Origin of the sequence: Exiguobacterium sp. s168, from assembly GCF_018619035.1 — a bacterium.
GTDB lineage: Bacteria > Bacillota > Bacilli > Exiguobacteriales > Exiguobacteriaceae > Exiguobacterium_A > Exiguobacterium_A acetylicum.
Genome location: NZ_JACSNE010000014.1, coordinates 1 through 57,671 on the forward strand (window position 1 = coordinate 1; position 57,671 = coordinate 57,671).

At 47.5% G+C, this 57,671-nt stretch carries 56 protein-coding genes and 1 other annotated feature; of the genes, 32 read left to right on the top strand and 24 right to left on the bottom strand.

Going from position 1 to position 57,671, the window contains the following annotated elements; genetic code table 11:
• Window positions 1-162: 162 nt before the first annotated feature.
• A complete protein-coding gene (locus KNQ15_RS09475; RefSeq protein WP_214729026.1) occupies window positions 163-780 on the bottom strand; it encodes a YitT family protein in 618 nt (205 codons plus the stop codon).
• Window positions 781-1,190: 410 nt separating this feature from the next.
• Here KNQ15_RS09475 and KNQ15_RS09480 point away from each other — a divergent pair, with 410 nt between their 5' ends.
• Window positions 1,191-2,540 carry an FAD-dependent oxidoreductase gene (locus KNQ15_RS09480; protein ID WP_214729028.1) on the top strand — a complete coding sequence of 450 codons (1,350 nt, stop codon included), beginning with the start codon at window positions 1,191-1,193 and terminating at the stop codon, window positions 2,538-2,540.
• Between the two features lie 63 nt (window positions 2,541-2,603).
• Here KNQ15_RS09480 and KNQ15_RS09485 read toward each other — a convergent pair whose 3' ends face one another.
• On the bottom strand, window positions 2,604-3,065 hold the full coding sequence (locus KNQ15_RS09485; RefSeq protein WP_214729030.1) for a VOC family protein: 462 nt from the start codon (window positions 3,063-3,065) through the stop codon (window positions 2,604-2,606).
• Window positions 3,066-3,196: 131 nt separating this feature from the next.
• Between KNQ15_RS09485 and KNQ15_RS09490 the strand changes: the two genes are divergently transcribed.
• The 9 genes from KNQ15_RS09490 to KNQ15_RS09530 all read left to right on the top strand — a co-directional run bounded on the left by KNQ15_RS09490 (window position 3,197) and on the right by KNQ15_RS09530 (window position 12,412).
• On the top strand, window positions 3,197-4,081 hold the full coding sequence (locus tag KNQ15_RS09490; protein WP_058704422.1) for an SDR family oxidoreductase: 885 nt from the start codon (window positions 3,197-3,199) through the stop codon (window positions 4,079-4,081).
• A gap of 122 nt (window positions 4,082-4,203) precedes the next feature.
• Window positions 4,204-4,755, top strand: coding sequence for a maltose acetyltransferase domain-containing protein (locus KNQ15_RS09495; protein ID WP_058704421.1), 552 nt, complete (start codon window positions 4,204-4,206; stop codon window positions 4,753-4,755).
• 159 nt (window positions 4,756-4,914) lie between these two features.
• Window positions 4,915-6,087: an IS200/IS605 family element RNA-guided endonuclease TnpB gene (tnpB, locus tag KNQ15_RS09500; protein WP_214729032.1), complete on the top strand. Its 1,173-nt coding sequence runs from the start codon at window positions 4,915-4,917 to the stop codon at window positions 6,085-6,087.
• 114 nt (window positions 6,088-6,201) lie between these two features.
• Complete coding sequence (locus KNQ15_RS09505) at window positions 6,202-7,086, top strand: hypothetical protein (protein ID WP_251137654.1); 885 nt, start codon at window positions 6,202-6,204, stop codon at window positions 7,084-7,086.
• 19 nt (window positions 7,087-7,105) lie between these two features.
• Window positions 7,106-7,789 (top strand): response regulator transcription factor, encoded by a 684-nt coding sequence (locus tag KNQ15_RS09510; RefSeq protein ID WP_029342874.1) that lies wholly within the window; start codon window positions 7,106-7,108, stop codon window positions 7,787-7,789.
• Window positions 7,786-9,057 (top strand): HAMP domain-containing sensor histidine kinase, encoded by a 1,272-nt coding sequence (locus KNQ15_RS09515; protein ID WP_214729034.1) that lies wholly within the window; start codon window positions 7,786-7,788, stop codon window positions 9,055-9,057. Before KNQ15_RS09510 ends, KNQ15_RS09515 begins: the two co-directional genes overlap by 4 nt.
• Before the next feature lie 67 nt (window positions 9,058-9,124).
• Window positions 9,125-10,198, top strand: a complete 1,074-nt coding sequence (locus tag KNQ15_RS09520) for a site-2 protease family protein (RefSeq protein WP_214729036.1) — start codon at window positions 9,125-9,127, stop codon at window positions 10,196-10,198.
• A gap of 150 nt (window positions 10,199-10,348) precedes the next feature.
• Window positions 10,349-11,737, top strand: a complete 1,389-nt coding sequence (locus KNQ15_RS09525) for an MATE family efflux transporter (protein WP_214729038.1) — start codon at window positions 10,349-10,351, stop codon at window positions 11,735-11,737.
• Between the two features lie 108 nt (window positions 11,738-11,845).
• Window positions 11,846-12,412, top strand: a complete 567-nt coding sequence (locus KNQ15_RS09530; protein ID WP_214729040.1) for a 3'-5' exonuclease — start codon at window positions 11,846-11,848, stop codon at window positions 12,410-12,412.
• Between the two features lie 52 nt (window positions 12,413-12,464).
• Here KNQ15_RS09530 and KNQ15_RS09535 read toward each other — a convergent pair whose 3' ends face one another.
• From KNQ15_RS09535 to KNQ15_RS09545, 3 genes are all read right to left on the bottom strand, one after another.
• Entirely contained in the window at window positions 12,465-13,580 is a 1,116-nt protein-coding gene (locus tag KNQ15_RS09535; protein ID WP_214729042.1) for an NADH-dependent flavin oxidoreductase, read from the bottom strand.
• A gap of 92 nt (window positions 13,581-13,672) precedes the next feature.
• Window positions 13,673-15,763, bottom strand: a complete 2,091-nt coding sequence (locus KNQ15_RS09540; RefSeq protein ID WP_214729044.1) for an MMPL family transporter — start codon at window positions 15,761-15,763, stop codon at window positions 13,673-13,675.
• 70 nt (window positions 15,764-15,833) lie between these two features.
• Window positions 15,834-16,628, bottom strand: coding sequence for a hypothetical protein (locus tag KNQ15_RS09545; protein WP_214729046.1), 795 nt, complete (start codon window positions 16,626-16,628; stop codon window positions 15,834-15,836).
• 115 nt (window positions 16,629-16,743) lie between these two features.
• On the opposite strand from KNQ15_RS09545, the gene KNQ15_RS09550 reads away from it, so the two are divergent.
• Complete coding sequence (locus tag KNQ15_RS09550; RefSeq protein WP_214729048.1) at window positions 16,744-16,917, top strand: YycC family protein; 174 nt, start codon at window positions 16,744-16,746, stop codon at window positions 16,915-16,917.
• A 47-nt stretch (window positions 16,918-16,964) separates the two neighbouring features.
• On the opposite strand, the gene KNQ15_RS09555 is transcribed toward KNQ15_RS09550, so the two are convergent.
• Together KNQ15_RS09555 and pulA are read right to left on the bottom strand one after the other, a co-directional pair.
• On the bottom strand, window positions 16,965-17,447 hold the full coding sequence (locus tag KNQ15_RS09555; RefSeq protein WP_214729050.1) for a site-2 protease family protein: 483 nt from the start codon (window positions 17,445-17,447) through the stop codon (window positions 16,965-16,967).
• A 185-nt stretch (window positions 17,448-17,632) separates the two neighbouring features.
• On the bottom strand, window positions 17,633-19,639 hold the full coding sequence (pulA, locus tag KNQ15_RS09560) for a type I pullulanase (RefSeq protein WP_251137655.1): 2,007 nt from the start codon (window positions 19,637-19,639) through the stop codon (window positions 17,633-17,635).
• A gap of 111 nt (window positions 19,640-19,750) precedes the next feature.
• Between pulA and KNQ15_RS09565 the strand changes: the two genes are divergently transcribed.
• The gene (locus tag KNQ15_RS09565; RefSeq protein WP_023469671.1) at window positions 19,751-20,245 is read left to right on the top strand and encodes a YajQ family cyclic di-GMP-binding protein; all 495 of its coding nucleotides are present in this window, start codon (window positions 19,751-19,753) and stop codon (window positions 20,243-20,245) included.
• A gap of 113 nt (window positions 20,246-20,358) precedes the next feature.
• Here KNQ15_RS09565 and KNQ15_RS09570 read toward each other — a convergent pair whose 3' ends face one another.
• A complete protein-coding gene (locus tag KNQ15_RS09570) occupies window positions 20,359-21,144 on the bottom strand; it encodes a 3-hydroxybutyrate dehydrogenase (RefSeq protein WP_058704411.1) in 786 nt (261 codons plus the stop codon).
• A 121-nt stretch (window positions 21,145-21,265) separates the two neighbouring features.
• Between KNQ15_RS09570 and KNQ15_RS09575 the strand changes: the two genes are divergently transcribed.
• The 3 genes from KNQ15_RS09575 to KNQ15_RS09585 all read left to right on the top strand — a co-directional run bounded on the left by KNQ15_RS09575 (window position 21,266) and on the right by KNQ15_RS09585 (window position 23,319).
• Window positions 21,266-22,144: a LysR family transcriptional regulator gene (locus KNQ15_RS09575; protein WP_214729051.1), complete on the top strand. Its 879-nt coding sequence runs from the start codon at window positions 21,266-21,268 to the stop codon at window positions 22,142-22,144.
• Between the two features lie 91 nt (window positions 22,145-22,235).
• Window positions 22,236-22,649, top strand: coding sequence for a carboxymuconolactone decarboxylase family protein (locus KNQ15_RS09580; protein ID WP_023469674.1), 414 nt, complete (start codon window positions 22,236-22,238; stop codon window positions 22,647-22,649).
• Window positions 22,650-22,725: 76 nt separating this feature from the next.
• Window positions 22,726-23,319, top strand: coding sequence for a metallophosphoesterase family protein (locus KNQ15_RS09585; protein ID WP_214729053.1), 594 nt, complete (start codon window positions 22,726-22,728; stop codon window positions 23,317-23,319).
• Window positions 23,320-23,380: 61 nt separating this feature from the next.
• Here the strand turns inward: KNQ15_RS09585 and KNQ15_RS09590 are convergent, their stop codons facing one another.
• A complete protein-coding gene (locus KNQ15_RS09590; protein WP_214729055.1) occupies window positions 23,381-23,986 on the bottom strand; it encodes a hypothetical protein in 606 nt (201 codons plus the stop codon).
• Window positions 23,987-24,016: 30 nt separating this feature from the next.
• The gene (gene argS, locus KNQ15_RS09595; RefSeq protein ID WP_214729057.1) at window positions 24,017-25,699 is read right to left on the bottom strand and encodes an arginine--tRNA ligase; all 1,683 of its coding nucleotides are present in this window, start codon (window positions 25,697-25,699) and stop codon (window positions 24,017-24,019) included.
• 60 nt (window positions 25,700-25,759) lie between these two features.
• Window positions 25,760-25,978 (bottom strand) — a binding site (T-box leader).
• A 129-nt stretch (window positions 25,979-26,107) separates the two neighbouring features.
• Here argS and KNQ15_RS09600 point away from each other — a divergent pair.
• Both KNQ15_RS09600 and KNQ15_RS09605 read left to right on the top strand, forming a co-directional pair.
• On the top strand, window positions 26,108-27,784 hold the full coding sequence (locus KNQ15_RS09600; protein WP_214729059.1) for a GGDEF domain-containing protein: 1,677 nt from the start codon (window positions 26,108-26,110) through the stop codon (window positions 27,782-27,784).
• 15 nt (window positions 27,785-27,799) lie between these two features.
• Window positions 27,800-28,582, top strand: a complete 783-nt coding sequence (locus KNQ15_RS09605) for an alpha/beta hydrolase (protein WP_214729061.1) — start codon at window positions 27,800-27,802, stop codon at window positions 28,580-28,582.
• A 60-nt stretch (window positions 28,583-28,642) separates the two neighbouring features.
• Here the strand turns inward: KNQ15_RS09605 and trhO are convergent, their stop codons facing one another.
• On the bottom strand, window positions 28,643-29,566 hold the full coding sequence (gene trhO, locus KNQ15_RS09610; RefSeq protein WP_214729064.1) for an oxygen-dependent tRNA uridine(34) hydroxylase TrhO: 924 nt from the start codon (window positions 29,564-29,566) through the stop codon (window positions 28,643-28,645).
• A 229-nt stretch (window positions 29,567-29,795) separates the two neighbouring features.
• Here trhO and KNQ15_RS09615 point away from each other — a divergent pair, with 229 nt between their 5' ends.
• The 4 genes from KNQ15_RS09615 (at window position 29,796) to KNQ15_RS09630 (ending at window position 33,561) form a co-directional block, all read left to right on the top strand.
• On the top strand, window positions 29,796-30,443 hold the full coding sequence (locus KNQ15_RS09615; RefSeq protein WP_029342892.1) for a TVP38/TMEM64 family protein: 648 nt from the start codon (window positions 29,796-29,798) through the stop codon (window positions 30,441-30,443).
• A 266-nt stretch (window positions 30,444-30,709) separates the two neighbouring features.
• Window positions 30,710-31,036 carry a DUF485 domain-containing protein gene (locus KNQ15_RS09620; protein WP_214729066.1) on the top strand — a complete coding sequence of 109 codons (327 nt, stop codon included), beginning with the start codon at window positions 30,710-30,712 and terminating at the stop codon, window positions 31,034-31,036.
• On the top strand, window positions 31,033-32,589 hold the full coding sequence (locus KNQ15_RS09625; RefSeq protein ID WP_214729068.1) for a solute symporter family protein: 1,557 nt from the start codon (window positions 31,033-31,035) through the stop codon (window positions 32,587-32,589). The genes KNQ15_RS09620 and KNQ15_RS09625 overlap by 4 nt, the downstream gene beginning before the upstream one ends.
• 114 nt (window positions 32,590-32,703) lie before the next feature.
• A complete protein-coding gene (locus tag KNQ15_RS09630) occupies window positions 32,704-33,561 on the top strand; it encodes a sulfite exporter TauE/SafE family protein (protein WP_214729071.1) in 858 nt (285 codons plus the stop codon).
• Between the two features lie 55 nt (window positions 33,562-33,616).
• Here KNQ15_RS09630 and KNQ15_RS09635 read toward each other — a convergent pair whose 3' ends face one another.
• Window positions 33,617-34,993: an alanine/glycine:cation symporter family protein gene (locus tag KNQ15_RS09635; protein WP_214729074.1), complete on the bottom strand. Its 1,377-nt coding sequence runs from the start codon at window positions 34,991-34,993 to the stop codon at window positions 33,617-33,619.
• A 144-nt stretch (window positions 34,994-35,137) separates the two neighbouring features.
• On the opposite strand from KNQ15_RS09635, the gene KNQ15_RS09640 reads away from it, so the two are divergent.
• From KNQ15_RS09640 to KNQ15_RS09650, 3 genes are all read left to right on the top strand, one after another.
• Window positions 35,138-36,355 (top strand): PucR family transcriptional regulator, encoded by a 1,218-nt coding sequence (locus tag KNQ15_RS09640; RefSeq protein WP_035395605.1) that lies wholly within the window; start codon window positions 35,138-35,140, stop codon window positions 36,353-36,355.
• Between the two features lie 121 nt (window positions 36,356-36,476).
• Window positions 36,477-37,601, top strand: a complete 1,125-nt coding sequence (ald, locus tag KNQ15_RS09645) for an alanine dehydrogenase (protein WP_029342897.1) — start codon at window positions 36,477-36,479, stop codon at window positions 37,599-37,601.
• Window positions 37,602-37,742: 141 nt separating this feature from the next.
• On the top strand, window positions 37,743-38,603 hold the full coding sequence (locus tag KNQ15_RS09650; protein WP_047390708.1) for a tetratricopeptide repeat protein: 861 nt from the start codon (window positions 37,743-37,745) through the stop codon (window positions 38,601-38,603).
• Between the two features lie 3 nt (window positions 38,604-38,606).
• On the opposite strand, the gene KNQ15_RS09655 is transcribed toward KNQ15_RS09650, so the two are convergent.
• Window positions 38,607-39,254: a diacylglycerol/polyprenol kinase family protein gene (locus KNQ15_RS09655; RefSeq protein ID WP_214729076.1), complete on the bottom strand. Its 648-nt coding sequence runs from the start codon at window positions 39,252-39,254 to the stop codon at window positions 38,607-38,609.
• Between the two features lie 115 nt (window positions 39,255-39,369).
• Between KNQ15_RS09655 and KNQ15_RS09660 the strand changes: the two genes are divergently transcribed.
• Window positions 39,370-39,993 carry a DUF1836 domain-containing protein gene (locus tag KNQ15_RS09660; protein WP_149428005.1) on the top strand — a complete coding sequence of 208 codons (624 nt, stop codon included), beginning with the start codon at window positions 39,370-39,372 and terminating at the stop codon, window positions 39,991-39,993.
• Between the two features lie 45 nt (window positions 39,994-40,038).
• Here the strand turns inward: KNQ15_RS09660 and KNQ15_RS09665 are convergent, their stop codons facing one another.
• Window positions 40,039-40,515 carry an LURP-one-related family protein gene (locus tag KNQ15_RS09665; protein WP_023469691.1) on the bottom strand — a complete coding sequence of 159 codons (477 nt, stop codon included), beginning with the start codon at window positions 40,513-40,515 and terminating at the stop codon, window positions 40,039-40,041.
• 171 nt (window positions 40,516-40,686) lie between these two features.
• Entirely contained in the window at window positions 40,687-41,214 is a 528-nt protein-coding gene (locus tag KNQ15_RS09670) for a restriction endonuclease (protein ID WP_214729078.1), read from the bottom strand.
• 162 nt (window positions 41,215-41,376) lie between these two features.
• Between KNQ15_RS09670 and KNQ15_RS09675 the strand changes: the two genes are divergently transcribed.
• On the top strand, window positions 41,377-43,512 hold the full coding sequence (locus tag KNQ15_RS09675) for an ATP-binding protein (protein ID WP_214729080.1): 2,136 nt from the start codon (window positions 41,377-41,379) through the stop codon (window positions 43,510-43,512).
• Window positions 43,512-44,576, top strand: a complete 1,065-nt coding sequence (locus KNQ15_RS09680) for an SDR family oxidoreductase (RefSeq protein WP_251137656.1) — start codon at window positions 43,512-43,514, stop codon at window positions 44,574-44,576. Before KNQ15_RS09675 ends, KNQ15_RS09680 begins: the two co-directional genes overlap by 1 nt.
• A 52-nt stretch (window positions 44,577-44,628) precedes the next feature.
• Here KNQ15_RS09680 and KNQ15_RS09685 read toward each other — a convergent pair whose 3' ends face one another.
• Complete coding sequence (locus KNQ15_RS09685; protein WP_214729084.1) at window positions 44,629-46,020, bottom strand: TrkH family potassium uptake protein; 1,392 nt, start codon at window positions 46,018-46,020, stop codon at window positions 44,629-44,631.
• A 160-nt stretch (window positions 46,021-46,180) separates the two neighbouring features.
• Here KNQ15_RS09685 and KNQ15_RS09690 point away from each other — a divergent pair, with 160 nt between their 5' ends.
• From KNQ15_RS09690 to motB, 3 genes are all read left to right on the top strand, one after another.
• Complete coding sequence (locus tag KNQ15_RS09690; protein ID WP_023469697.1) at window positions 46,181-46,420, top strand: hypothetical protein; 240 nt, start codon at window positions 46,181-46,183, stop codon at window positions 46,418-46,420.
• A gap of 98 nt (window positions 46,421-46,518) precedes the next feature.
• The gene (motA, locus tag KNQ15_RS09695) at window positions 46,519-47,304 is read left to right on the top strand and encodes a flagellar motor stator protein MotA (RefSeq protein ID WP_023469698.1); all 786 of its coding nucleotides are present in this window, start codon (window positions 46,519-46,521) and stop codon (window positions 47,302-47,304) included.
• Complete coding sequence (gene motB, locus KNQ15_RS09700) at window positions 47,279-48,046, top strand: flagellar motor protein MotB (RefSeq protein WP_214729086.1); 768 nt, start codon at window positions 47,279-47,281, stop codon at window positions 48,044-48,046. Before motA ends, motB begins: the two co-directional genes overlap by 26 nt.
• A gap of 42 nt (window positions 48,047-48,088) precedes the next feature.
• Here the strand turns inward: motB and KNQ15_RS09705 are convergent, their stop codons facing one another.
• The 6 genes from KNQ15_RS09705 to KNQ15_RS09730 all read right to left on the bottom strand — a co-directional run bounded on the left by KNQ15_RS09705 (window position 48,089) and on the right by KNQ15_RS09730 (window position 53,821).
• Window positions 48,089-48,622, bottom strand: coding sequence for a DUF420 domain-containing protein (locus KNQ15_RS09705; protein WP_133208412.1), 534 nt, complete (start codon window positions 48,620-48,622; stop codon window positions 48,089-48,091).
• A gap of 3 nt (window positions 48,623-48,625) precedes the next feature.
• On the bottom strand, window positions 48,626-50,053 hold the full coding sequence (locus KNQ15_RS09710) for a dihydrolipoyl dehydrogenase family protein (protein ID WP_050678429.1): 1,428 nt from the start codon (window positions 50,051-50,053) through the stop codon (window positions 48,626-48,628).
• The gene (locus KNQ15_RS09715; RefSeq protein WP_214729088.1) at window positions 50,050-50,427 is read right to left on the bottom strand and encodes a DUF1499 domain-containing protein; all 378 of its coding nucleotides are present in this window, start codon (window positions 50,425-50,427) and stop codon (window positions 50,050-50,052) included. Before KNQ15_RS09715 ends, KNQ15_RS09710 begins: the two co-directional genes overlap by 4 nt.
• A 93-nt stretch (window positions 50,428-50,520) precedes the next feature.
• On the bottom strand, window positions 50,521-51,906 hold the full coding sequence (locus KNQ15_RS09720; RefSeq protein WP_214729090.1) for a sensor histidine kinase: 1,386 nt from the start codon (window positions 51,904-51,906) through the stop codon (window positions 50,521-50,523).
• Complete coding sequence (locus KNQ15_RS09725) at window positions 51,903-52,595, bottom strand: response regulator transcription factor (protein WP_214729092.1); 693 nt, start codon at window positions 52,593-52,595, stop codon at window positions 51,903-51,905. Before KNQ15_RS09725 ends, KNQ15_RS09720 begins: the two co-directional genes overlap by 4 nt.
• 20 nt (window positions 52,596-52,615) lie before the next feature.
• Window positions 52,616-53,821: a hypothetical protein gene (locus KNQ15_RS09730; protein ID WP_251137657.1), complete on the bottom strand. Its 1,206-nt coding sequence runs from the start codon at window positions 53,819-53,821 to the stop codon at window positions 52,616-52,618.
• 178 nt (window positions 53,822-53,999) lie between these two features.
• On the opposite strand from KNQ15_RS09730, the gene KNQ15_RS09735 reads away from it, so the two are divergent.
• Complete coding sequence (locus KNQ15_RS09735; RefSeq protein WP_214729096.1) at window positions 54,000-54,830, top strand: Cof-type HAD-IIB family hydrolase; 831 nt, start codon at window positions 54,000-54,002, stop codon at window positions 54,828-54,830.
• A 379-nt stretch (window positions 54,831-55,209) separates the two neighbouring features.
• Here the strand turns inward: KNQ15_RS09735 and ung are convergent, their stop codons facing one another.
• Window positions 55,210-55,869: a uracil-DNA glycosylase gene (gene ung / locus KNQ15_RS09740; RefSeq protein WP_214729098.1), complete on the bottom strand. Its 660-nt coding sequence runs from the start codon at window positions 55,867-55,869 to the stop codon at window positions 55,210-55,212.
• An 80-nt stretch (window positions 55,870-55,949) separates the two neighbouring features.
• Between ung and KNQ15_RS09745 the strand changes: the two genes are divergently transcribed.
• Window positions 55,950-56,675, top strand: coding sequence for a WecB/TagA/CpsF family glycosyltransferase (locus KNQ15_RS09745; protein ID WP_149428012.1), 726 nt, complete (start codon window positions 55,950-55,952; stop codon window positions 56,673-56,675).
• A gap of 230 nt (window positions 56,676-56,905) precedes the next feature.
• On the opposite strand, the gene KNQ15_RS09750 is transcribed toward KNQ15_RS09745, so the two are convergent.
• Window positions 56,906-57,538, bottom strand: a complete 633-nt coding sequence (locus tag KNQ15_RS09750) for an NAD(P)H-dependent oxidoreductase (RefSeq protein WP_023469709.1) — start codon at window positions 57,536-57,538, stop codon at window positions 56,906-56,908.
• Window positions 57,539-57,671 lie beyond the last annotated feature (133 nt).

Below are 57,671 nucleotides of genomic sequence, written 5' to 3' on the forward strand. Positions count from 1 at the left end.
TTTTGTGTGGTAACTCTATTCTACACGAGGTCGTTATGGGTTTTTTTGTGTTTTCAGCTAGGTGTTGCACTTAATATTACAATTCGTCTAATCAATAAACCTGAAAAATCGGACTCGACGATGTCGAATCCGATACATGATTTTTTTAGACATTCATTCGTTTCACTGCGTGACTTTTTGTACGACTGGTGCCGGTACGATGACAGGCTCCCGTGTCATGACAGCAACGACACGTCCAGCGATCGCTACAGCTAGTAACGTATATAACGTTAAGCTGAGCGGCAGATAGACGAGTGAGATGACTAACACGATGGCGTCGAGTCCGAACAAGATTGTTCCGATCGATAGACCTGTCAGTTTGCTGAGTCCCATCGATAGCAGGTCGTCCCCACCTGTTGCCGCTCCACTTTTCAAAACAAGTCCGAGACCATATCCGGTCACGATTCCGCTAGCAATCGCTGCGCTGAGCGTCGCTGGCCAAGCCTGTTCTGGAAAGTGGAACAAATCAAGTCGGTGCCACATTTCATAAAAGACTGATAACGCACCTGCTGAAAGTAACGCTTCACTGACAAAGCGTTTTCCTTTGAAATACAAAGCACCAATGAAAAATGGAATATCGAGCACGATCATCGAAATTGAAGGATTGATATCAAAAAAGTATCGACCTAGCAACGATAATCCGATGAAGCCGCCTTCTGCTAATCCGAACTGTTCATTCAATGTGTAGTAACCAAACGCCATGATGAGCGTTCCGGTTAAGATGGTTGCGATTCGTTTCATGTTTTATTGTCCTCTCCCGTTTACATCGTGGGAGAGGTTTTATACGTCCCGTTTGGGTATTCATCTATTTTCGCTCTCCCTGATTTTTATAAGCCATTACCGTCTGTTCGTTATGACCGGTACTGCTAAAAATCAGGTAAGCTGAATAGATGATTGGTCCTCTCGGTATCCATCGGTTTCCACCCTTTCATTAAAAATCTACTTTCATTATAACCCGAATTTCAGTAACTAAAACAGTATTACGCATTCTTCACATAATCCAAACAGTTTTGCTCACTCATTCACAATTTAGACAAGATTATGCTCAACATTGAACAAACTACTTGAAAACGATCTTGTGAAGGATTACACTAAGTATATCAAATGAATGTGATATTTATCACAAACAAAACACAAAGGAGACTTTACCCATGAAAGTAGCAGTCATCGGATGTACACACGCAGGAACAGCAGCAGTCAAAGAACTCGCTTCACAACAAGACGTCGAGATCACCGTTTATGAGCGGAATGACAATGTATCGTTTCTCTCTTGTGGAATCGCGCTTCACGTCGGTGGTGTCGTCAAACATGCGGAATCACTTTTCTACTCATCACCAAGTGAACTCGCTGAACTCGGCGCTGAGATGCGTCTGAAACATGATGTGCTTGAAATCGATAGTGAACGCCAAACGATCGTTGCGAAAAACCTCATGACTGGTGAAGTCGTTCACGATACGTACGATAAACTCATCATGACGACAGGATCATGGCCAATCATTCCGATGCTTCCTGGCATCGAGTTGAATCAAATCGAGCTTTGTAAAAACTATCACCACGCTCAAACAATCATTGAAAAAGCGACAGATGCACAACGGATCACCGTCGTTGGTGCAGGATATATTGGTGCTGAACTCGTTGAAGCGTTTGAAGCATACGGAAAAGACGTCACGTTCATCGACAGTGCGGATCGCATTCTCAACAAATACCTCGACCGCTCATTCACTGACGTCATCGAACGTGAATTGACAGACCGCGGTATTCGCCTCGAACTCGGACAAACCGTCCAAAGCTTCAAAGGAGAAAACGGTGCTGTGACACACGTCGTGACAGACAAAGGAACGTTCGAAACGGATCTCGTCATTCTCTGTGTCGGTTTCCGCCCAAGTACGGAACTCTTAAAAGGTCAAGTCGACATGCTACCGAACGGTGCCATCATCGTTGACGATTACATGCGGACGAGCAACCCGAACATCTTTGCTGCTGGTGACAGCTGTGCTGTCTATTACAATCCAGCTCGGACACATGCCTATATCCCGCTTGCAACAAATGCTGTCCGGATGGGAACATTGATCGGTAAAAACTTACGCGCACCAAAGATTCGTTACCAAGGAACACAAGGCACATCAGGTCTTCGCCTATATGATCTGAACATTGCGTCGACTGGTTTGACAGAAGAAGCGGCACCCTTGTTCGGACTTGAAGTGAGCAGCACGACGGTCACAGATGCGTATCGCCCAGAGTTCATGCCAACAGCAGAAGACGTCCAATTGAAACTCGTCTTCGAGACGGAAACTCATCGTGTCGTCGGTGCACAAATTATCTCGAAAGTGGATTTGACACAAGCGATGAACACACTTTCTGTCGCGATTCAAAATGATATGACACTTGAAGAGCTCGCTTTCGTCGACTTCTTCTTCCAACCGCACTACAACAAACCTTGGAACTTGCTGAACCAAGCAGCTCTACAAGCGATGAACGAGCGCCAATCTGCTCGTGTTTAAACGAATCACAGATAAATAAAACAAGCAACGGATCATCCGCTGCTTGTTTTCGTTTATTCTCATTCATTTTTCGTATACTTCTTGCCAGTCATGATACGGCATCGTGCCATTCACTGTTTCCATGTCAAAGCGTAACGGTGCGATCAACTCGAGCGAATTACCATCTGGATCCTCAAAATAGATCGCTGCATGCGCATGCGGATGATTATCGAGAACGAGCGGTTGATCAACTGCCGCTACACCAAACGCAGATCGAACGGCAATGCCCCTCTCCTTTAACCAGTCCTGTGCTTTATCGATATTTTCTTGCTCCATTCGAAACGCTACATGTCGAATCGATGGATGATACGGTAACTCGACTTGACCGGCTTTCCATAGTCCTAACCAACTCTTACCGTGGTCGATCCAAAAGAAAGCGACGTGTTCATTTCGGAACGCACATGCAAGACCCAATTTTTCGTAAAAGACAATCGATCGTTCGAGTTCTTTGACCGGTAAATGAGCTTCATACAGTCCAGCAATCATCTTCTTCACACTCCTCTTTTTCTAGTGTAAACCATCAATTTCCAAATTTACTACCATCAGAAACGTTTAATCCGACCTGTTGAGGGAACATACAACCTATACCAAAACCAACTTTTAGGAGGAATGTTTACATGGCTGCATCGAAAAATCCGTTAACACAATACTTCAATGACGATTTTCCAAAACAATATCAGGACGCACCAGCGGTTCAAGCAAAAATGGAACCTGTTCCCGATTGTGGCGAAGAGAGTTACAAAGGCTCCGGCAAATTGATCGGTAAAAAAGCACTGATTACGGGTGGCGACTCCGGCATCGGCCGAGCAGCAGCCATCGCCTATGCTCGTGAAGGGGCTGATATCGTCCTCAACTACTTACCGGAAGAACAACAGGATGCGGAAGAGGTCAAAGCACTCGTTGAAGCAGCGGGACAAAAAGCATATCTCTTACCTGGTGATTTAAGTGATGAAGCGTTCTGTGAACAACTCGTCAAAGAAGCACACGAATCGCTCGGTGGACTCGATATTTTGGCACTTGTCGCAGGTAAACAACAAGCTGTCGAAGACATTCTCGACCTGTCGACGGAGCAATTACGAAAAACATACGAAATCAATGTCTTCTCCCTCTTCTGGGTTGTCAAAGCAGCCTTGCCACTCTTGAAGGAAGGGGCTTCGATCATCACGACGACATCCGTTCAAGGATACAACCCAAGCGCGAACCTCTTGGATTATGCATCGACGAAGTTTGCCATCAACGGGTTCACGCGTGGACTCGCTAAACAAGTCGCGCCAAAAGGAATCCGTGTCAACTCCGTCGCACCTGGTCCGATTTGGACACCGCTTCAAATCTCGGGTGGTCAGCCAAGCGAGAACATTCCAGAGTTCGGACAGGAAACACCACTGAAACGAAGTGGTCAACCGGTCGAACTGTCGGATGTGTATGTCTTCCTCGCTTCAGACGCTGCGAGTTATGTCACGGCGCAAATCTATGGTGTCACAGGCGGAATCGAATTGGCATAAGGATTGAATCTCGACAGGGTAGCTTCGGCTATCCTGTTTTTGCGTGTCTTAACGGGATATCAGTTGCATCACGAGGTACCATTTAGTCTAATGAGAGTAATAACGATGAAGGAGTGATTCAGATGACTGAAAAAGAAAAAATGATTCAAGGGGAACTCTACTTAGCACAAGATCCGGAACTCGTGGCTGACCGCATCCGGGCACAATCACTCTGCTATGAGTTCAATCAATTGAGTGTCCATGATAGGGCTAAACGGAAGGCACTTCTCCAGCAATTATTCCGGACAGAGCAAGCCGACTTTTACATTGAACCGACGTTTAAATGTGATTATGGCTACAACATTACGTTAGGGGCTCGCTTTTATGCCAATTATGACTGTGTCTTGCTCGATATTTGCCCGATTACGATTGGTGACAACTGCATGTTTGCTCCAGGAGTACATATCTATACTGCGACCCATCCACTCGATCCTGTCGAGCGCAACAGCGGTTATGAATTCGGAAAACCGGTCGTCATCGGGAATAACGTCTGGATCGGTGGACGCGCGGTCATCAATCCCGGTGTGACGATCGGAGATAATGCTGTCATCGCCTCAGGAAGTGTCGTCGTCAAGGATGTACCGGCAAACAGCGTCGTCGGTGGAAATCCGGCCCGAGTCATCAAGACGATCTAATTCTCATCAAATTCTAATCTGTTCCTCAGCTTCCTTTCACGTGGTCTGGTTATTCTATCTAATATTAGGCGAGAGTACTTCCACTTCTAAACGAAGTGAACGTGGGAGGTGAATCGCCCCTTCCCTTTCGGGTATAAACCTTTCTAGGAGGTGAAAATCATGCGGAAGCATAAGGCCTACAAATTCAGGATCTACCCGACAAAAGAGCAGGAAATCCTGATTACGAAGACCATTGGTTGTTCGCGCTTCGTCTTTAATCATTTCTTAGCGAAGTGGGATGAGACGTATAAAGCGACAGGCAAAGGACTGTCTTATGGTTCTTGTTCAAAAGAAATCCCGATGCTGAAACAAGAGTTTGACTGGCTGAAAGAAGTCGATAGCCATTCGCTTCAATCGAGTGTAAAACACCTGATCGATGCGTATGACCGCTTCTTCAAGAAGCAGAACGAACGGCCTCGATTCAAATCAAAGCGTAATCCCGTCCAATCCTACAAAACCAATATCGAGAAGAAGAACCAACTTCCCGAAGTCTCAATCGTCGGTAGCAAGCTCAAACTGCCTAGGCTGAAGTGGGTGCGTTTTGCCAACTCCAGGCAGATAGTAGGACGAATCTTGAACGCCACAATTCGACGTAACGCTTCGGGGAAATACTTTGTCTCCCTGCTCGTCGAGCAGGAGATTAACGAACTGCCAAAGACGGGTGTGTCCGTCGGTGTCGACGTCGGGTTGAAGAACTTTGCCATCCTTTCGGACGGCACGGTGTATAAAAACGACCGTTACTTCCGAACACTTGAGAAAAAGCTGGCACGCGAACAACGCAAGCTCTCTCGACGTCAGCGCATGGTCGTGGATAAGAAAGTCAAGCTGTTCGAGGCGAGGAACTATCAGAAGCAGAAGCGGAAGGTCGCCCGCATCCACGAAAAGATTGCCAACAAACGCACCGACTTCCTGCATAAGGTATCGACCGAGATCGTCAAAAACCACGACGTCATCGGAATCGAGACCTTGCAGGTGAAAAACATGCAGAAGAACCGCAGGTTGAGTAAATCCATCTCCGAGGTCAGTTGGTCAGCGTTCTTCCGCATGCTGGAGTACAAGGCAGGATGGTACGGGAAGACCGTCGTAAAGGTCGGCAAGACCTTCGCGTCGAGCCAACTGTGCTCGAGTTGCGGTCATCAACACCAAGATGTGAAACATCTTGGATTGCGCGAATGGATATGCCCGAGTTGCAGTATCCACCACGACCGTGATGTGAACGCGGGACTGAATCTCAAACAAGAAGCAGAACGCCTATTAGCTTCATCAACCGTTGGGACGACGGGGTTAGCCTGATCACGTTTCGACCGATTGGTCGGATCACTCAGGAATCCACCACCTCTAAGCAAAGCGTAGGTGGTGGTAGTTCAAGTATAAGAACAACAGCCACTACTAAAGGAGGATATGATCATGACTGAAAAACGAACAGATAAAGGGAATAAACGCTTCAAAAAAGGAATCGCTACACTTGCCGTAACGGGTACAGTATTAACAGGAGCCGGTGCGTTCCTACTCTTCACAGGTCCGGGACACTCTCTCGTCAATTCGACGGTCACCACTTCACAGCAGGCAGAGCAAAAAGTCGAAGCTGCTTCGCGCCAAGTCGAACAAAAGCTTCCTGCTTCCATGCGTGACGATCAGGAAATCGAAGGCACATTGCAGAAACTATCGGATCGTTCGATGACGATCGACGTCAACGGTGAATCTCGGACGTTTGACTTTGCATCGTCAGTCGAACGCGAAGCCGTGCAAGAAGGCGATTGGGTTAAAATCGATTTGAATGCGAATCAGCAAATCACGGAACTCGAGCGAGAAGATCAAGATGATCGGAATGACCGAGAGGACGATGGCAATCGCTCAGATGATTCATCGGATGATGCGAATGAACGGTACGGCATCCTTCGTGCCCTATCACAAAGTGAATTGACACTCGAACAAGATGGACAAGAGACAGTCTACGCGATTGCGGATCGTGCGGAACGCGACGCTGCGAAATCTGGGGATATCGTGAAAATCGAATTGAATGCAGACGGTCAAGTTCGTGAGCTTGATCGGGAAGATGACAACGAAGATCGTAATGCTACACGCGACGAAGACCGTGACGATGCACGGGAACAAGAAGTCCGCGGCACGCTCGCTAAAATAACGAATCAAGAGATCGTCATCGAACAGAATGGTGCGCAAAAATCGTACTCTCGTGCATCGAACATGGAGCAAGATGATGACGTCCGAGTCGGTGGTTCCGTTAAACTTGAGTTAAACGCGTCAGACGAAGTGACAGAAATCGATGAATGATCATTAAAGGAGGATGTTTATGCCAACCACCATCTTAATCGTTGAGGACGATGCGAAAATTGCACGCCTCCTTGAACTCGAACTCCAATATGCCGGGTACGCGACACGTGTCGCCCCCAACGGAAAAGATGGTCTCGCTGCCGCTGAGCATTCGGTTGATCTCGTCTTACTCGACGTGATGATGCCGGAGCTGAGCGGCTTCGAGGTGTTGCGCAGGCTCCGTGGGAAAGGCATTCACGTCCCCGTCATTATGCTCACAGCACGTGGGGAAGTCTACGATAAGGTCGCAGGACTCGATCTTGGTGCGAATGATTATGTGACGAAACCGTTTGAGATGGAGGAACTCCTTGCCCGGATCCGGGCGTTACTACGTACTCCGACTTCAACTAATAACGCATCGCGCACGTTACAGTTCGCCGATCTTATACTCGACCTTGATCGACACGAAGCATTTCGCGATGAATTACGACTCGATTTGACACCACGTGAGTTCGAACTTTTGACGTATTTACTGGAAAACAAGGAACATGTCCTGACACGCGAACAAATCCTAAATCGCGTCTGGGGGTACGATTACTTCGGTGAGACGAATATCGTCGACGTCTACATCCGTTATCTTCGGAAAAAAGTCGATGCCCACCCTCCTGCTTTGATCCAGACCGTTCGTGGAGTGGGGTATGTGCTACGGGAGGCGACGCCATGAAGCTTCGAACGAAACTTGCTTTATCCGTCACTGCCTTTACGACACTCTTATTGTTACTTTCGTTCATCGTCGTGACCTTCGTCGTCCGCAATCATTTGATTGAATCGCGTTATACCCAACTGGAACAGGCAGAGGAATTGATGGAGGATGATTCATCGGTCCGAGCATTGCTGACGCTTCATGAAGATTCCGTCGTCTTATCGAACGAAGATGGACGATGGGTCATTTCAAACGACGAAGATGACGACGACTCGTCTATCGTTAACGGAGACGTACGAGCAAGTGACCTACCCGGTATTCCGCGTTCGAATGATCCATTCAAGTCTGGCGATTGGTTCGGTATCGTCCATCAGGATCAAGCTTATTTGTTCGAAGATGAGAGCGTCGATGATACGGTCTCGACACTCGTCTTGACCTTCACCATCGTGTTGGTCGTTGGCATCGTCATCGCGTTCATCAGTAGCTTCTGGATTGCGTATCAGACGCTCCGCCCGCTCAGGCAACTGAATGATACGATGCAACGGATTTCGTCTTCCGGTACGCTTGAGACCGTGCAGACCGAACGCGATGATGAGATCGGTCGCCTCGGTCGCGTCTTCAACCAGATGATTGGTCGTGTCGATCAGACGATGGAACAACAACGGCAGTTCGTCGCCGATGTCTCGCATGAGATGAAGACACCATTGACGGTCATCGAGGGCTATACCCAATTGTTGAAACGATGGGGCAAAACGAAGCCGGACGTCCTCGATGAATCGATTGAACACATCTTGCAGGAGACGCACGCGATGCGGACGACATTGATTGAACCTATGCTTGAATTGTCGCGTCTCGGTTATGAGGAAACATCTGTCGAAGCGATCGACTTAGCGGAACTTGGGAGCGAACTCGCCGATCGGATGTATCATGCGACAGGGACGATCATCCCTGTTGATGCCTCTGGGACGATCCGGGCGAATCGCGAAGCGGTGCTACGGATCTTGACGATTTATATCGATAACGCCCTGAAATATGCTACTTCTCCCGAATTGCATCTGCGCAAGGAGCGACTAGCTGTTCTTGACCGTGGGACATCTCTAACGGACGAAGAACGTGCCCGGTTATTCGATCGGTTTTACCGACTTGATGCAGCACGCGACCGTTCAGGAAGTGGACTCGGATTGTCGATTGCTGCTGCGCTTGCAACGACACATTATTTTCAGGTCGGTAGTGAAGCGCGTCAGCCAGATGGTAGTTGTTTCTATCTAATTCCCGAGCAGTCTAAATGAAACTTTTTCTACATTTGTGTCGTACACTTAAGGAAGAACGTCACATGATGAAAGAAGGAATTTCACGATGGCTAAAAAACGTTGGGGTGGGCTTGCTGTTGCCGGCGCCTTTCTCTTAACAAAAGGAAAGGTCATCCTTGCCTTATTGAAATTTTCGAAGTTTGGAGGCACTCTGATTTCGTTTGGAGTTTCGCTTCTCTTTTACGCTCAAGTATTTGGCGTCTGGTTCGGGGTCGGATTGCTTTATCTCCTATTCATTCATGAGATGGGACATCTACTCGCCGCTAAACGACTCGGTTTTAAAACGGGTCCTGCGATTTTTGTACCCTTCATGGGAGCTGTCATCGGGATCAAAGATACGTTCCGGACACCAAAACAAGAAGCGATTCTTGCGTACGGTGGACCACTCGCGGGTCTCTTGTCCCTGATTCCGCTTGCGATTGGATATGCCGTGACCGGAAATGACTTCTGGCTCGTCATCTTCCACCTCGGGGCTCTGTTGAATCTCTTCAACCTACTTCCTGTCAGTCCGCTTGACGGTGGACGGATTCTTGCGGGACTTCCGATCATCGTTTGGGTTGCGGGACTTGCTTCCTTAATTGCTTACGGTATCACGAACTTCAGCTTGATTCTGCTCTTGATCGCTTTCTTCGGCGGCAGTGCTGTCTGGAAACGGTATAAGTTCGCAAAACAATACGAAGAGAACCGGTCGACCTTGATGCTTTACCGTGCTGCACGCGAACGCGTCTTGCGCGCAAAAGCGGAGCAAGAACGTGCAAACGCTGAAGTCGCTCTTGCACCGGAAGTGGAGGAAGAACAAACGGTCGAAAGTACTTACGATCCGATTGCTTGGTCGCTTCGTCTCGATTTACAGGATTTGCGACAAGCGAGTCCGGAAGAGGCACGTCAGGAAGCCGACGATTTGTTACGGTATCAATATGATGCTGCGAACGACTACGATGCGTTGTTGCGTCGAATCGATCAGCGGATCGAACCGCTCCGACTCGCTGAAGAGTCAGTCCAGTATCACCAGATGCCGAAAAAACAACAAACGATCACGCTTCTCGCTTACTTGGCGCTCGGTGCCATTTTATTCATTGCTTTTGAGTACTCGAAAGGGTACTTGCCTACACCATCTTAAATTTAGTTCTATCGGATGCGCTTCATGGCGCATCCTTTTTTCATGGAACAAACACATTGACTAGAGTGATTTCTTGCATCTCGTCAAAGAAGCGACTACTCTGAGTAAAACCCTACTTACCACTTGTCTAAAAAAGGAGGCTCTCCTTCCATGAATAAAAACACTGCCCGCCTGGGTGAAGCACCTGTCAATCAGCTCTTACTTAGTCTCTCCTTACCGGCAATGGTCGGGATGCTCGTCACGGCACTCTACAATATCGTCGATACGATTTTTGTCGCCCAAGGCATCGGTACGGCTGCCGTCGCCGCCGTCGGAATCGCTTTCCCCGTCCAGCTCGTATTGATGGCAATCGCCAACTCGATCGGGATCGGGGGTGCTGCAATTGCATCACAACGGCTCGGTCAAAAACAAACGGATGGTGCTAGTCGTGCTTATGCAAACGTCTTGATCGCGGTTTTCTTCATCAGTATGCTCGCTATCATCAGTGCTTTCATCTTCGTCGAACCGTTACTTCGTCTCTTTGGAGCGACAGATGAGATCATGCCGTATAGTATCGATTTCTTACGCGTCCTCTTGATCGGATCACCTTTCTTCATGTTGACGATGGCGTCAAGTGCGATGCTCCGCGCAGAAGGACGTGCGAACTATCAGATGCGCGTCATGCTGACGACGGTTGCGATCAACATCGTCTTGACCCCCATGTTCATCTTTGGTCTTGATTGGGGCATTCAAGGTGCTGCACTCGGAACAGTTGTTGCGCAAATCGTCGGTGCTGCACTTGTTTTCCGATTCTTCTTTACCAAACGTCGGCAAACGGGGTTAACACTCGATCGAAATGCTTTCAAACCCGATTTCCGTTTAACGTTTCGGATGATGCAAATCGGATCATCGTCGTTCATCATGCAGGTCTCCCAATCGATTCTGTTCATCACCGTCAACCATATGCTCGTCCGGTACGGGGGTACGACAGAACTAGCGACGTTTGCGGTCATCAATAAGTTCATGGCGCTCGTCGGTATGCCGATCATGGGGATCGTGCAAGGGATGCAACCAATCGTCGGGTATAATTTCGGTTCTCGGCAATTTAGCCGGATGTCTCTTGCCATCAAGTTGGCAATCCGTTATGGCTTATCGTTATCGATTAGCTTGTGGTTACTGATTCAATTGTTCCCTCGTTTTTGGGTCGGCTTGTTCACGGAAGAAGCGACACTTCTACAGGAAGGCTCGAGTGCGATGCGTATCTTATTCGCTCTATCGTTCGTCTACGGAATTCAAATGATTATCAACGGGATGTATCAATCGCTCGCTAAAGCAAAAGTCGCTTTATTCTTGTCCTTGTCACGCCAAACGTTATATACGATTCCACTCGTTCTGATCTTGCCCCTGTTCTTCGGTGTCAAGGGTGTCTGGTTCGCTTTCCCGATCGCTGATGCGATGGCTGTCTTGACAGCCCTTGTCTTCGCTTATAAAGATCGCGTTCTGTTATTTAAACCGGAGGAATACGTCGCAGAGGAACAAAAAGTCGCCACCGCGAAGTGACTGGAATGGATTTAAGATCGTCTGCCTTGCAGATGGTCTTTTTTGATGGACTTCTATAATACGAACATGTATTCTGTTACTAGTGAATGACAGAAAGGAGCCTGTTGCATGTATACATTAGCGATTGACTTTGAAACGGCAAATCGGAATAGCGGAAGCATTTGTGCGTTTGGTTGGTCCGTTCTCTCCAACGGTCGCGTCACGGAGAGTAAACAGGTCTTAATCAATCCAGAAGAGAACTTCGATGCCGGAAACATCCGGGTTCATGGAATTCGTCCGAGTGATGTCTTCGATGCACCGACGTTACCTGAAGCGATGGAAGCACATGGCTTATACGATTTAATCGCAGGTGCTCAACTGGTCGTTGCCCATAATGCATCATTTGATATGGGGGCGCTTCAGAAAGCGATTCAAAAATACGATATGTACCAGATGCCAGCTTTCACGTACGGCTGCACGGTCAAATTATCCCGCAAACTGTATCCATGGTTGCCGAACCATCGATTGAATACGATGGCAGAATTCCTCAACGTCTCTTTTCAACATCATGACGCGAAAGAAGATGCCTACGTCTGCGCCCTACTCTTAAACGATATGTTGGAACGAACGAATCTACAGGATCCGGTCACCTTGCATACATTCTGTGGCGTTCGGATGGGACAGGTTGCCTATTAAACAAAAAAGCACTCTAGACATGAGATCTAGAGTGCTTTTTGATGGTGTTCAATTATTTGCTTGTTTGTTTGATTGGGAACCAGCCTGGACGACTTGTGATGCCTGCCCATAATGCATCTGGAACGACGAGTTCTGCTTGTGCCTCTGGATCAAGTTCTGTTCGGATTGACGCAAGGTCACCTGCTTCAACTTTCTCAACCCATTTCGGTTCCATGATCAGTTCACGACCGAGGGCGATCATTGGAACGACAGCCAAACCTTGTTCGACTTCGTCCGCTGTGTGAAGCGATCCGACACCGATGACAGGTACTTGTTCGCCAACCCGTTCTTGAACGAGTGTGATTGGTGATGTCATTTCATTTTCGTCACGAATCGAACCTGCGAAGAAGTCCATCACGGAAACGTGCAAGTAATCGAGATCTTTTTTCGCCAGCTCATCGACGAGACGCATCGTGTCATCGAGTGTGATTCCTGGATTTTCGATCTCTTCTGGAGAGAAACGATATCCGACGATGAAGGAAGGATCCTGTTTCGCGACGGCTTCGACTGCATCTACGACTGCTAATGGGAAGGCGAGACGTTTTTCTAAGCTACCGCCCCATTTATCATCGCGGCGGTTTGAGTGTGGTGAGAAGAATTGTTGGATCAAGTACGTGTTCGCACCGTGAATCTCAACACCATCAAATCCAGCTTCCATCGCACGACGTGTCGCTTGACCGAATGCTTCAATGATTGCTTCAACTTCTTCCGCCTCTAGCGCACGAGGTGTCATTGCCCCTTCACGTACAGGTGCGACAGCACTTGCACTAACTGTTTGTCCACCGACGAGTTCTGGTGGTGCCATACGACCAGCGTGGAAGATTTGTAAGATCGCTTTTGCGCCTTTATCTTGAATCGTTTTTGCGAGTCGCTTCAGACTTGGAACGAGATCGTCACGATGCGCACCGAATTCATTCGGGAATCCTTGACCGTCTGCTGTGACATTCGCACACGCTGTAATGACCGCACTGACGCCACCTGAACGTTCTGCGTAGTACGCGAGTTCCGCATCCGATACTTCGCCGTTCTCTTGTGCTGCATAGTTTGTCATTGGTGCCATCAAGACGCGGTTTTTCAGCGTCACACCGTTTGGTAATGTAAATGGTTCAAACATTGCTTGAGTTGCCATGAGTGAAGTGCCTCCTCTAATTTCTTGAACTGAATATCGACAGTATACGCTCGTCTTCCTTCGAATAGCTACTGATGTGCTTACGCGATGTGTCACTTGCGAATTGCTTTACGACGTCCACCCGGCCACCACCAGTTCCAGTGACCAAATAGCTTCATCAATGCGGGAACGAGCAGCATCCGGACAATCGTGGCATCAATAAAAATCGCAAGTGCGATACCGACGCCCAGTTGTTTGATTGGACTGACGCCCGTGAAGGCAAACGCCCCAGTGACGACGATCATGATCAAGGCTGCAGACGTAATGATCTTACTCGTTTTCGCAAGACCCATCTCGGTCGCGTAATCGTTATCGCCTGTCTCGTCATAATATTCTTCCATTCGCGAGACGAGGAATACTTCATAATCCATCGATAAACCAAAGACGAGTGAGAAGATGAAGACCGGTGTCAGAATACCAATCGTCTCCTGTGGAAGAACTGCGCCCGACTCGAACAAGATGACGAGTAATCCGAATGTCGCCCCCAGACTAAGCAAATTCATCAAAATCGCCTTGATTGGGATTAAGATGGATCGGAACGCAATCAGCAGGATGATGAACGTTGCCAAAACGACGACACCGACTGCTAGTGGGAGTTTCGATTCAATGGCATCATAAATTTCCTGATTGAAGGCTGCCGGTCCCCCGACAAGATAACCGTCCGCTTGCATGTTTCGCACCCAGTCTTGCGAAGCAGCATCGCCGGGATCTCCTTTTAAGTTGACATCAATTCGTGCTTGGTCATTCTCTGACAGAAATGACGTCAAGGCTTCGCGTCCGGCCGGAACAGCGACTAACTGTTCGAGCGGCACTTGTTGCTGTTCGGCAATCGTTGCGGCGGATACGACGGAACGTACATCGGGATCTGATTCGAGTCGAATCGTCACATCTTCGATTTTTTCTCGTCCCACCTCTGAGGAAGCATCGGCAGACAAGATGAGGACAGCATCTGTTCCATCATTCCCGAATGTTTTTTCCCACGACTCAAAAGCGAGACGAGACGGATAGGATTCCGGTAAAGCGGTCGCTTGCGGAATGTTCAACGTCAAGTCACGTAACGGCAATAAACAAGGTAACAACAGCAATAAGGACAAAACAGTGACTGCGATAGGGCGCTTCATGACGAAACGAGCGAGGCGACGCCAACGATCTTCACTACGCCCTGCTCGTTGCCGGAAGAGTCGCCCTTTCTCTAGCACCTTCCCGAAAACAATCAATAGTGCCGGCAGTAATGTCAATGCACTAACGACTGCTCCAAGAACTGAAACGAGCGTTCCGATCGCGACAGCGCGGAAAACATCCACATCAATCAATAATAATCCGGCAAGTCCGACGAATACACAGATTCCGGAAAATAAAATCGAACGTCCTGCCGTCTCGACCGAACGGATTGCCGCCTTCCGAATATCTTGTCCGTCCTGCCGTTCTTCGCGAAATCGATTGACGTATAACAGCGAAAAATCAATTCCGAGCGCAAGCGAAATCATCGCGACCGCATTCAAGACGAAGATCGATAACTCTTGTTGTCCGGCGACGAAATACAGAACACCGGCACCAAAGACAAAAGTAACGAGTCCCATGATCAACGGTAGGATGGCGGCAACCGGGGTACCGAAAACGAGTAGCAAGACGATCAACGCTGCTGGAATTCCGATCAATTCAGCCCGGATGAGGTCATTTTTTGACGCTGTATTCAAATCATCGACGACGACCGGTTCACCCGTTAGCCGAATCGTTCCGGTGTCATCCAGTTGACGTGTGACCGCAGCTGCCCATTTCGCATCAAGTGTCGGTACACCGACTGTCACGTATCCCTTATCGTCACGAATCGCTCGCGGATTTTCAACAGGACCAGTGACGTTCCCGACGCCATTAATATCACGGAAGCGCTCGACATGTTGCACCATCGTTTGTTGTAGATTCTCTTGATTTTCAAATAGGACGATGATCGTATGCGGATCCTGACCGAAGTCTTGATCGAGTACTCTCTCGACACGTTGAAAATCACCGTCACGTGTAAATCCGTTTCCTTCTAGACGATCGGGTAATTGATAGGCGAAATAACCAAGCACGACGAGCAGTATCGCCCAAACGATTAACACTCCTCGAAAATACGTACTCATCAGATGACCAAGCCGTTCCATGATGTGTCCCCTTTCTGTATAAAACGTACAAAAAACATCCTTCTTGCTGAAAAGCGAAAAGGATGTTTTATTACGTCTTTTGGAAAATTTGAACCCATGTGTTGCCGAATGTCGCCGATGTCGATATGATCACAAGACGTCGCGCCTCTTCATCGAGTAACACACTTTTGAGTAAAACGGAGGAGTGACATCCCTCGAACTTATATTTCAGCTGACTCTTCTCATACAAGTAAAAACGAGATGAATCGGTGATCGAAAACAATTGGTGCCGGTGGTCAACGAGCGAGTACTCTGCGTAATCCGAAAAAGGAATAATCGATTCCTGATTCGTCGCAGCGTCCCAAATCACATACCGTTCTTGTAGATCATCATAGGAGATGATCGTCGTAGGTGCGATGAATCGTTCGAACGTCAAACTTGTATCATATCCTCGCTCAACTAAGCGTCCGAACAGCGGCGCCTCTTCATAATTTGAGTATCGCCAGTCTCCTGTTTGAACGTTCACACAGACAACGTCCGTTTCTGCCGTGTACAGGAAGATCTCATCGTCTTGCCACAAGAATAAATTACTGAACCATGCTTCGGAAAAAGCAGCGGGTCGCTTGATATAATCTAAATGCCCTTGCTCTAAATCCAATAAACCAAAATAAGCTGACTCTTCAAATACGATGAACAATCGCCCACCGCCTGGCTCGATGTACCAGGAGAATGGAACATACGCACATGCTGTTTCCCATAGTGGTCTTAAATCCGCATCACATTTCATAAATCCGTGTCGATCTCGAAAAAGAAGCAAATCCTCCCCGATTCGATCAAACAGTGAGACGGATTCATGGAGTAACAGCTCTGCAGCAGGTTTATACATATGCATCACTTCCTACTTCATACGGTATCAACCTTCTCAGTTTCTCGCTACTATTGATGCGCTCGACTTGCACCTCCTGTTATACTAACTTCATGGAAAAAGGAGGACGAACACGATGAAACCTTTACAATTATCAGCAGAGACGGCTGTCGAACTCTCGAAACGTCTAAACGTGCCACTTGAACAACTGATGCATATGCCGCGCCATATCTTGATTCAAAAGCTCGTCGAACTCGAGCAGGAACAAGCGAAAACGGAATCTGATTCGTCTAGCGAATCAGATTCTTAAGTAAAAAGCCTCTCTTCTATATGATGGAAGGAGGCTTTAATCTTCGTTTAGGATTGTGGATGATAATCTGATTTCCCGTAGCGGAAGACATTGATGATCGCTTTCCCATCACTCGGGTAACCGTTCGGATGATCGATTGGAAAAAGCGAGAAAAAGACGAAATAAAACGAGAAATACGCAAACTGGTAAGTGAAGATTGATGCCTCAAACACACCGGCATAAATGAGACCATTGACAATAAGGATACTAGCCAAATTTGCAAGCGAACCTCCTGCATACACCAGGATATTGGTAAGCTTTGTCTCATGACCTAGTGCCTCATACTGACACCAGCCATCCCAAAAATAGATACGATTCAAGCGGATTGGACCGACACGGAGTAACGATTTTCCTGAACCAATGTTGATCTCCATATTTCCACCGAATAATCGGGCAAAAAAGTAATGCCCCATCTCATGAATCAAAGTTACGATAGGCAACAGTAAAAAGAACGACAAAAAGAATTTCCATAAATCCCCGAAACCAAACATACCACGTACATCCTTTCATAAAAACAACATCCCATATACTACTTAAGAGGTTTTTTCCCGAAAGATGCGTCTTCAAACAAGCTTTCAAAGATTTTACGCAAGTCAATTGCATGACAGGTTGAAATCGAATTGTCATTCGCGCAAAAAAGAAGGACGAAGCCTTCTTTCGCTTCGTCCTTCTCGATTTAATCCGTTTTCTTACGACGTTTGTTCGCTGCGTACAACAATCCGATGATTGTCAGTGCTGCACCACCTGCTATTGCGTATTTCTTGTAGTCTGCTTTTCGTTCGGCGATGACCGTCGTCGTCAATGCCTGGATGACCAACTGTTTCCCTTCATGCAACCGTGGTGCGTGCAACTTGACGGCACCCGACTCAACTAACACCTCGAATTCACCGTTTGGCAATTCAATCGTGATATCCTCTTCCGTCGCATTATGGTAGACACGCTGTCGTTCGACGTATCCTTCATAGGTGCGTTTCAGTTCAAAGGCAATCACGCCCTCCCCTTCTTCAAGGAAACGAAGGTGTTTTTTAATCATTGCTGCGTTTGCGAGACGGAACATCGGATACTGACGACGAAGAGCAATCAATCCTTTGACGTATTCGACTGCTGGACGCTCTGTTTCCGCCCGTTCATAGTCAAGACGATTGACAACCTCTCCTGCATTGAAGCTGTCACGAATCCCGTCCTTCGTCCGGAAGAACTCTTGTCCGGCCTGAAGGAAAGGAATGCCTTGTCCCGTCAAGATGATCGCATTCGCGAGCATTTGTCGTTTCCGACGAATCTCCTCCGTGTCCTCTGGACGAGATACCGTTAATTTATCCCAAATCGTCAAATCATCATGAGCCTCGACGTACGAGACGACCTGATTCGGTTCATCGGCAAACCCTTGCGAAGAGACGTTACCAGCGATTCCCCGTTTGACTTCACTCGTCCGGTCAAATGCACCACTGATGAAACCACGATCTTCTGGTGTTTGAACGTCGCCTTTGACCCCGTCCCGTAAGCCGTTATTGAAATGCGCGATTCCTGGCATCTTCGGTGCATTGAAGTAATTCGCTTTTTCTTCCGGATCAAGCGGCGTATCGAGATCCCAGCCTTCACCAATGATCAGAATCGACGGATCAATGCGATCGAGTGCATGACGCACCTGATTCATCGTTTCGACATCATGCAGTCCCATCAAATCAAATCGGAAACCGTCCAGATGGTACTCTTTCGCCCAGTACGTCACACAATCAAGAATGAACTTCCGCATCATCAAACGTTCAGACGCCGTATCATTTCCACAGAAACTACCGTTCGAGAGACTACCATCCGCCTCTTGACGATAGAAGTAGCCAGGAACGAACTGACCGAGCGGAACCGTTGCCGCATCATACGTATGATTGAAGACGACGTCCATGATGACACGTATCCCACGGTCATGTAACGCCTGAACCAATTGTTTTAATTCAAGGATCCGCGTTCTTGGATCATCCGGATTTGACGAGTACGAACCTTCCGGCGCAAAGTAGTTCACCGGGTCATATCCCCAGTTATAGTTATCCGGGTCGTTCGGCGCTGCCTCATTGACTGAGCCAAAATCGTAGATCGGCAATAACTGGACATGCGTCACACCGAGATCCGCTAAATAATCAAGTCCTGTTAATCCACCATTTGGTGTCCGTGTTCCTGCTTCCGTCAGTCCAGCGAATGTACCACGTGCGACGACACCACTAGCCGGATGACTCGTTGCATCGCGTACGTGTAGTTCATAAACAACTGCGTCTTGCGAAGAATGGAACAGTGGGCGTTCTTCAATCCATCGTTCTGGTGTCACACTTGTCGGGTCAATCAGCGCACCGCGTTTTCCGTTCGTTCCGACGGCTTTCGCATACGGATCGACTGCCTCGACCTTTTGTCCGTTGATGCTCGCTTGAAACGTATAGAAATAACCTTCATATGCCGCTCGATCGAGTTCAACGACGTATGTTCCCCGTTCGCCTGCCATCATCTCGACCTCTTCGACTTTTCGTGCGCGTAATGTCTTATAGAGACGAATCACGACACGTTCTGCCGTCGGCGCCCACAAGCGCACGCGAATCGCTGTCTCTGAGAAAGTCGCTCCTAAATCATTTCCACTATAGGCAAATCGCTCATCCAGTTCTTGCGGTGTGAGCGTCAACATGTCTGCTGTTTGTTTCAAAGCTAAGCACCCCTTTCATTTCATGGTTTTTATTATAACAAAATTTCAAAGCAGTGGACGCTTCCGGTATTCCTCTCTAAAATAGAGAGTGGAATGAAAGGGGAGATTAAAATGGCAGCAAAAGATAATTCATTTGATATCGTGTCACAAATCAACATCGAGGAAGTCAAGAACGCCGTCCAGATTGCACTGAAAGAAATCACGAATCGCTTCGACTTCAAAGGTTCAAAGAGCGACATGAAGCTCGAAAAAGAGGATTTGATTCTAATCTCAGATGACGATTTCAAACTCGATCAAGTCAAAGATGTCTTAACAGCAAAATTGATTAAGCGCGAAGTTCCGACCAAAAACCTGCAGTACGAAAAAGTCGAGCAGGCTGCTGGGAACACGGTTCGTCAACGCGTCATTCTGAAAAGTGGAATCGACCGTGACGACGCGAAAAAGATCAACAATGCCGTCAAGGAATCGAAATTAAAAGTGAAGACACAGATTCAAGATGACCAAATCCGTGTCACTGGTAAATCACGTGACGACCTACAACAAGTCATGCAAATCGTTCGTGAGCTTCCGTTATCAGTCGACGTGCAGTTCATTAACTTCCGTTAATCGATTCTCATCAATCGGCTGAACGTTCATGTTCAGTCGATCAAACAAAAAAGGGAGGTGCTTTCTGGATCGTATCCAAAAAGTACCTCCCTTCATTTAATTTAAAGTGTTGCTTATTGCGCTGTGTAACCACCATCGAGAACGACGGCTTGACCCGTGACACCTGCTGCTTTGTCACTTGCAAGGAAAATAGCGTAATCCGCGATTTCTTTGACTTGCAGTAACCGTTTTTGCGGAACAAGCGGATAAATGACCTCTTCTAAAACATGTTCGAGCGGTACGTTCCGTGTCTCAGCGAGCGAAGACAACTGATTTTGGACGAGTGGTGTATCGACATATCCTGGGCAAATCGCGTTGACCGTAATACCAGAAGTTGCTCCTTCTAATGCTGCGACTTTCGTTAAACCGATGACACCATGTTTCGCGCTGTTATAGGCAGCTTTCCCTGCAAAACCAATCAATCCGTTAATCGATGACATGTTCAAGATTCGTCCAGAGCCTTGTTTTTTCATGATCGGGAAGACATATTTCGTATAGAGGAATGGTGCACGAAGCATGATGCTTTGAAGCAAGTCGAATTTCTCAGTCGAGAACTCTTCGATTGGTGAGACGTGTTGCATCCCCGCGTTATTGATGACGATGTCAATCGTTCCGTAATGCGCGACCGTTTGATCGATACTTGATTTGATTGCCTCTTCATTCGTCACGTCACCTGCGACAGCAAACGCATCGAAGCCTTTTTCACGAAGTGTTTCAGCAGAGCGTTTTGCAGCTTCTTCCTGAAGATCGACGATGACGACCTTCGCACCTTCTTGAGCGAATTCTTCAGCAATCTCAAGACCGATTCCGCTTGCTGCTCCTGTAATTAATGCAACTTTTCCTTCGAGTTGTTTCATCATGATGGATTCCTTCTTTCTTTACCTTTACGTGTTCGGTCTCTTTACTGTACGCTGATTGAAAGAATAATAAAAATGAATACTTGTTATGACATCTATAACTCAAAAGAATAGGAGAATACTGATGGATTTCCGCCAACTGGAATACTTTACGGAAGTGGCACGCTTCAAAAGCTTCACTCGTGCCGCTGAACATCTCCACGTCACGCAACCGACACTCAGTAAAATGGTCCGTCACTTAGAAGAAGAACTTGAGATGGAATTGTTCGATCGGAGTAAACGACAAATCGTCCTGACGGATGCCGGTGAGACCTTATTGATTGAAGGTGAAAAGATTCTGCGGCAGTTATCTGACCTGCCTTCCCACCTCTATGATGTCATGCATCTGACGAAGGGAACGATTCGGCTCGGTGTGCCCCCACTGATCGGTTCGCTGTTTTTCCCGGGTCTCCTGCGTCGCTTCGAAGAGATGTATCCGATGATTCAAATCGAATTAATCGAAGCCGGTGGGCATGCGCTAGAAAAAGCGGTCGTCGCCGGTGAAGTCGATTTGATCGCAACGGTGCTGCCTTCGGATGAGCATTTAACGACACACCCCTTCATTGAAGAAGAATTGCATTTGTTTTTACCAAATGATCACCCACTCGCCGATCGGTCGATGATTGCGTTAGAGGAAGTCGCCGACATGCCGTTCGTCTTGTTCAATGAAACATTCTCACTACACGATGTCGTCTTGAACGCCTGCAAAGATGCCGGATTTACGCCTAACGTGTCTCGGGTGAGCTCGCAGTGGGACTTCTTATGTTTACTAGTCGCAGAAGGAAATGCCGTGACTGTCCTGCCGCGTTCGATCGCGGATCGCTTTTCGATTCGTGGCGTCAAAACGATTCCGCTTGAAACACGTGTCCCGTGGCACTTAGGAATCGCCGTTCCGACCGGTCGCTATCAATCGTACGTGACGCGGAAGTGGATTCAATTCGTCAGCGATATATATTCCAAATAAGCATACCTTTCATAAAAACCATGTATTTGTAGCATGGTATTTCTTCCTTTACGATAAGAACATCGTTAAAAAAGAAAGGAAGTCCTTTACCATGGCAACTCATTTTGAATCACGTCACGAAACAGGCGTTAAAAAACTCAGCGAATTCACAGACGCAAACGCTGCACAATCTACGCATGACAAAATCTCTGAATCCCTGAAAGATATCGCTCCAGCAGTCGGTGAGTGGATCACGGATTTCGCATACGGTGAAGTTTACAGCCGCGATGGTCTCGTCAACCGTGACCGCGCAATCGTCACGATTGCTTCCCTCGTCACACAAGGTACAGAACCACAACTTGCTCTCCACATCAATACTGGATTGACAGCTGGTTTAACAGGAAACGAAATCGTCGAAGCTATCATGCATCTTGTTCCTTACACTGGATTCCCACGTGTCTTGAACGCACTTGAAGTCGCAAAAGTCGTCTTCGCAGAACGTGGCGTCACAGTCGAAACAGAATAAGATCCGTACGACTTAATTGAAAAAAGATGGGCATGACGCATTTTCGGGTATCTCCTTAACAAAGGAGTGGTCGATCATGCGTTATGCCCTTTTTGCGGATCTTCACAGTTCAATAGCTGACACAGCAGCTGTCCTAGCTGACATACGGCGGCTCGCTCCCGATGCGCATTTGTTTTGTCTCGGTGATGTTCATGAATGCCATATCGGTAAAAAACGAGCGAAGCGCTATTCTTTCGAATCGCTCTCCCTCGTCGTGACGCTCGATGATGATTTTTTAGAGCTGATTGATTTTAAGACGTTACTTGGTAATCAAGAAGAGCGCATCCTGTCGCTCGTTCCACCACATCTATCTCCTGTCATCGATGCATTACGCGATTGCCCTCGAAAACAACGCATCGAGGGGGCATTGTTGATTCATGGAGACCAACTCAGTTGGTCGCGGGATTTTCTACCCGACCTGTCACAACAACGCGAACCGTTACTCTTTTTCGGTCATAGTCATATCAGAGGTTTGTTTCGAAATGGCATCGCCAAACCGAGCCCACTAGGTCAAACTTTATCCATCAAAGGAAAACGGTATGCCGTTAATCTAGGTCCCGTCGTGTTCGAACGAGAATGGTGTCTTTACGATTCAGAGCAACAAACGATCGTGTTCTATCAGGCGAAGTAAGAAGATACGACAAAAGCCGTCGGGCACAGGGCTCGACGGCTTTTGTTCGTGTATCTATTGATCAGAGATAACGGACAAGCGATGCCTTGACGATATCCACTTGTGTGAAGTTCGTCTCTTCCGCGAATGTTTCGATGACTTGACGGACATCCCCTTGACGACGTACGAAGCTCGTCGGGACTGGTGTCGTACCGACAAGTTGCTCATGCAGACTCGTCAATCGATGATCATCGATGATCGTCGTCATCAAATCAAGGAATAGCAGAACATGCAGACGGTTCAAATAATCCCATGGTTTGTCTTCCGAACGGAATTCATTACGAGCGAGCCATTTTTTCAATCCGATCGCATCGATTTGACTCAACGTCTCTGTCGTACGTGCCGACTTCCAAAGCGTCAACAGTTCACCCAGTTTTTTCCGTGTCTGTTTCTTACGCATGAAGAATTCAAAATTGTCTTTCGTCCGTAATGCGTCTCCTTCAATCGGAGCAATCAAATCGGCTTCCGGCGCCGTCACGAAATCGTGAACGAAATCGACAGACTCTCCCGGTAACCAAGCAGCGACTTTCCCGTGAAAATCAGCCATAAAGGCGACCGTTTCTGCCAAAGGCTCCTGCTTCATCTGTGAAGCAGCTTGCTGTAATCGTTCTTTCGTCTCAGTCTTCATAATCTACCTCTTCTTATTCGTGGATTGGTCTTACATTTCTTCTGGAGCGCCGACACCAAGCAAACGAAGACCCTCTGTCAAGACGATCGTGACCGACTTGACGAGTGCAAGACGCGATTGTTTTGCTGCGTCATCTTCGAGAACACGGACGTGTCCGTAGTATTTATTAAAGCTTTGTGCAAGATCTAAGACGTAGCGGCTGATGATTGATGGCTCACGACGTGTGAACGCGCGATCGATGACCGTCGAGAATTGGTTCAGCATCGAGACGACACCCCATGCATGATCATCGGCACTACCAGCGAATGGTGTGCCATCATAGCCACCTTTACGGAGCAAGGAGTGCGCACGGGCATTCGTGTACTGGACATACGGTCCTGTTTCGCCTTCGAATTTCAACATCTGCTCAAGATCGAACTCGATATTGTTCATCCGTTCGTTCTTCAAGTCATGGAAGATGACCGCGCCAACACCTACTTGACGAGCCGTAGCTTCAGCATTCGCTAAGTTCGGATTTTTTTCCGCGATGTTTTGCTTTGCGACGTCGATCGCTTCTTGTAATACTTCTTCAAGCAAGACGATCCGACCTTTACGCGTCGACATTTTCTTTCCGTCCTTCATGATCAGACCGAACGGCACATGGTGCATTCCGTCGACGTTCTCAAATCCAAGTTTCTTCAAGACTGCGAACAATTGCTTGAAGTGAAGCGCTTGTTCCCCACCTACGACGTAGAACGCTTGCTCAAAACGGTACGTTTCGAGACGATAGACGGCAGCTGCTAAGTCACGTGTCGCATACAGCGTTGCACCATCTTTCTTTTTAATCAAGGCAGGCGGCATACCTTCTGCTTCGAGGTCGACGACCATTGCCCCTTCTGATTCGACGAGGAGATCTTTTTCTTCGAGCAAATCGATGACGTGTTGCATCTTATCGTTATAGAAGGCTTCTCCGTTCAAGCTATCGAATTTAACACCGAGCATCTCATAAACACGGTTGAACTCGACGAGTGAGACTTCACGGAACCACGTCCAAAGCGTCGTTGCCTGCTCATCACCTTGTTCGAGTTTTTTGAACCAGAGACGTCCTTCATCCTCAAGTGCCGGATTTGTTTCCGCTTCTTCGTGGAACCGGACGTATAATTTCAACAATTCCTTGATCGGTTCTGCACGGACCGCTTCTTCCTCACCCCACATCGTGTAAGCCACCATCAATTTCCCGAACTGTGTTCCCCAGTCCCCTAAGTGGTTGACACCGACGACGTCGTAGCCTTTTTTACGTGAGATTTGGTTGAGCGCGTTCCCGATGACCGTCGAACGCAAGTGGCCCATCGAGAATGGTTTCGCGATGTTTGGTGATGAAAAATCAGTGACGATCGTTTTTCCATTCGCTTCACTTGATCCGAACGCCTCTTGCTCCGTCAGGACTTGATTGACGATTTCTTGCGAGACGACTTCTCGGTTCAAGAAAACGTTGATGTAAGGACCTACAGCTTGAACGTTCGAGAACAGCGGCGCATCGATTTTTTCTGCGAGGTCTGAAGCGATCATGTTCGGTGCTTTACGGAATGCTTTTGCGAGCATGAAACATGGGAATGCCAAATCTCCGTGATCTTCATGTTTCGGTTGCTCGATCAGTTGTTCGATTTGTTCAACCGATAAGGCACCTTCCATGACTTGATGTAATACTTCTGCATACTGCGCTTTATAACTCATCTTTATTTCCTCCTGCTTCACTGATTTTTTGGCAATAAAAAACGCCCCTTGCGCCACGCGCAAAGAGACGGAATGACCGCGGTACCACTCTTCTTGGTGTCATTTTGACACCCACCTTGTTCGGGGATAACGGGGTTCCCCCGGCTACGCCTCTTCCATCAGGAATCGGGCAGCGTCTCAGAAGTGCGTTTCACGATCGGTTCGTCCTCAGGCTTCCACCATTCCCTGATTCGCTAGTTGACGAAAATCAACCGTTACTCTCTTCATCATCGACTATATTCGATATCTTTCACATTATACGCAATTCTTTCTTTTCTCTCAACCTTATTTTTTTGGTAAATGGCTTATCAAAATTTCCACAATTCGGGTATAGGAATAAAAGATACTTCTCAAGGGGAGGGATGTTTCATGCGCTACTACCAACATGTAGCCCGGACAAGCTGGATCGTCTTCGGTCTCGTCGCCTTGACGTTATTAGTGATCGGCATCGTTCATCCACCAACCTTCCATCCTTCTGTCTCCATCATCAACACGCTTTATTTATTCGGACTCGTTCTCCTGTTTCAGTTCGATAATGTCCGTCGTGGTGGCATTTACTATACATTCCAAGAAGGAATCATCTTATTTTTATTCCTCAATTACGGTTTAACGTACGCCTTGATTTTAAGCCAAATCGGTATTCTCGTCTTTCAATTCATGTCTCACCGAAAAGCGATTCGCTGGAAACGTTTCGTCTACCTCTACCCGATCAACGCCCTATTCGATTTAGTCTATATTTCGCTTCCCGCCTTTGCGTATTATGCGCTCGGTGGTCCGATCGGCTCAAACTTTACGTATACGAAAGCCTTGATTCCTTTCACCGGCTTTTTAATCACCGTTTTCCTTGTCTCTTATTTCCAATGTCTATTCGTCAATCGCTTCCTCTTCTTGAAATACGATTGGCGCCGTCTCGTAAAGCTGCAATCCCTCGTCTACGGAATCAGCATGTTGAGCGCTTTACTTGGAATCTGGTTTTACGATGAGAGTCCACTCGTCGCGGCTACGGTTTCCGCCTTGATCCTCTTTTTGTTCAAACGTCTGTTGCAAGAACGCGGCGACTCCCTTGAAGCAAATGATAATGCCAAACGATTTGATGATGCGAAGGAACACTTGTTGATTTCCCGCTTTGAACGCGAGACGATTGATTCGTTACTCCTTGATTTACCGCATCTGCTACCGTTTTCTGAAGGTTGGATCTCAATCCAACAACAGCGAAAACAAGTCATCTATAACATCCGGACGAAACAACCGATTGATGTATTACCACTGTTTCATTCCTTGACAGCCGACGATTTGCATACCCCGATCATCTATGGTCTTCGTTGCGACTGGGGCAACGATATTCAAATCGGATTGCCTGTCGATCGTCACTCGATGCTAGCGATTCCTTCGATTACGAGCGGAGAGGTCGATGTCTCGATCATCCTGTTCCATCAAGTCGCAGATGCCTATGATGCGACGAATGCCGATGAGTTATCTCGTCTGCTCCGTATCTTTTGTCGTGTCTTAGAGCGCTCTCGTGAAACGGTTCAACTCTACACGGAAAGTCGGACCGATGCCTTAACGGAATTACCGAATAGTCGTGCCTTCTACGAACACGGTCGGCAGGAGTTTGCTGCTGACTGCTATCCGCTCTCCGTGATCCTGTTTGATATTGATCATTTTAAACGCGTCAACGATACGTACGGTCATAAAGTAGGCGATCTTGTCCTTCGTGAACTCGGTCGACGTATCCAAGCGATCCAATTGCAACATGATGAGGTCTTTGCTGCTCGTTATGGCGGGGAGGAATTCGTACTTCTCTTACGAAATGGTAGTCAAGAGGCTGCCATCCAGATTGCCGAGACGGTCCGCCATGCGGTCATGGATCGTCCCTTCCTCGTCGATGGTCACCGACTGTCCTTAACCGTCAGCCTCGGAATTGATACAGTGGAAGAAAGATATCAACGGACGTTCGAAGAGTCGTTACGTCAAGCCGACCATGCACTCTATGTCGGCGGAAAACACAACGGACGCAACTGTACCGCGCATTATGCAAACCTTTGAAAGGTCGTGACTCTATTGTCGATTACAGAAATTGAAATGACGCTACCGACATCACAAGCCCACCGGACGATTCGGATTCATCGTCCGCCCCATTTGGATCCTTCTGAAGCATTACCAGTGATTTATATGCACGATGGACAAAACGTCTTCAGTGGAGAAACCGCCTCGTTTGGAAAAGGCTGGGAGATTCATCTTGCGCTACAAAAGACACAGATTCCAGCAATGGTCGTCGCAATTGACAGTCCAGAAGACGCCATGGATCGTTACGATGATTACGCTCCTTGGAGTGATGAAGCTTTGTTAATGCGGACTGCCTATCCTTCACATCGGTCGTCGATCGGGGGAAACGGTAAAGTCTACATGGACTGGATCATCCGCGAGTTAAAACCATACATTGACGCCAACTACGCGACACGTCCTGATGATACGACGATGATTGGCAGCTCGATGGGTGGCGTCATCTCGCTCTATGGATTATTCGCGTATCCGGAAGTCATCACGCGCGTCGCTGCCCTGTCGACTGCCGGATGGGCAAACTTCTCCTCACTCCTTGAATTCATCGAGCGTAGTCCGTCTCTGTCTGCCACTCATCGCTGTTATATGGATGTCGGCACAAAAGAAGTGAGTGGTCCGATGACCGAGACGGATTATTTACACACGAATGATGTCTTAGCGCGAGCGGTCGAACAGAAACTTACTCAAAGTCGCTATACGATCATCCCGGAAGCGATTCATCATGAAACGGCCTGGGCTGAACGTTTACCGGATATTTTGCGTTACTTATTTCCTTCCTCTTGAATACACAAAAAAGCCGGACGGTTTCTATTAAAGAAATCCTCCGGCTTTTTACGCATTGCCTTATACCAATTCTTCTTGTTGCTCTTTTTCATAACGGTTGCGCGGATGCTCCCGGCATTCATCGGAACACGAACGCATGACTTTCGGTTCGCATTCTTCACAGCAGAAGTGCTGTCGATTACATTCCGGGTTTGCACAATTAACATAGCGCGTCTCCGGTTTTCCGCAGTAGTAACATTCTGAGACGACAGACGGATTGACGGCATTGACAGGAACTTGTACACGCTCATCAAAGACGTATAGTTCACCTTCCCAGTCTTCTCCTTGTGTCTGTTCATCTTTTCCGTACATGACGACTCCGCCTTTAAGGTGGAAGACATCATCACTCTGTTGCCGTTTACGGAAGTACGCCGTGAATTTTTCACAACGAACGCCACCCGTACAGTATGTGAGAACCTTTTTCCCTTCAAACAAATGCTCGTTCTCGTCTAGCCATTTAGGGAATTCCCGTGAAGCATCGACATCGACTTTTACAGCATTCTTGAAGTGTCCGAGGTCGTATTCATAGTTGTTTCGTACATCGAGAATGACGACATCATCTTGTTTCATCATTTCTTTCCACTCTGCTGGTTCAAGATACGCAGCGTGTTCTTCTGGTACGTTGAATTCATCCTCAAAACGCCATGTGACGAGTTCTTTTTTGTAACGGACGAACGTCTTTTTGAAGGCGTGCTCTTCGACTTCATCGATTTTGAATTCGATGTCAGCGAATCGTGGATCCGCCGTCAAGTCCTTCATGTATTGTTCCGTTTGTTCGACCGTTCCAGAGAGTGTGCCGTTGATTCCTTCTGGTGCGATCAAAATCCGACCTTTAATACCGAGCTCTTTACAGTAAGCAAGATGCTCTTTCGTTAGCTGTTCCGGATTTTCGATCGGAACATACTTATAAAATAATAGTACGCGATAAGGTTTCATATTCCTCATTAGCCCCCATGTCAGTTTTTTGCAGTAAAACGAACGTTGGCAAACGAAGCGTCTAGCTATTGACTAGCTGGGAACGCCTGCAAAACGCACCCATTTAAGTATAATACCAACTCCCTTTCGAATGTACAATCTACAATTCCTGAATCCCTTTCAAGGAATTTCATTCCCTTTCTGAATCAGAAAGAGGTAAAATAAAACACAGTAGTACATCTCGCAAGGAGGATTCCGAATGCTCCATACACTTCGTGACTGGATCGAGCAGATGATTTTCTTTCTCCAAGACTTACCTGGAGGAGCTGCCACCGGTTTGATTGCCCCGTTTCTTGAGTCTCTATTTCCTTTCCTGCCACTCGTCCTGATCATTTCCGCGAATGCGGCAACCTATGGTTTTGGTATGGGTGTTCTCGTATCATGGGTCGGGAGCATGCTTGGATCACTCGTCGTCTTCGCTTGTATTCGATATCTATTTCGTCGTCCGGTCACGCGTTGGCTTGAAAAACACCATGCCGCGCAACAGTGGATCGAACGTGTTCGTCACATGAGTCCCATCTCACTCGGATTCTTTTTCTCGCTTCCGTTCATGCCTGCGTTCATCATCACGTCCATTTCCGCCATGATTCAACTATCGTTGCGGACGTATTTGATCGCTGCTGGTGCCGGTCGTTTGATCGTCGTCATCATCTTCTCGCTGATCGGAAAAGAATGGTCGACGTTCCTTGAGCGTCCGATGCGTCTCGTTCTTCTATTTTTGATTTTACTCGCCATTTGGGGAGTCAGTCGCGGAACGGAAGAGTGGTTAAAGCGTCGCGCCCTTTCAAAACGCGCGGATCATTTACGGGAAATCGAAGACAAAATCGAACGTCCAACTGAAAAATGACTCAAGCCTGTCTATGATTTCATAGACAGGCTTTTTTTGAGTTAATTTCGTTTTTTGTCGTGCTAGGTCTTTTGAATCATTTTCCAGCGCAATTAATATATAAAAATAACGTTCAAACAATGTTCAATATTGCAAACGCTTACATTAAATTGGTATGACCAATATTAATATAATAATGCGCTTTTCTCCTTAAAAATTAGGATAGCTTTTCCAGAAACGACATCCTTATAATGAATTTACATTCATTCCTTAAAGGAGGCGTCCTCATGCATCAAGTATCGGAAGTTCAAAAAAATGAATCGACTCAATCTGCTCCAGCAATCGTCGAGAGCGCTACCTTTCAACAATTGATGCGTCAAAAGAATGGCTTCATTCTTCCCGCCATCAGTTTCTGTCTTATTTTTTATTTTACGCTTCCGATTTTGACAAGCTACTTTACGATTTTAAATCAGCCGGTGTTCGGTGATATTACGGGTGCTTGGATCTTCGCTTTTGCTCAGTTCATCATGACATGGACGTTCTGCATGATGTATAGCAAAAAAGCACGTGCCTTTGATCGACTCGTCGAACAAATCAAGGAGGAGTCGAAATGAATTATACTGCCGTTGCTTTATTTGCGGCGATCGTCGGTTTGACGCTCGTCATTACATACTTTGCTGCCCGTAAAACAAAAACTGCTAACGACTTTTATACAGCGGACGGTGGACTCACGGGTGCACAAAATGGGATGGCGATTGCTGGCGACTATATGTCTGCTGCCTCGTTCCTCGGAATTGCTGGGATGATCGCTTTGGCCGGATTTGACGGATTCTTCTACTCGATCGGTTTCCTCGTTGCCTATCTGGTTGTCTTGTACCTCGTTGCCGAACCACTTCGGAACCTTGGGAAATACACGATGGCAGATATGATTGCCGCTCGTTTCAATGCTTCAAAAGTTCGAGGAGTCGCCGCCATGAACTCCATCGCGATCTCGATTTTCTATATGATTGCGCAACTCGTTGGTGCGGGTGCCTTGATTGAACTGTTATTAGGAATTCCTTACACGACAAGTGTCATCATTGTCGGTATCTTGATGACAGTCTACGTCGTCTTCGGTGGTATGACAGCGACCTCATGGGTCCAAATCATCAAAGCGATTCTCTTGATGGCAGGAACAGCTGTCATTTCGTTCATGGTATTCGCCAAGTTCGATTTTTCGATCTTCAAGATGTTTTCAGAAGTCAAACAAGCGACACCGCTCGGTGATTCATTCTTGAATCCCGGAAACAAGTTCAAATTACCGCTCGATACGATTTCATTGAATCTCGCACTCGTTCTCGGAACGGCTGGATTACCACATATCTTGATTCGTTTCTTTACTGTTAAGGATGCTCCGACTGCTCGTAAATCCGTCGTATATGCGACGTGGATCATCGGTGCCTTTTATATCTTGACGATCTTCCTCGGCTTTGGTGCCGCTGCTTTCGTCGGTTCTGAAGATATCATTGCTGCCAATGCTGCTGGTAACATGGCGGCACCACTTCTCGCTCAAGCACTCGGTGGTGATTTACTCTTCGCGTTCGTCGCTGCAGTCGCCTTTGCGACGATCCTCGCCGTTGTTGCGGGACTTGTCTTATCCGCAGCATCCGCCTTTGCCCATGACTTCTACAGTCATATTCTTCGCAAAGGACAAGCAACGGAAAAAGAACAGATGACGGCAGCACGACTCGCTTCCATCGCCGTCGCCTTGATTTCGATGGTACTGGCATTGTTCGCACAAACGATGAACGTCGCGTTCCTCGTTTCGCTTGCCTTTGCTGTCGCGGCAAGTGCCAACTTGCCAGTCATTCTCTTAACGATCTTCTGGCGCCGTTTCAATACTGGCGGAGCTGTCACAGGTATGGTCGTCGGGTTATTCTCTTCACTGATTCTCGTCGCACTCAGTCCAAATCTTTGGGCAGTCGACGGTTCAGCCTTGTTCGTCGGGGAAGCCCTCTTCCCGCTGACGAATCCAGGAATCGTCTCCATCCCACTTGGCTTCCTCGGAGCCATCGTCGGGACATTGTTGACGAAATCGAACGAAGTTGCCGGTAACTTCGAGCGTATCTTAGTCAAGGCCAATACCGGTATCGATGCAGCCACGGAAGTCGCCGCGTCAAAAGAATAAGTTCCCCTTAACGGCTCCTTCAACCCCCTTGAAGGAGCCGTCCCCTTTTACATTCTTCTCATTCATTGCCATACTAAGTGGATAATAGAGAAGAAAAGGAAAGGAAGACTGAACATGGATCTCGCTTTTTATTATTTCTTAATCCTCGGATTTTTCATTGGAATCATCTCCGGCTTTTTCGGAATCGGTGGCGGTATCGTCTTGACGCCCCTACTACTCATTTTAGGATATGCTCCAAGTGTTGCGATCGCGACCAGTCTCATGTTGACTCTCGGATCAACGGTTTCAGGTACGATCTCTCACTTACGTCTTAAAAATGTCGTCTGGCGCGATAGTCTTGTCGTCGGGGGCGTTGGAATCATCGGTTCGACGATCGCGACACCACTTGTCCTTCGTTTAGAGGAGGTCAACGGTGCTCATCTCGTCATCTCGATCGTTTATATCGGACTCTTACTCTATTTCGCGAATAAGTTCTTACGTCCGAAAACAACGACCGGTGAACAGACGGGTTGGAAAAATCGATATCTCGCTCTTGCCTTCACTGGTCTGTTCGCTGGATTCATCTCTTCGCTTCTCGGTGTCAGCGGTGGATTCATCATCACACCGTTACTCGTCGGGATCGTTGGCTATGAGTTGAAACGTGCAGTCGGAACGAGTATTGCTTCCGCGTTACTGATCGTCCTATCGGGACTCGTCAACTATACGGTCGCGAGCACGAATATCGATATCCTCGTCGGGATCATGCTGATTGTCGGCGCCTTGCTCGGAGCACCGATTGGCGCGAAACAGTTGACGCATTTCGAAAGTCCGTTCGTCAAAAAGTACCTTGGTATCTTCTATTTGACAGTTGCGGTCAGTGTCCTACTCGAAGTCATCGGCTGGAACGTCGCTTCACTTTCCGTTCTCGTTGCGCTTAGTTTGATTTTCTTACTGACACTCCTCGTCTACAGCCGTCGTCGAACGAATGGATGAATCGTCTCATCAGAAAAGCGGTGATGCCCCTATCAGGCATCACCGCTTTTTTCCGTTAAGCCACTCGTTTGTGACCGGCTCGTTCATAGTCTCTCGTTTGTTCAATGACTAAGTGCGACAAGAACAACATTCCAATCAAGTTCGGAATCATCATTAATCCATTTGCAATATCTGCGACCAGCCACAACGGTTCTAATTGCGCGACCGCACCATAACAGGCTGCGAGCGCAAAGAACACGCGGTATCCTTCGTTGAAGCGTGTCGTACCGCTCAAGTACTCCAAGCACTTCTCTCCATAGACATACCAACCAATGATCGTTGAATAACCGAAGAAGAAGACGGAGAAAGCGACCGTCCATTCTCCAAATGATCCTAGAACACTCGCAAAGGCGGTTGCTGTCAGTGCTGCCCCGGAAAGATTCGCATCATGCATCATACCTGAATGTAGCCCACCTGACGGATCCCAAAAACCTGTCGTCAGAAGGACGAGTGCCGTCATCGTACAAACGATCAAGGTCACGATGAAGGTACTCGTCATCGAAATCAACCCTTGTTCGACTGGACGCTCACTTTTTGCAGATCCAGCAATCAAGGCTGCCGTCCCAAGTCCTGCTTCGTTCGTGAAAATCCCCCGTGCTACACCGACTTGCATCGCCATCATGATTGATACACCGGTGAAGGCTCCCGCTGGCGCAAGCGGCTGGAAGGCGTACTCAAAGATTAAACCAAAGGCTGGTAGAATCTGATCTGCCTTCAATACTAAAAGGACACAAGCGGCACCGATATAGAGTAAGCTCATGATCGGAACGAAGATCGTCGAGATCGCACTGACGCGTTCGAGCCCACCACGAATCGATACGTAGACCGCAATTGCGAGCAGAATGCCGAACACTAGCAGCGGCACACGGAACGATTGCTCAAGCACCGTTGCCATCGCATTCGCTTGCACCGTATTCCCAACACCAAACGATGCGATCAAACCAAATACCGCAAACAGGATGGCGAGTAGTTTAAATTTAGGTCCTAGTCCCTTCTCGATATAATACATCGGTCCACTGACGGCTTCGCCGCGTTCGTTTCGACTTCTAAAGAGAATGGCAAGGAGGCTTTCTGCATATTTCGTCGCCATTCCAATTAAACCGATGACCCACATCCAAAAGACTGCGCCCGGTCCGCCCATCGTCAAGGCGACTGCGATCCCTGCGATGTTTCCGTTTCCGATCGTCGCCGCGAGGGACGTCATCAACATCTGAAAGCTACTGATTTCACCTTCACCTTGCCCTGATTTTTGAACAGATAATTGAAACGCTTGTTTTAAACGCCGAAACTGAAGACCACGTAAGCGGATCGTAAAGTACACTCCTGTTCCTACCAACAACATCATACTCGGAATCCCCCAGACCCAAGCCGATATCAGACGTAACACTTCCATGCCATTTCATCCTCTCTCTCTTTTCCGAGGCTTACCGTAGCATGTAGTTGTGTTTTCTTACAATATAAAAGAATACTTTTTGTGATTTTACACAATAGAAGATATACTAAAACTATCGAGTGAAAGAGAAAGAAGGGAAACCTCATGTTAGAAGCTTCATATCATTCCTTAGACGACTTAGCGGAAGCGATCGGTATTGCCTTGAATGCCCCGATTACGATTGAAGATCGCAATCACCGCCTTCTTGCGTATAGTACGCATACGGCTGATACAGACCCTGCCCGTGTCGCAACGATCATTGGTCGCCGGGTACCGGAATCGGTCATCGACCAACTCTGGAAAGATGAAGTCATCCAGAGCCTTGCTACACAAGATGATCCACTCATTATTTCGGCACGCACGGATGTCGGACTGAATGACCGTGTCGCCATTGCGATCAAGCAAGATTCAGAAATTCTCGGCTATATTTGGTCGATTGCTCGAAGCACTCCTTTTACTCCATCGGAACTAGCGGATTTAAAGAAAGGAGCGTTGCTTGCCCAACGTCAGTTACTGGCGATCGACATGCAGAAAAAACGGAAGGAAGAGCAGACGGAACAATTTTTCTTCGAGTTATTACATGAAGAATTATCCGAGTCAGAGATTCTGAAGATGTTTTCTAAGCTCCATGTCGCACCACCCGGCATCAGTCGTTTGACGGTCATTCGTTTTTCGGAAGCGATCACACCACGACTTGCGGATCGCCTGCGCTATTTATTGACGATTCAGCAGACAGTTCGTCCGTTACTTTACGCGTATGATGAAACAGATTTCATCTTGTGGATCAGCACAAACGACCGCGACGCAGAACAAGAGCGTCTGCAGTTCGACGCCTTCATCCAGTCGTTTCGACAATTGCTCGCGGAGCGGTTCGATTATACGGACTTCGTCGCAGCAAGTAGTGAAGTCTTCACCGGCGTCCAAGCGATTCCCGAGCGCTATGAAGAAGCGGGCATTGTCTTGCGTCTAAAAGACGCCTTCCCATTTGAGCTGAAGAACGTGACCCGTTACGAACGCCTCGGCTTATTCCAGCTCTTACCGATTTTCTCGGAGCGTCTGCGACGGCGGACGGTTCGCTTGGAAGAAATCGAACGGCTGCGTGCTTACGATGTGAAACATGCCTCCTCCTTATGTGAGACGCTAGAATGGTTCCTTCATTATGATGGAAACGTCAAACAAGTCGCTTCCCATCTCCATGTCCATCCGAATACGATCCTCTATCGGATGCGACGGATCGAGGAGGAAGCGGGCATTCGAATGGAATCTTTACCTGAACGCTCCTTACTTTATTTGTATCTAAAAGCAGACCGATATCCTTTGTGATTTTCCACAAAGGATATCGGTTGTTTTTGAAAACACCGATAAAGTAGAACGCTTTCATTTCTCGTATACTGAAGATGAAGAGAAATTGATTTGTTTATTTGCGAAAGGGGATCGCGTTCACATGATCATTGGAGTATTAAAGGAAATCAAAAACAACGAAAACCGTGTTGCATTAACACCTGCCGGGGTAGCAGCGTTACATGCACAAGGACATCGTGTCATCATCGAATCGATGGCAGGTATGGGGAGTGGCTTCACGAACGAAGAGTACGTCAAAGCCGGTGCTGAAATCATCGCGACTGCTGCTGAAGTCTGGGCAACAGCCGAACTCGCTTTAAAAGTTAAAGAGCCGATCGCTTCAGAGTACCAATACTTCCGTCCGGATCTGACATTGTTCACGTATCTTCACTTAGCGGCTGAGCCAGAATTGACACGTGCACTTGTGGATTCGAACATCACAGCAATCGCTTATGAAACGGTTGAAAAGAACCGCACACTTCCATTGTTAACACCAATGAGTGAAGTCGCAGGACGTATGGCATCCCAAATCGGTGCACAGTTCTTGGAAAAACCACACGGTGGTATGGGCATCCTGCTTGCAGGTGTTCCTGGGGTTCGTCGTGGAAAAGTCACAGTCATCGGCGGCGGTGTCGTCGGAACGAATGCTGCGAAACTCGCGGTTGGTCTCGGTGCGGATGTCACGATCATCGATGTCAGCCCAGAACGCCTTCGTCAGCTCGATGACATCTTCGGTAACTCGATCAACACATTGATCTCCAACCCGTACACGATTGCTGAAGCGGTCGCTGAGAGTGATCTCGTCATCGGTGCTGTCTTGATTCCAGGTGCAAAAGCACCGAAACTCGTCACTGCCGATATGGTCAAACGCATGAAGCCGGGCGCTGTCATCGTTGACGTTGCCATCGACCAAGGTGGTATCTTCGAGACGGTCGACCGTATCTCGACGCATGATGACCCAACATATGAAAAATTCGGTGTCGTTCATTACGCAGTCGCGAATATGCCGGGTGCCGTTCCACGTACGTCTACACTTGCATTGACGAACGCAACGCTCCCGTATGTCCTTGAACTCGCGAACAAAGGCACACACCGTGCGCTTGCTGAAAACGATGCTCTTGAAAAAGGATTGAATGTCGCACAAGGATTCGTCACGTACGAAGCGGTCGCACGCGATCTCGGATACACGTACAAATCCGTTGAAGATGTGCTTCACCTACACGCATGATCTTGAAAGTACAAATAGTCGATGATTCCTTTTCGAGGAACCATCGACTATTTTTTATTACTTCTTGAGGCACCACTCGGCTTGTCATATGATGAGAAACGAAGACTTATGATTTTGAACTAGTAGAGGGGATCTCATTATATGACACAAACCATAACCGCCCATTCTCATGAACTCCAGAGCCACGTCGCTGAAGTAGCGTTACTCGAAGCACTATCATCCGATACAGAAGAGAGCGTACGTATTGCCGCAACCGAGCGCTTACGTGTTCTTGTCCCATCTCACCCATTGCTCAACATTGCTACAGCCCATTCCCTTTATTTCAAGAACGAACACACTCAAGCGCGCCGGCTGATCGAAGAGACACATCAGCAACTCGGCGAACATGTGCAAGGATATATACTCCTCGGTATCATCAGTGAAGAGGAAGGGTATATGCACGAAGCAGAACAGTTTTTCCTTTCGGCCATCGCACGGTTCCCTGAAGAGCCGGCAGGACATCGTTTCCTTGCCGTCCATTACAATCATCGTCAATTTTATGGGGAATCAGCCGTTCATGCGTTTACATATTTAAAGAAGGTTGGCGCATCTGGAATCGATACACTGATGGCCATTGATTCCATCCAACAATTAGACGGTCATTCGATCGACATGTTGGAAGCACTCTATGCGTTAATCATCGGCGTACCTCATCTCGACAAAACCGCCGTCTTTCATGCGACAGCTTCTGTCAATCAAAGCATTCAATATGAGATGCTGCATGCTACATTGCGCGAAGACAGCGACGAGACCCTCTACGCCAAGCTCGACGAATGCCTTTCTAACATGCTCGAGCACGGCTTGTACGCAGCTGTTTACGACGATTCCGAAGAAAAGATCTATCGCCATGTTTTTCGGGACATGTGTCGGGATATGACCATTCGTCATGCAGGTTGGCGCGCGTACCCAGACTATATTCGACTACGTTTTCTCTATTTCAAACAATTGTTGCTACGCGACTGAACGTTAAAAAGCAAACGCAACGAGTGCCGCGATCGTCCAAGGCAAGATCAAATTGTCGAGATCGCGATATGAGATGGCTTCGATCAAGGCTGCGATGTTCGCAAGCAAGAAGCCATAACTGACAGCGAGCCAAACCGGTTGTCCATAAAATAAGAACGTCACGGTCAACACGAGGAATGACGCCAAAAATAGGGCGATACTTCCTTCAAAGGATCGTTTCGTCTCACCACGGACGTAAAACGTCTTTCCGTAGCGTTTTCCGACGAGAGCCGCGAGACCGTCGCCCCAGGCAAGCACCATGCTCCCCGCAACGAGTGCCATCGGTTGTCGTTCGAAGAAGAATAGGGCGAGTCCCGCTAGAGCGAGTGGATAATAGACCGTTCCGTAAGAAGGACGATCGACGTCGTGCATCTGACCGATTCCTTTTCGTAGTGTCACTAGATTCACGACAGCAAAGAATAACAACGGTACGATCGCAACGTACCAGTGATCCAGCCAGAGCAGCGCAAGAAATACCCAGTGACCGACAGCAATATGAATCCATTTCCGAACCGTCTCGGGAGAAAAGCCGAAACGGCGTCCAATGACTTCCAGGATGACGAGAACTAGCCCGACGATTCCAATCGTGCCAAGAGCAGCTATCCATTCCATCGTCATTCCCCCTTTCTTTCCTATTATTGTACGTTGTTTCAGTTGCCATTTGCCCTATTGAACCTTCATTTGATAACATAAGGTCAAATGACGTCCTAGAGAGGAAGTTTTGGAAATGTATGATGCTCAAGCAGTCCAAACATTATCAAGTTGTCTGCAACGCTTGAACGAAGGAAAAGGAATCGAACCCCTCGTCGCAACGGAAGGCATAGAATTGCCGAAGGTCATCAATCGCTTGAAACAATTCGATCCCTTAAAAAATGGTCTATCCATCAATGAAATCGTTCATTTGGCAAATGCCCTGATCGGCGAACATATGTCAGCGACGACGATCCAGAACTGGACGAAACGTGAAGTCCGGGACATCATCGGCGTACCGCATCGCGGAAAGAAGTACTCGATCAATCAGGCTTCGATCATCTATCTACTGGATGATTTAAAACACCTCTTCTCGTTAGAAGAAACACGAGAACTGCTGACGATCGTCTTCAAGAATCCGAATATTGATGAGGATGATTTAATCAGTCCGCTTAATTTTTATCTCGTCTATACGCAACACGCAGAAACAAGTGGTCCGATCGAATTAACGGAGAAGCGTCTCAGACGCTCGCTCGAGCGTATTAACGCTTACCGCCCTGAAACTGTCCACGTTCTCCAACTGTGTCTCTATGCCCGTCGTGTATCGCATTTGACGCACGAAGCGAAACAACGTCTCCATCATGTTCTGCAAACGACATGATGAAAAAAAGATGCCATCCATGTCATGGAAGGCATCTTTTTTTATTTAGACGGCTGTCAGTGATTTATAGTGGACGTTGTTCGTCAGACTTTTCAAGACAGAGAGTAGTTCGTACATCGAGAGTTTGTCCGCATCCTTGACGAGACGGTACTCATCACCGTCTTGCAACAATTCCGCAACGACTTCTCCAGCTGCACTCCGTACGGAGAATTTTCCTTTTGTCAGGTCGAAGGAAATCGTGAATGTACCACGCTCATACACGTTGTACTCACATTTCTTCGAGAAGAGCGAAAACTTCTCACGCATTTGACCTACCTCTTGTCCATCATGGTTCATCACGACCCACTTCTTACACGTCGGAATGAACTTACCAAACGCTACCCCTCTACCTTCACCATTCATTACTTGAACACGACCATTCTCGTCGTGTTGAACCGCACCGATCATTTGGTGCGCTTCATCATAAATCGCGGCATGACCTTGCGAAAAAACGCAACCCTGCACATAGACAACTTTGCGCAACAGAAATTCTCCTCTCACTGCTAAAACGTGCTGGTTTTTCGTCCCCAGTTTATTTAGACATCCTGTATAGTTTAACTTTCTTTATCTGTATGATATTTCGTTAACGAAAATGATTATTGCACCGTTTCTCCAAATTGACAACCCCCTTTTGTCGACAATCATTCGACATGTTCAATGCAGGTTCATCTCCTTTGCAAATGCGAGCAATTCTTCCCGATCAATGAGGCGAACCTGATTTGGTTCCGCTAGCTGATACGCAGCTTCCGTAAAGGTCGAATTCGTAACGACCCACCCCTCGTCCATCCCGTAGAATGGAACCGAGGCAGCGACCTGTTGAACCGCTTCGAGCCCTACAGCCGCACTATATCGCTTTGCCTGGATGGCAATCTTATACCCTCGTTCATCCTCTATCAACAAATCTGCTCCGAAGTCGCGTGAAGCAGGTGTCAACTCGACCCGATATCCTGCTGTTTCAAATAAATCGGCAAGCCATTCTTCAAATTCTCGTCCTTCCATTCGATCGAGTCGTTTTTCAAGCGACGGCGTTAAAATGGACAAAAGAAGAAAAAGGATACACCCTAATATACTGATGATTAAGATTAAAGGTTCCCAAGAACTCGAAAAAAAATAAGTTCCGAAAATTCCTATCATTGCAAACAAAGCTGCTAGTAACAATCGTTTTCGTTTTAATCGTTTCATCGTGCTTTTCCCCTCTACTTCGTCGTGACCTTTTTTTCACTATACTAAAATTCTTCGTCGGTTGCTTCCTTCAACAGGAAACACGACTCGTCTTGCAGAAGTAAACTAACGAGGAAAGACTGTCTTAAAATCCATGGTCGAAGACCAGTCAGGAGGTAGCTCATGGCAGAACATTCATCTCCTTCATCGCTACGAATCATTCACGCGACGTTACGTGCTATGAAAGACCCCGTTCTTCTTATCGATGCAAATGGAAGGATTCAATTTCATAATGACGCGTTTCAACACCAGTTCATGAACACTCCGAATATCGAAACCGTTCAGGAGCTGTTTCCCATCACGGATGATTTCTTTCCATTACAGAAGGAAGCCGTCATTTCAACGACACATCAATTAACAGTCACAGCGATTGAAGCAACGGACTATTTTCTTGTCCATGTCGCTCCCCTGAAAATCGAGGACTTATTCAATTCAACACTAGATACCGCTCTATTCATCACCGACTCGGAGTTTCGGATTCAAACTTGTAACGAAGTGGCAAGCACCTTATTCCGTTTCGAGCATGCCGAAGACATCATTGGTCTCCAAGCGACGGTTCTACATGATGCGAAGGAAATCGCTACCCGCCGTCAACATCTCGAACAATTGAACTTAAAAGACTTATCGGACGCGCAACTGTTTTTACTGCATGGACGGGAAGCCGAAAATGAATGGACCTATCATCGCTTGGATGGCTCAACGTTCCATGGACGCCTTTATATGACACGGTTGCCAAACGATACGTACTTCCTGCTCATTCAGGACATCACACCGCAAAAACAAATCGAATGGCATCTGACAAAAAGCGAACGCCGCTTCCGACTCTTCTCGGAATCCGTCGTTGAAGCCGTTATCTTTCATGACCACGGAATCATCATCGATGCCAATCGCGCAGCAGAAGTCATTTTCCGGACGAAACTCGAGAAAATGAAAGGCAAGACGACGCTTGAATTGATTCATCCGGATCATCACGCGCGTGTCTTGCAACGCATCGAGGAGCATCGAGAAGAACCGTACGAAGTCCTCGGTCAACGTGCCGACGGAACTTCTGTCGAAATCGAAGTGTTTCCGCGTGAAATCATCTACAACAACATCCGGATGCGTGTCGCCGTCGTTCGTGATATTACAGAACGAAAAAAGATTGAGAAAATGCTTGAACGCGAAAAAAATGCCATCATGCGTCAGCGTGATATCACACAATCGATTCTTCAGGCATCCAATGAAGGGTTCCTACTGACAGAAGAGGATGGGAGTTTCATCTTCATGAACGTCAAAGCACGCAAATTACTCGATGTCCCAGGCATTGCACCAAGTAAGATTCAAGAACGAATCAGTCTGATTCCGAATCTCGATTTGAACACTCGATTCGAGATGCTCCGACAAGTAGAAGAATTACTCGCCGGAAAACATTCTGAACTATCGTTTCGTTTCACGTTACAGCGACCAAATGAGTCCAGTCCACTTTATTTCGAATTTTATGCGACTGCGATCAAAAAGGAGAAGAGCCGCATTTCTCGTCATGGCTTCCTATTTGTTTTCCGTGACCGGACAGAGGAAGCAAAGATGGATCAAGTAAAGGACGAACTCGTCAGTACAGTATCGCATGAGTTGCGTACGCCGCTGTCCTCCATTCTTGGCTATATGGAATTACTACGATATAAAAAACAATCGGCTGATCGAATCGAACGGTATGTTGAGATCGTCCACGAAGAGACAAAACGATTGACGACGCTATTAAATGAGTTTTTAGACATTCAGCGTCTAGAAGGTGGAAAACAGGAGTATACCTTCACGTCGTTCTCGTTACGCGAGCTTCTTGCATCAACCGTCGATGCCTATGGCGAAACCGTCGAGACGCATCGGATTGATCTAGAACTACCAGAGGATCCTGTTCTGATTTTTGCGGACGAGCACAAAATCAAGCAGGTGATCTTGAACTTGCTTTCGAACGCCATTAAGTATTCTCCACAGGCGGATCATATTCGAGTCATTCTTTCAGCCAATCCGGAACAAGCAACGTTCTCTGTGACGGATCACGGGCTCGGTATTCCACAAAATGCTTTTGAAAAGCTCTTTACGAAATTTTACCGGGTCGATAACTCAGACATCCGGAAAATCGGCGGAACCGGTCTCGGACTTGCCATCTGTAAGGAAATCATCGAATCGCACGGAGGTGCGATTTCCGTTGAATCAGAAATCAATGATGGTTCGACTTTCACCGTTGTACTCGAACGTGATCCAAGAAAGGAATGGAATTGATGCGGACCTACTTCATGACGGGTTTCCCCGGTTTTTTAGCGACCAAACTGATCGAACAACTGGCACGTGTTCCGGACCAAATCGCTTGTTTTCATTTGCTTCATTTATCGTCAGAACGAAACGCAGCTGTTAAGCGACGCCAGGATCTTCTAGAACGTACATCCTTACGATCGGAGCAACTTGTATTGCACGAAGGCGATATCACGGTCGAACAGCTTGCTTTATCATTAGAGGCGCGGATGATGTTGCAACAAGACGTCACACACATCTTTCATCTCGCGGCGCTATATGATTTAGCAACAGCATATGAACCCGCCTTTCGAATCAATGTAATCGGTACCGCGAACGTGACACAGTTTGCTCATACGTGTCGGACCTTAGAGCGCTACATTTACTTCAGTACAGCGTATGTCTCGGGTCTTCGTTCCGGAATGGTTCTAGAAGATGAGTTACAAGCAAGTGCCTTTAAAAATGCTTATGAAGAAACGAAATATTTAGCAGAGGTACGTTTCCGTAAAGAAATCCGAACGATTCCCTATACAATCATCCGTCCTGGGATCGTCGTCGGTCATTCCGAAACGGGCGAAACACCGAAGTGGGATGGGGTGTATTTCGTTCTGAACGCGATGCGTCTCCTGCAATCCTTCGCCCCTCTTCCGTACCCAGGTCGAGCAAACGCACTCGTCAATCTCGTGCCCTATGATTACGTCATTGAAGCGACCGCTTATCTCAGTCATGCACCGGTCGGAAGAAATAAGACCTATCATCTGACGGATCCATTCCCACATGGCGCACGCGCGATTTTTGAGATGTTACACGTCGCCTATTATGGGCGTTATCCGCGCGGAATCGTTCCGTTTCGACTCGTTAGCACGGCATTGACTCCAGCTGTCGCGAAACGACTTCAGATGCAACGGCAGACACTCGATTATTTCATCCATCCCGTTCAATACGATACAACACATGCCTTACGTGATTTACGGGACACTGGTATTATTTGTCCAGACCTTGCAGAAACGATGCCTCGACTCGTCCAGTATTACCAAACACACGCAACACACTAAAAAAGTCCAATCGTTCTTCCACAAGGGAAGTCGATTGGACTTTTTTTATCGGTTACCCGATCAACATATTTTCTTTTGGATAACGAATCGTGCGGTCTCGTTGCGTCGCGAACGTGAACAGAATCGTCAAGGAGCCGACACGTCCGAGTAGCATCATGAACATGATCAAAAACTTACCAAAGCTATTGAGTTCAGCTGTTACGTTCAAAGAAAGACCAACTGTTCCAAATGCCGAAACGGTCTCAAAGAATAGACCAATAAAGGAAATATTCGGCTGGGTCAATGCCAGGAACGTCGTGATCAAAGCGATGAACAATAAACTAAAGACAGCAATCGCATATGCCTTTTGAATCGCTTGCGTCTGAACAGTCCGTCGCACCAGAACCGTTTCACGCTGTCCGCGTATATACGTCCAGACATTCTTCAAGATGACCGCTGCCGTCGTGACCTTGATTCCGGAACCTGTTGATGCGGAACCTGCCCCGATGTACATCAAAACCATCATCAAACCGATCGAGAGCGGCACCATCGTCGTTAAATCGATCGTCTGGAAACCAGCCGTTCGTGTCGTGACGACTTGAAAGAACACGATATGGAGCGCACTGAAGAACGATTCATCTTTTAATGAACCCAAGTTCGAAACCCACTCGTAGAGCATCATTGCTAAAACACCTAGTCCATTGATGACGAGTAGTGATAGCACCATCAATTTAGAATGGAGCGAAATTTTCTTGAAGTTTCGTTTACCAGCGATATCCGCGATGACCGTAAAACCAAGACCACCAATCATCAAGAGCGCTGCAATCGTCAGAATGAATGTCGTATCTTGTTGGAAACCGATTAGATTATCACCCCATAGTGCGAATCCTGCATTGTTGAAGGCAGATACGGCGTGGAACAAACCGTAATAGAGTGCTTTTCCGAAGCTGTATTTGTATTGAATGAACAAATCAAGCGCAATCAAAAACATACCGACGATCTCAACGAGGACCGTCGTGACGATGATATTACGAACGAGACGAATCGTTCCGCCCGGACTATCGAGATTAAACATCTCTTGGATAATGATCCGCTGACGAATCCCGATTTTTCGTCCCGTGACGCTGAGCAAGACGAGCGCAATCGTCATGAACCCAAGCCCACCGACTTGGATTAAAAGCATCATGATGATTTGACCAAGTAAATTATAGGATTCGGCAATATTGATCGGTGACAGTCCTGTGACGGTTCCTGCCGATGTCGCGATGAATAGGCAATCGATGAAAGATACATCTTGCCCCTCTTGTTGTGAAATCGGAAGCCACAATAAAAAACCACCTAGTAAAATCGTCAATGTAAAGCCAGTCGCGATGAAGCGTGCCGGTTTATCGAATAGCTGATGGTACATCAATTCACCTAAACGCCCGAAGCGTGCGAGTCGTGAACGTCTTTTATGCGAGAACATCTTACTCCCCCTAGATTGTTTTCAGACAGAATTGTCTTTATCATACTCCCTCGAATTAAGAAGTTCTATCGAAATATGCAATCGACTAAACGTTTTCGAATTTTTTTGGTAAACTAGATAAAAGTGGACGTGTAATCATTAAAGGAGGTTGAGGGAAACAGTGGACCCTAAGACGGCTGATCATTCGATTGAGGATGTCTGGCGAAGGCTGGAACGACAATCACAATGGATGCCTGCGCAATTGTATTATCAATTCGAGGAACTCTTATCATTACATTTGGAGCAACCGATTCTAAATGAATTGTATCAAGTGTTAAAAAAATACGACGTACTGACCGATATAGAGCGTGACGAACGAAACGAAAGCATTCAAATGCTAATCGACGAAAACGGCGCTTGATTCTCGGTTTTTGGATTTCCGAGCAGAAGAAGTGTCTTCTGCTCTTTTATTTTTCGTTCCTATACGGATTACATACAGAAAGGTGGCACACATCAATCATGGATATCGTGTCGATCATCGGGATCATCCTTGGTCTCATCACACTAGTCGGAGGTATGATCTTAAAAGGTGCGCCTCCAGTCGCTCTACTCAACCCTGCAGCCCTTGTCATCATCTTTGTCGGAACGGCAGCTGCCATCATGATTTCCTTCCCGAAGGAACGATTGAAAGTCTTACCTGCCTTGTTTAAAGTCATCTTATTCGAACAAAAGCTGATGACAAAACAAGTGTTGCTCGGACAATTTTTGACACTCTCGACGCAAGCACGTAAAGAAGGTCTGTTATCTCTCGAATCAGCACTTGAAGAAGTCGATAACGCCTTCATGAAGCGTGGCGTCATGATGGTCATCGATGGACAACCATCCGAATATGTCGAGGACGTCATGACACGTGACCTCGAAAATATGACAGAACGCCATCATGCGAATGCGAACATTTTCACGCAAGCCGGTACCTACGCACCAACGCTTGGGGTTCTCGGTGCCGTTGTCGGTCTCGTTGCCGCCCTATCCGATTTATCGGATATCGAAAAATTAGGTCACGCGATTTCAGGTGCCTTCATCGCAACACTATTCGGGATTTTCACCGGATATGTCCTGTGGTTCCCGTTCGCAACAAAGCTGAAGCAAAAATCAGCAAGCGAGATTCAGTTATATGAAATGATGATTGAAGGGATTCTCTCGATTCAAAACGGTGAATCCCCGAAGAACTTAGAAGATAAGCTACTCGTGTACCTGACACCGAAGGAGCGTGCGAACTATGAAGCGGAAAAAGAAGCCGCATGACGAACATATCTCCGAAGGCTGGTTAATTCCGTACGCCGACTTATTGACCTTGCTTCTCGCGCTCTTCATCGTTCTGTTTGCTTCGAGTAATGTCGATGCTGTGAAACTAAAAGCAATGTCCCAGTCGTTTAGCTCCGTCTTCAACGGTGGCTCAGGGATGATCACGAACAGCTCGCTCTCCACTCAAGAAGAAGAGGATTCAAAAAAACTCGATGCCCGGACGAAGGCACAAAGCTATGAAATCGCAGAACTCGAAAAAATCAAAGAAGAAGCCAATCAATACATTAAGAATGAGAAACTTGAAAAAGACATCAAGGTCGAAATCACGAATGAAGGACTCGTCTTTACGATTCGTGACCGAGCACTGTTCTCGCCAGCCCAGGCAGAAGTAAGGGGACGCTCGCTTCAAATTGCCGAAGGGATGAGCGCACTGCTCGTCAAGGCAGGACAACGTCAGATTCAAGTGTCTGGACATACAGATAATATTCCAATCAACACAGCACAGTATCCCTCGAACTGGGAACTGAGTGCGGACCGGGCGATCAGTTTCATGCGTGCCTTACAACGGAATCCAAAGCTTGAACCAAAACGCTTCACCGTCAGCGGTTACGGTGAATTCCAACCAATCGCGTCCAATCAAACGGAAGCAGGTCGCAGTCAGAATCGACGCGTCGAAGTGTTGATTCGACCATTGATCGACTTAAAAGCGAATGTACTCGACCAAACAAAAGTCGAATCCTGAACGTAAAAAAACTCCTTCGTGGTTGACACGAAGGAGCTTTTTTTAATAATACGGACGAATCATGATGTAGACGATGACACCAGTCAAACTGACGTATAACCAAAGTGGCATCGTAAAGCGTGTCCATTTTTTATGCTTCTCGAAATTTTGATTCACGGCGTGCGCGAGTGACATCAAGACGAGTGGAACGATGACTGCAGCTAGGATGATATGCGAAATCAAGATGAAGAAATAGACTGGACGAACAAAACCTTCGCCCCCGAATTTCGTCGATTCACTGACAGCATGATACGTGACGTACGAAATTAAGAATAAAGTCGTCGTCGTCATCGCACCACCAATGAAGCGACGATGATTCACCCGATTGCCCCGACGAATGGAAATCCAAGCGCCGAGCAACAGCATGAAGGTAAAACTATTAAAGATGGCATTCAAAAAAGGAAGCAATGTCCAGTCGAATCCTGAATCAACTTGTACAGGTGGCGCAAAGAATAAAAGCGCTACGAGCAAGTTGATGACAAGTGTTAACAGGATGACGAGCGGAACGAAATTCCGTTTAGTAGCAGGTTGTTGCATGAATCATTCTCCTTGTTTCCAGTCGAAATAACGTTTCAACCATTTTGGGATCGGACCAGCGAATAAACGCTCACGCCAGTAGATATCAGCAGCACGCTGAACAGCAGCACCACGGATCGGATATGGGTGGACGACACGCGACAATTGACCGACCTTATCTTTACGTGCCATCGCATAGACGACTTCTTGCATCCACTCACCCGCTTGTTCTCCGATTGCATGTGCTCCAATCAGTTTTCCACGCTTATCGGCGATGAGCTTGACGCGCCCTTCTGTCTGACCATTGATGACGAAACGATCGACTTCATCGAGACCGGTCTGATAGACCTTGATCTCCCCATGTTTCTTGCGTGCCTCGTCTTCCGTCAATCCGAGATGGAATAATTCAGGCGTCGTGAATGTGACCCATGGAACCGCCCGATAATCCGGCTTCGTCCGTAGACCGAATAAAGCATTCGTGACGACCGTTTTTCCTTCAAGCCCTGCGACATGCGTAAATGGGAGCGAGTTGATCGTATCTCCGACCGCAAAGATGTGTCGTTGACTTGTGCGAAGTGAACCATCGACCTGGACGAATCCTTTTTCGACGTGTACACCGGCTCGATCGAGACGTAGTGCTTCGATGCGTGGCTTACGACCGACCGCGACAAGCACGGCATCCGTTTCGATGACACGTGATTCGCCATTCGCTTCGACCGTCACTTCGATGCCCCCCGCCGACTTGCGGACGTGCGTGACCTTCGTATCGAGATGTAATGTCAATTCTTGTTCGAGCTGACGTTGAATGACTTCGACCATGTCGCGATCTTCTTTTCCGAGTAACGTCTTCATACCCTCGATGACCGTGACTTCTGTTCCAAGATGCGCATACGCTTGCGATAACTCAAGACCAATCGCACCACCACCGATGACGAGCAGTCGCTCCGGACGCTCCGTCAATTCGAAAATCGTTTCGTTCGTTAAATAATCAATCGTATCGAGTCCGTCAATCGGTGGAATGATTGGTTGAGATCCCGTCGAGATCGCAAACTTCTCACCTACGACAAGCTGTCCCGCCACTTCCACTTCATGAGCACTGAGGAATGTCGCTTCTCCGATATAGACATCGACACCAAGGTCTTCGAACCGTTTCGTTCCATCGTGTGATTGAATGATGTTACGTGCCCGATCGACGCTTGCTTTCGTTTTCGAATAGACCGCGTCTCCGTTCAGCGTCACATTGTACTTTTCAGCCGTCCGCTTCATGACATGAACATCGTGCGCCGCTTCGATCAAAGCCTTTGAAGGAACGCAACCGTAGTGAAGACAATCTCCACCTAGATGCGTATGGCGTTCGATCAGGGCGACGTGCGCGCCGAGACTTGCTGCACCGGCAGCAATCGTCATTCCGGCTGCACCACCACCGATGACGACTAATTGATAGTTCTTCATCGTGATCCCTCCTCGTAGCGACGTGTGATATCTTCCATTCGTTTACGGTTGACGCCCCAGTCGGAGTACCCGACACGTGATGCCGAACGGAAATGAATCACCTGTGCAGCTTCATCGAAGTAAAATTCGACGTCATCCTTGAAGCGAAAGACTTTACTCGTGAAGATGGCGTGGATGTATGTCCCTTCCTCCTTGACGACTTTGACGCGGTCGAGGCTTTGTAGGATACGTAGTAATTGAAACTTTGAATCTGCAAGCGTTCCTTTGAACTGGAGAGGACGCATTTTCATATCCTGTAGATCGGTTTGAGTAGATACCGCGTTCGGTTTTCCGGAGAGCGGTTGAAGCGTACCATTTGAAACACCAAGTGCCATGACTGATTCCTCCGTTTCCTATCATCTGATCCATTTCGTACTATAATCCACTTAACTTTACCAGTTTCTGTTTCACTCTGCCCGTCTCAGTGTTTACGCTTTCGTGACAGGTAGCAGAATCGTTGCGATGACGCCGCCTTCCGGCTGATTATCAATAAACAGCTTGCCTTCATGTGCTTCGACGAGTTCTCGGCAAATCGATAGTCCGAGCCCTGTTCCGCCCTTTCCTTTTTGCACTTGATAGAACTTTTCTGTGACGTGACGTAAGTGCTCTTTCGGAATGCCAGGTCCTTCATCACTGAAGGAGAGGAACAACACACGCTCTGAACGAACGAGTCGAATCGTGATCGTGCCACCGACTGGAGAAAAGCGGATCGCATTATCAAGCAGGTTCAAGAAGACTTGTTTCAATCGGTTTTCGTCGTATAGACCGACGACTTGCGCCGGTAACTTCTGTACGATCTGGACATTTTTTTCTTCCAGCTTTTGACGAAGTTGCGCTGTTACGGTCTCGATGATTTCCGTCAAGTTGACTTCCTGACGGTATAAGACGAGCCGACTCGTCTCGAGTTTCGAGAAATCGAGTAACTGCTCAACGAGCGAAATCAAACGCTCCGTCTCCGAATGAATGATGCCCATCCCAAGCGACGCCTCTTCCGGCAACTGATCCTGTTCGACGAGTAACGTTTCACTCCAGCCTTTGATCGATGTCAGCGGTGTCCGTAATTCATGGGAAATACCAGAAATGAATTCATCTTTTAATGTTTCCTGCTGTTTGATCTGTTGTCCCATATAATTGATCGTCCGGGCTAGTTCTCCAAGCTCGAACGAGTATTCCTCGTTCACCTTGACGTCGTAATGCTGTTTCGCGATTTGATCCGATGCTCCGATGACTTCTTGAATCGGTCGGACGATCGACGAGACGAGACGTGAGGAATAGATGAAGGCAAGTCCCCAAATTACTGTACCCAGGAGGACGATCGCTAAACAAATTTCGATCACACGTCGATCGATTCGCTCAAGCGACGTCGTATAACGAAGCGCTCCCGTCGTCTGACCAAACGACACGACAGGTTCTGTTACTTCCAGTAAATGTTCTCCCGTCGCCTCATCGTCATATCGTTTCGTGACGGTCTGTCCCGCTCTTACTTGATTGATCGCCTCTCGCGTCAACTTACGTTCCGAGATGAATCCGGTCGAAGAGTAACGTGGAATCCCTGTCGCATCCAACACTTCGATCTCAGCGTCTGGATAAGCATAAGAATCAAGTACATCATGGATTGTCGCTTCTGAATCAGCGTAATCATAAGCAAGGCCACTATTCGCAAATAAGACAGCACTCGCATTCGCATGGCGTTTCAAGACATCCGTCGCCGTCACGTAGTAATAGTTATAGGTCACGAACGAGAGGATCCCGATGACGAGTAAGACTGTCACCGTGATAATCGTCATGAACCGCATCAATATCTGGCGCTTCATTCTTCGTTACGCCACTTGTATCCATGTCCCCACAATGTCTCAATGAACTTCGGTTCCGCTGGATTCTCTTCGATTTTTTGACGAAGACGGCGAATGTTGACATCGACCGTCTTCCGATCACCAAAGTAATTCTCACCCCATACCGCATCGAGTAATTCATCTCGCGACATGACTTGATCTTCGTTTTTGATGAAGTGGCAAAGTAAATCGTATTCAGTTGGTGTCACTTCGACATCGACACCTTCTTTTTGGACGCGCTTCGCCCCTAAATCAATCCGAAACGGTCCAGAGATGAGTTCACGTGGCTGTTTTCTGCGGCGTAATGTCTCTACCCGTCGCAGGAGCGACTGGATGCGCGCGAGTAGCTCTGCTGGACTGAATGGCTTCGCGATGTAATCGTCCGCTCCTACGCTCAGTCCCATGACTTTATCCTCTTCTCGTGTCCGTGCCGTCAGCATGATGATCCCGACGACTTCATCCTTTGTCCGCGCCTGTTCACAGACGGCAAAACCGTCGACTTCCGGCATCATGATATCGAGTAACAGAATATCGAAGGTTTGTTGATCAAACTGCGCAAGCGCTTCTTTCCCATTTTCCGCCTCGATGACATCATAGCCTGCCCGTTTCAAATTAATGACGATGAAACTGCGAATCGCATGTTCATCTTCAGCTACTAGTATTTTGGTCATTCTTTTCTCCCCCTGATTCTTTATTCCACGAGTGTGACACGATTGACGAACACTTCATAATCCTTCGTCGCACCAATCACATAGACATAATCGATACCTTCTTTGATTTTTCGCTTTTGATCACTCGCAATGTATTGATTCTTCGGAATGACCTCTAATTCGAAATCAATCTGCTTCGTTTCTCGATTGATGAACCGAACACGATTTTCGCGTTTCTCGATCGTTTCACGCGTCGCCCAGTTGGCAGGGAACCGCATGACGAAATTGTATTCTTGATCGATGTACTGCTCTTCTCGCAGTTCGAACCCACTCTCGAGAAATGGTGGATTATCTGATCCATTCCATGTGTAGTATGCCGTGATGCGTGGTTTTGGTTCACCTTCACGCCCTTTACTGCCTTCTGGCGTGTATTGATGACCAAACTCGACGATTCCGTCTTGATCGACATCTTTCGGGAAGGTATACATCGGCTCGACGATCTCATCGACCTGACCGAAACGGACCTGTTCCAACGTATCGTTCGCTAAGCGGAATAATGCAATGTGCATTTTTGCATCTCGTGTATACGAGACGATCAAGCCTTTATTCCGAGCGGCATTGATCGTATCGACTTCAAATAAATCATGTTCTGCGAATAAATCGCCATCCTGCGTCGAAAGCGTCGTCTCTTGGTGCTCTTTCGACAGGATGTCTTTATAATAGATCAAACGAGACGGACTGCCCTTTTGCAGAAGCACCATATCCCGCTCTCGATCTTGATTCAAATCAGCTACCGACAGACGATCGTATCGATCGACTTTCGTGACGTCTCGTTGCTTCGATAGTAACTGTTCAATGATGTATAACGTATTTTCACCATAACTGGTAATACCGATGACCAGATGGTTTTGTTTATGTCGTGCGTCAGTTATGACTTCGAGTCGATCGATGGCTCGACCGTCAGCTACCGTCTGTCGCGCCACGAGTCGCCATTTTTCGCCTTGTCGTTCATGGACGAGAAGATGAATCGTGAAGCGCCCGTCCTGCTCGCTACGATAGAAGGTGATCGCTTCATCTTTACCATTTCGATCTAAGTCGACGAGTTCGTATAGGCGGGATACCGCTTGATTTCGTGGCGCCACGATCTCTGCCTGTTTCGGCAAATCGCGGTCAATCCGTTCTTTCAACGACTGCTCCCATGCCGGAAGGGACGGATGTTCGAGTAAAGAGGCGGGATGCGGAAACATCGTACTGCATCCTGCTAATAATAGACTTGATATGATCATGAAGAGATATTTCATAAAGTTGGAATCCTTTCCGTACGGGCTCTGTTTCCACTTTATCATACTCTCTTCGAGGAGAGTATATTGTCGAACGGGGGACAAGTTGTTACGATATACAGATAATTGAAAGGGGTTTGAATGTATGACGTATAAAATGATTGTTCTCGATTTAGATGATACCTTGTTGACAAGTGACCATACGATTTCACCACGTACGAAAGAAGCTTTACTCGCTGCGCAGCGTCGCGGGAAGAAAGTCGTGCTCGCTAGCGGTCGTCCGACATTTGCCATGCTCGACCTCGCAAAAGAACTGGAACTCGCCCGCTACGGCAGTTACATCCTAAGCTTCAATGGCGCTTCAATCATTGATTGTAAAACGAACGAATCGCTCTTCCTCAGCACGCTTTCCCCGGAGACGGTCCATCGTCTTTATGATGTAAGTAAACGGGAGGGTGTCTACATCCACACGTATGTCGGCCATGAGATCCTGACAGAGGAACCGAATGAATATACGACGCTCGAAGGACAACTGACAGGCATGGAGGTCATTCCTGTCGCTGATTTTAAAGCTGCGATTCAAACACCTGTCGTCAAGTGTTTAATGATGGCAGAAGAGACGCACCTCGCGCGCGTCGAACAGACGCTTCAACAGGAACTTGCGGGTGAACTCGCGGTGGCTCGCTCGAAGCCATTTTTCCTTGAATTCACAGAAGATGGTGTCACAAAAGGCACAAGCCTTGCCTTACTGTCTGAAAAACTGGGAATCGCTCAAGAAGAAGTCATTGCTTGTGGAGACGGCAACAACGATCTATCGATGATCGAATGGGCAGGTCTTGGTGTCGCGATGGCGAATGCAGCCGATACCGTCAAAGAAAAAGCACAGTATATGACCGCTTCGAACGATGAAGATGGTGTTGCTCTCGTCGTCGAAAAGTTCATGATGGATGAGGAGCCGGCTATCTCAAGCCGCTAAGTAACTCAAAAAAAGAATGACGCGTCTTTTCACGCCCTTTTCTCAGGCGAGACACAAGCCAATTTTCCTGCTTCATTCAAGCAGGAAAACGGGTCTTGTTAGTCTCTGACAGCGCAAAATTGCGCTTTTTCCTGTAGGAGTTGCGTGTGACGCGTCTTTTTTTATACCTGGAAGAAGGATCAGAGAAGCATTTCGTTCACTCGACATCGCTTCCTAGGGAAAAACAAGCAAGAGCTACCCTGCAGCGAAGCGAAGCGGCGCGATGCTTGTCTCTGGAAAACGATTCGAGACGAACAAAAAGGCGCAATCCTTCTCGTTAAGAGAAAAACTGCGCTTTGTCTTCAGTCTCAGGCTGACTTTTTAGTCAGCCTTTTTTGATTTACGACAAACACCAGTCGATCGGCTCTCTTCCCTGCTCTTTCAGCCAAGCATTCGTTTGCGAATACGGCTTACTACCGAAAAATCCACGACTTGCGGATAAAGGACTCGGATGGACGGCTTCAAGAACAAGATGACGATCCGTATCGATCAGCGCTTTTTTACTCTTCGCATGATTTCCCCAGAGGATGAATACGATCGGTTGTGTCTGTGTTCCTAATACTTCGATGACCCGATCCGTAAACGGCGCCCAGCCTTTTTTAGCATGGGATCCCGCTTTCCCTTCCTCAACCGTAAGCGACGTATTGAGTAAGAATACTCCTTGTCGTGACCATGCTTCGAGATTTCCGGAGGTCGGAGCCGGGCAACCGATATCTGTGACGAGTTCCTTATACATGTTTCGAAGGGACGGAGGAATCGGTACTCCGTCATGCACGGAAAAGCTGAGTCCATTCGCCTGACGTGGACCATGGTAGGGATCTTGCCCTAAGATGACGCACCGGACATCTTCTGGCGCGACTGCATCGAACGCATGAAAAATCCGCTCTTTCGGAGGGTAGACGGTCGTCGTTTGATAGGCTTCCTTCAAAAAAGCCCACAGTTCTTGAAAATAGGGTTTTTCCTTTTCTTCTTTTAACACGGTTTGCCAAGATGGATGCACGTGAATCCGCTCCTTTTTCAGTCTCAAGTCGCTGTTCGTCCGTCTTGATTCTGCTATGATGGATGATGAGGTGGAAAACTATGATTCAGACAAAACAATTATTCGGACTACCATTCGTCGATGCGACACCTTCGCAATGGTATACCCATATTAAAACAATCTTACACGACCGCGGAAAAGCCTTTCTTGTCACAGCGAATCCCGAGCTCGTGTTGCGTGCATTACGCGAACCTTCTTACGATGCCATCTTACGACGGGCGACGTTCATCACACCAGACGGAATCGGTGTGACGGCTGCCAGTAAACGGATGGGAGCACCGCTCACTGCGACATTGCCGGGAATCGAGACGGCACGTGAACTATTGCGGACGGCAGACGCACTCGAGAAGCGTGTCTTTTTACTCGGTGGACGTCCGGAAGTCATGAAATCGTTGATCCGTCAGTTATCGATTCGTTTTCCGAACATCCACTTCGTTGGAACGTTTCATGGTTTTGGAAAGACAGAAGAAGCAACGCAAGCCATTACAGAAGCAGACGCTGATCTTGTTCTCGTCGCACTCGGTGCGCCAAAACAGGAAGAATGGATCGCTTCCATCTATGATCAAGTCGATCACGGCATCTTTATCGGTGTCGGTGGTGCGTTCGACGTCTGGTCCGGACACAGTAAGCGCGCGCCTAAATTATTCCGTCGCTTCAAGCTAGAGTGGCTCTATCGTATCTCGACGCATCCTCGTGGATTCGAAAAACTCAAGGATTTGTTACTTTTCCTGACGCTTGTGCTTCGTAAAAAATCAACGCTCTCTTGAGCACACACAAAAAGGGCTGACTTAAAAAATGACGCGTCCTTTCACGCCCTTTCCTCAGGCGAGACACAAGCAAGAGCGACCCTGCAACGAAGTGAAGCAGCCCGATGCTTGTCCCAGGAAAACGATGCGAGATGAACAAAAAAGCGCAATTTTTCTCGTTAAGAGAAAAATTACGCTTTGTCTTCAGTCTCAAGGCTCCCGACACGGCGGGAGCCTTTTTGACGCTTATCTTATGCGTTGACAGTCGAGAATGAACGACCGAGTTCTTTTGCTTTAGCGATTGCTGCTTCTTTGATCTCTTCTGCTTTTTCTGGGTTCATTGCCATACCTTCGATGAAGAGTGCATCGTAATCTGTTACACCAGTGAAAGCAAGCGCTTGACGGAGGTAGTCATCACCGAAGTTGAGACCAGATCCTGTGTAGACGCCACCTGTTGCTTGGATGTGGAGTGCTTTTTTGCCTTCCATCAAGCCTTTTGGACCTTCTGCAGTATAAGCGAATGTTTTACCTGCAAGAAGAACGCTGTCGATGTACATTTTGAGACGTGCTGGGAAAGAGAAGTTCCACATTGGTGTGACGAAGACATACTCATCTGCTTCCATGTATTGCTCGAGATGTTTTGTCATCGTACCGACTTTTGCGATCTCCACTTCTGTTAACTCTTCGCCTGTTGCGAATTTGCCCCATGCGCTAAGAACATCTGTATCGATTTCTTGGACTGTTTCGTTATATAGATCAAGAACTTCTACTTCAGCTGAAGGATTCGCTGCTTTGTAGCTTTCGAGGAATGCTTCACCGACTTGAAGGCTGAAAGAATGTTCTGTAGCTTTCGGGTTAACAGTTACATAAAGTAATTTAGTCATTATTATTTCTCCCTTTTATTTAAAGTAAATTCTGTAACTAAACATACCAACCACCTTTTCGTTTGTCAATCAGTTTGACTTCCAAACGAATAAAAAAAAGCTCAAGTCCGTGACCAGAGCTTTCTTGATCTTA

Bases quoted from the DNA above. Each gene is read 5' to 3' on its own strand.
- KNQ15_RS09475 (WP_214729026.1), bottom strand. From the start codon at position 780: ATGAAACGAATCGCAACCATCTTAACCGGAACGCTCATCATGGCGTTT.
- KNQ15_RS09480 (WP_214729028.1), top strand. From the start codon at position 1,191: ATGAAAGTAGCAGTCATCGGATGTACACACGCAGGAACAGCAGCAGTC.
- KNQ15_RS09485 (WP_214729030.1), bottom strand. From the start codon at position 3,065: ATGATTGCTGGACTGTATGAAGCTCATTTACCGGTCAAAGAACTCGAA.
- KNQ15_RS09490 (WP_058704422.1), top strand. From the start codon at position 3,197: ATGGCTGCATCGAAAAATCCGTTAACACAATACTTCAATGACGATTTT.
- KNQ15_RS09495 (WP_058704421.1), top strand. From the start codon at position 4,204: ATGACTGAAAAAGAAAAAATGATTCAAGGGGAACTCTACTTAGCACAA.
- tnpB (WP_214729032.1), top strand. From the start codon at position 4,915: ATGCGGAAGCATAAGGCCTACAAATTCAGGATCTACCCGACAAAAGAG.
- KNQ15_RS09505 (WP_251137654.1), top strand. From the start codon at position 6,202: ATGACTGAAAAACGAACAGATAAAGGGAATAAACGCTTCAAAAAAGGA.
- KNQ15_RS09510 (WP_029342874.1), top strand. From the start codon at position 7,106: ATGCCAACCACCATCTTAATCGTTGAGGACGATGCGAAAATTGCACGC.
- KNQ15_RS09515 (WP_214729034.1), top strand. From the start codon at position 7,786: ATGAAGCTTCGAACGAAACTTGCTTTATCCGTCACTGCCTTTACGACA.
- KNQ15_RS09520 (WP_214729036.1), top strand. From the start codon at position 9,125: ATGGCTAAAAAACGTTGGGGTGGGCTTGCTGTTGCCGGCGCCTTTCTC.
- KNQ15_RS09525 (WP_214729038.1), top strand. From the start codon at position 10,349: ATGAATAAAAACACTGCCCGCCTGGGTGAAGCACCTGTCAATCAGCTC.
- KNQ15_RS09530 (WP_214729040.1), top strand. From the start codon at position 11,846: ATGTATACATTAGCGATTGACTTTGAAACGGCAAATCGGAATAGCGGA.
- KNQ15_RS09535 (WP_214729042.1), bottom strand. From the start codon at position 13,580: ATGGCAACTCAAGCAATGTTTGAACCATTTACATTACCAAACGGTGTG.
- KNQ15_RS09540 (WP_214729044.1), bottom strand. From the start codon at position 15,763: ATGGAACGGCTTGGTCATCTGATGAGTACGTATTTTCGAGGAGTGTTA.
- KNQ15_RS09545 (WP_214729046.1), bottom strand. From the start codon at position 16,628: ATGTATAAACCTGCTGCAGAGCTGTTACTCCATGAATCCGTCTCACTG.
- KNQ15_RS09550 (WP_214729048.1), top strand. From the start codon at position 16,744: ATGAAACCTTTACAATTATCAGCAGAGACGGCTGTCGAACTCTCGAAA.
- KNQ15_RS09555 (WP_214729050.1), bottom strand. From the start codon at position 17,447: ATGTTTGGTTTCGGGGATTTATGGAAATTCTTTTTGTCGTTCTTTTTA.
- KNQ15_RS09565 (WP_023469671.1), top strand. From the start codon at position 19,751: ATGGCAGCAAAAGATAATTCATTTGATATCGTGTCACAAATCAACATC.
- KNQ15_RS09570 (WP_058704411.1), bottom strand. From the start codon at position 21,144: ATGATGAAACAACTCGAAGGAAAAGTTGCATTAATTACAGGAGCAGCA.
- KNQ15_RS09575 (WP_214729051.1), top strand. From the start codon at position 21,266: ATGGATTTCCGCCAACTGGAATACTTTACGGAAGTGGCACGCTTCAAA.
- KNQ15_RS09580 (WP_023469674.1), top strand. From the start codon at position 22,236: ATGGCAACTCATTTTGAATCACGTCACGAAACAGGCGTTAAAAAACTC.
- KNQ15_RS09585 (WP_214729053.1), top strand. From the start codon at position 22,726: ATGCGTTATGCCCTTTTTGCGGATCTTCACAGTTCAATAGCTGACACA.
- KNQ15_RS09590 (WP_214729055.1), bottom strand. From the start codon at position 23,986: ATGAAGACTGAGACGAAAGAACGATTACAGCAAGCTGCTTCACAGATG.
- argS (WP_214729057.1), bottom strand. From the start codon at position 25,699: ATGAGTTATAAAGCGCAGTATGCAGAAGTATTACATCAAGTCATGGAA.
- KNQ15_RS09600 (WP_214729059.1), top strand. From the start codon at position 26,108: ATGCGCTACTACCAACATGTAGCCCGGACAAGCTGGATCGTCTTCGGT.
- trhO (WP_214729064.1), bottom strand. From the start codon at position 29,566: ATGAGGAATATGAAACCTTATCGCGTACTATTATTTTATAAGTATGTT.
- KNQ15_RS09615 (WP_029342892.1), top strand. From the start codon at position 29,796: ATGCTCCATACACTTCGTGACTGGATCGAGCAGATGATTTTCTTTCTC.
- KNQ15_RS09620 (WP_214729066.1), top strand. From the start codon at position 30,710: ATGCATCAAGTATCGGAAGTTCAAAAAAATGAATCGACTCAATCTGCT.
- KNQ15_RS09625 (WP_214729068.1), top strand. From the start codon at position 31,033: ATGAATTATACTGCCGTTGCTTTATTTGCGGCGATCGTCGGTTTGACG.
- KNQ15_RS09630 (WP_214729071.1), top strand. From the start codon at position 32,704: ATGGATCTCGCTTTTTATTATTTCTTAATCCTCGGATTTTTCATTGGA.
- KNQ15_RS09635 (WP_214729074.1), bottom strand. From the start codon at position 34,993: ATGGAAGTGTTACGTCTGATATCGGCTTGGGTCTGGGGGATTCCGAGT.
- KNQ15_RS09640 (WP_035395605.1), top strand. From the start codon at position 35,138: ATGTTAGAAGCTTCATATCATTCCTTAGACGACTTAGCGGAAGCGATC.
- ald (WP_029342897.1), top strand. From the start codon at position 36,477: ATGATCATTGGAGTATTAAAGGAAATCAAAAACAACGAAAACCGTGTT.
- KNQ15_RS09650 (WP_047390708.1), top strand. From the start codon at position 37,743: ATGACACAAACCATAACCGCCCATTCTCATGAACTCCAGAGCCACGTC.
- KNQ15_RS09655 (WP_214729076.1), bottom strand. From the start codon at position 39,254: ATGGAATGGATAGCTGCTCTTGGCACGATTGGAATCGTCGGGCTAGTT.
- KNQ15_RS09660 (WP_149428005.1), top strand. From the start codon at position 39,370: ATGTATGATGCTCAAGCAGTCCAAACATTATCAAGTTGTCTGCAACGC.
- KNQ15_RS09670 (WP_214729078.1), bottom strand. From the start codon at position 41,214: ATGAAACGATTAAAACGAAAACGATTGTTACTAGCAGCTTTGTTTGCA.
- KNQ15_RS09675 (WP_214729080.1), top strand. From the start codon at position 41,377: ATGGCAGAACATTCATCTCCTTCATCGCTACGAATCATTCACGCGACG.
- KNQ15_RS09680 (WP_251137656.1), top strand. From the start codon at position 43,512: ATGCGGACCTACTTCATGACGGGTTTCCCCGGTTTTTTAGCGACCAAA.
- KNQ15_RS09685 (WP_214729084.1), bottom strand. From the start codon at position 46,020: ATGTTCTCGCATAAAAGACGTTCACGACTCGCACGCTTCGGGCGTTTA.
- motA (WP_023469698.1), top strand. From the start codon at position 46,519: ATGGATATCGTGTCGATCATCGGGATCATCCTTGGTCTCATCACACTA.
- motB (WP_214729086.1), top strand. From the start codon at position 47,279: ATGAAGCGGAAAAAGAAGCCGCATGACGAACATATCTCCGAAGGCTGG.
- KNQ15_RS09705 (WP_133208412.1), bottom strand. From the start codon at position 48,622: ATGCAACAACCTGCTACTAAACGGAATTTCGTTCCGCTCGTCATCCTG.
- KNQ15_RS09710 (WP_050678429.1), bottom strand. From the start codon at position 50,053: ATGAAGAACTATCAATTAGTCGTCATCGGTGGTGGTGCAGCCGGAATG.
- KNQ15_RS09715 (WP_214729088.1), bottom strand. From the start codon at position 50,427: ATGGCACTTGGTGTTTCAAATGGTACGCTTCAACCGCTCTCCGGAAAA.
- KNQ15_RS09720 (WP_214729090.1), bottom strand. From the start codon at position 51,906: ATGAAGCGCCAGATATTGATGCGGTTCATGACGATTATCACGGTGACA.
- KNQ15_RS09725 (WP_214729092.1), bottom strand. From the start codon at position 52,595: ATGACCAAAATACTAGTAGCTGAAGATGAACATGCGATTCGCAGTTTC.
- KNQ15_RS09730 (WP_251137657.1), bottom strand. From the start codon at position 53,821: ATGTTTCCGCATCCCGCCTCTTTACTCGAACATCCGTCCCTTCCGGCA.
- KNQ15_RS09735 (WP_214729096.1), top strand. From the start codon at position 54,000: ATGACGTATAAAATGATTGTTCTCGATTTAGATGATACCTTGTTGACA.
- KNQ15_RS09745 (WP_149428012.1), top strand. From the start codon at position 55,950: ATGATTCAGACAAAACAATTATTCGGACTACCATTCGTCGATGCGACA.
- KNQ15_RS09750 (WP_023469709.1), bottom strand. From the start codon at position 57,538: ATGACTAAATTACTTTATGTAACTGTTAACCCGAAAGCTACAGAACAT.